This window comes from Rhodopirellula sp. MGV (genome assembly GCF_002251265.1).
GTDB classification, from domain to species: domain Bacteria; phylum Planctomycetota; class Planctomycetia; order Pirellulales; family Pirellulaceae; genus Stieleria; species Stieleria baltica_A.
In genome coordinates, this window is sequence record NZ_NPDI01000042.1 from 1 (window position 1) to 57,671 (window position 57,671).

The window sequence follows — 57,671 nt, forward strand, 5'->3', positions numbered from 1 at the left end:
ATTGTCTTCATCGGCCAAGTCGAACGCGCACCAATCAAACCGTGACCTCAAGAGCGATCAATAGGAAACAGAGGTTCCGTGAGATCTGATGTGCATGATTCCTGCACACCAATCAGCAGCATTGAAGACAGGCGTCGGTCATTGCGGTCACATCTACACGCGCGAACGGTACGGTTCAGCGGGGCCGCGCGAACGATTGACCACTTCGAACCCACCGGCTCGCGGCCTCCGTTGCGACCGATGGTTCGCCGCTCTGCCGACAATCAGAGCAGTTCCTCTTCGAGCACAGCCTCGGTGGCTCGTCCATCAACCAAGTTTAATAGATCCCGAGAGAAACGCTCCAGGCGATTGTAGATCGTTCGGAATTCAAGAGCAACAGAATGAATTGCATCGGCGTGATGCGGATCGGTAAGCGTCACACGAACGCCCAGTTGACCGCGCCCATCCAGCAGGTACACGCAAATAGACAAATGTGTTTGGACTAGTTCACCAGGACGCGAATCCGAGAAGAATCCACCCGCGATCTCAACAGTGTCTTGGAGCGGGTACATGGCGATGCGAGTAGCGAAGTCTCGTATCTCGCTAATGTTGAACCATGCGCTTCCCTGTCCAGCAAATCCGCTCGACGTTGCAATGGCGAACAGATCAGCAGTCCCGTCGTCATCGACGTGTGCAGTGAGTTGAAGTCGTCCTGGTGCAAAGCTAGAACTCATTTCTTTTGTCGGCGAACGTCCGGCATCACCGGGCGGGGAGAGTAAAGGTTTCCATTTCAAACGCGGCCGCAAGCCCCGCTCCGTGTGAATGCCATGGTTACCCGTCGTGCGGCCGATCTAGCATGTCGATCCAACAACCCGGCAGCAGGTTTCGCAGGCGTTCGACGCCAATGCGTGTCACGCGTGTTTGTTTGACGTGGACTTGCTGTAGAGAACGCATGGAAGCAAGGGTGTCAATTGAATCGTCCGACACTTGCGATCCGCGAAGAGAAATGTGGGTGAGTGAACAGCCATCGGCGAGGGCTAAGCTGGCGTCATCGATGGGGCAAAATGGCACACCAATCCGCGTAATCGATGAGCCGGGGCGCAGTGCATTGAAGAATGCCCCTGTAAGCTTTTGGTTGCCCTGGTAGGTGACATCTTCCAGTGCGGGATGCGAAAGCAATTCAGCCATTCCACAATCCGAAACACCAGCAGCCGAGTGTGGATGATTCAATGCTGAGAATTGCTTTAACCGCGTCAAGGACAAAGCCAGATCAGCGTGTACGTCGGTAAACTTGTCTCGGATGTAAAGCTTGACAATGTGTCCCGCGTCGTCGATGGCAAAACGCGACATCACGACATCAAGCTGGACCGCAGCCTGGTGTTCACGCTCCAACGGCGTGAAGTCGAGCAACTTTAGGCGGTCGCGAGAGATCGCCACGGGCGAGTGACCTGTCATTCGGGTAACGATTTCGATCACGTGGCCGCCGCGAACGACTGACCACTTCAATGAACACAACTCGGCGGCTCATGTGCATCGATTGGTTCGCGGTTTACCCACGACGATAGTTCGCAGTTCGCCGCTGACGACAAGTTTACCCGATCGGGATTGCGAAGGGTAACGAGTGGCGTATTGGCAGTCGGAACGTCAGGTATCGGATTGTCTTCAATCGTGCTCGTGCTCTTGCTCAGCAACGCGGTGCTCGTAATCGCAATCGGTTGCCAGGCGTCGGAGCGTTCCCATCGGCCGAGTCGACCGCGCACCAATCGCCACCCGATATCAATTGCGAACACCAGGAAATAGAAGTTCCGTCACTTCCGATGGGCGACTTTCGAACCAACCGCTCAGCCCAGTGGAACAGCACAGGTCTGGGCGACCGTGCCATTCATGAACAATTTCTCGCATTAGCAGGGCGCAGTCAAATTCAACCGAACCACTCGGGAAACGCGACTGATCCTCGAAGTAGCTGGATTGGATCGTATCAATCGTCAATGATTCGATTTGCCAGTTTTCGCATTGCAATTCAAGGCCATCGAATTTGCCAGTCGTATTGGTGTCCGAGTATCCAAGTGATCCCATAGCAAAGAAGTCAGAGGCTGATTCGAGTGAACCGAAAACGGACGAGTCCGGTATTGTCGAGGCGACGGAACCGGCAACATGCACCTCTGCAACGCCGTCGTCACTTGCCATCATCACGGAATAGTGATCGTCATTCTCTTCCACGGTGAATTTGGCATGGTGATGAATTCCGGGAAAGATTCTGCCACCGGCCAAAGAATTGAGTGTTGAGTTAGTATCGCGTCGCGGGATGTAGACACCGTGCATCGTTTGCCCGTTCACGTCCCATTTAACCGCAATCCGATGCGCCGCATTTTCCGAGCCGATGCCCCACGGAATTGGGAGCAGTTTTGGTCGAACCCGCTTCAGGCGAATAAGGCAGATTCCACCGATGGCATAACCGTTGACGATTTGCGGTCGGAACGGCGCCGGCAACGCAGCCGACATGCACGCTGGATCGATGCGATAGTTCGCGAGAATGCGTCGATCGATGATTCCGCAGATGGCTGGTAGACGCATTCAATTCTTGAGGACGCGAACGTAACGCATCAGCGGGGCGGCGCGATTGATGCTGATTTCAAAATCGACCCGACCGCCGACTTCCGTTGGGTGCGATTGCTATTGGCTTACCCCGCGTCGCTCTTGAGGTGGCTGAAATCCTTCCGCTGCAGTTTTGAAGGTTCAATAAAGACCATTAGCGTATCGCTATCGTGCCAGCACCAATCGAATTCATCCAACGAGCCAACGGTAAGAAGGGAGATCCAGTCCGGCCCTGGCGCAGGATCATAAGCCAAGGTATTGAACGACGGGTATCCGAGCAGGTATTCGCGATTCGCGTCAATTGCGTCCGCGAGTTCGTACAATTCATCGCGATTAAACGGCCAATCCTCTCGCAGTTCTTCGTGGCGAGGTAAGTCGATACCACCGGTCAGCCTGATTCGTCGAGTAGCCGGAGTATCCACCGATTCAGAAGGAAAATTCGAGTGACTCGACAGGTCGTCCCAATAGTATCCCAACACGTAGCCGTCGTCCCCCCAGAAGCACTCGCCATCCTCGTCGTAGGCATAGAAAAAGGACAGCAAACCCGATTGAGGGAGCATGGAGGGCGGGTTTTGAATCTCAGAGAAATTGATTTGCCCGAGGAATCGATATTCACCGACATCGTGCGATGGCCATTGAAAGCCTTTGGGCAGGAATGGTTCACCTCCGAAGCGGCTGCATTCCTCGGTTGGATCATCGTCGACTAAATCAATGTCGACACGAGGCTTGGCTATTGTGCGGAGGTATTTCAAATGAGGAGCCAACGTTTCACGTCTAGAAATAATTCCGGCCAAGCTGTCGGCATCCATCGATACGTCCTTAGGACTGCAAATAATGATTTTGATCACACGGCCGCCGCGAACGACCGACCACTTCATTGAACACAACTCGGCGGCTCACCTGCATCGAGTTGTTCGCGGTTTACCCTGGACGACAGTTTGCAGTTCGCCGCTAACGACAAGTTTACTCGATCGGCATTGCGAAGGGGAATGAGTTGAGAAGTAGCAGACGGAACGTTAGGCGTCGGATTGTCTTGAATCGTGCTCGCGCTCAGCAACGCGGTGCTCGTACTCGCAATCGGTTTCCAGGCGTCGGATTGTCTAAATCGGCCGAGTCGACCGCGCAGCGATCGAAACCTGACATCAAGAGCGATCAGAAAGGAAAAAGACGCCCCGTGACTTCCGCGGGTCGACATTCGGACGCACCATTCAAGCCCGTCGACGAAACATTTAAACCACGAAGTTCGCGAAGAACACGAAGGGAGGGGCATGACCACCAGACGCTGATCATTGCAGCCGCACCGACCAGTGTGAACTATCAGGATCACGCGGCCTCGGCGAACGACTCCGCGGCTCGCCGTGCATTCATTGGTTGCCCGTCATTCCGCGTCGTTGGTTCAGTTAAATGCCATTGTATTCTTGAATCCGCTGTGCGAATTGTTGCAGCCCCTCGCGTACGCTGTCACTTGCATCGACAAGGTCTGCGTCCGTTAGCACACCATTGAAATGTGCGCGGCAAACCGACAACCATGGATCGGAACCTGAATATAGATTGTAAAGCTCTTGCGCAATACCATTATGGAATTGATGCACGCGTTCATTCACGTCGAATGGCGATAGATTGCCAGACTGCATTTCTGCGATGGCGCAGCCGATATCATTTAGCTCGTCACGCAACTGACGCTCCCACGCAACGCCTGCAAGATTCCGAACGAGCTTGCGGTCGGCTTTCTTGTATTTGTCTTGCATCATTCAGTCAGGTAGAGATTTCGATCACGTGGCCGTCGCAAACGACTGACCACTTTATAGAGCACAACTCGGTGGCTTGCGTGCATCGAGTTGTTCGCAGTCTACCCTGGACGACAGTTTGCAGTTCGCCGCTGCTGACAAGTTTACCCGATCGGCATTGCGAAAGGTAACGAGTAGCGAGGTTGCAGTCGGAACGTCAGGTATCGGATTGCCTTGAATCATGTTCGTGCTCAGCAACGCGGTGCTCGTAATCGCAATCGGTTGCCAGCCGTCGGATTGTCTTCATTGAAAAAGTCGACCGCGCACGGATCAAACCGCGAGCTTGAGAGCGGTCAATGAGAATTAGACACTCCACGAAATCTGCTGGACGACCTTCGAACACGACATTCAAGCCGTCGACGAACTATTTAAACCACGGCATTTAAGCACGAAGTTTGCGAAGCACACGAAGAAGCGATGGGCATGGCCACGAGGCGTCGGTCATTGCAGCCACAATCATCCACGCGAACGTCTACGATAAGGCAGTCGCGGCGATTGATTCTCAATTGTGGAGTCATCAAGTTATCGCGACGTCAGTTCATCGCTCGGTTCGCCGAGTTCGTATGCATCCCCGACGGCACCACCACCCACGGTATCAAGAACTTCATCGCGACGCCGGCTTGCGACCAGGCATCCGACTATTGTGCCAAGCACCGTGCCGATCAAAGCTGCTGCAAGCCAAATAGGATGCGCATCGCCCCGGCTTGACGATGTCGCTAGCAAGAAGCCTTCGTATCCCGTCATCAGTGTTCCCGCAACAGCAATGGGCACAGGCGATGCCTGCTGACGCCTATTGCCGAGGATTCCAACGCGTTCCTCGGCTGATTTTGAAAAGTACGCGAAGAGAAAGCCGATCGGAACGAGTAGTAGTGCAAAGATAATCCCGTAAACGAACCCTGGAACGATCAACATTCCAATAAATTGGCCAGTTCCCTCTGCTTCCCGCCACGCAGCGAACGCCAGTGCGAGAATGACGTTGAGGGCAAAGCCTGCAGTGAAACCGATCTTGGCGAATGTTTGGATCGTACTTTTCATAAGTGCCTGGTCTTCAGATTCTTCAACAACCACGACTCGGCGACTTGTCGTGCATCGATTGGTTCAAGTAAGCCGCTACGCGGCGGTTGATTTTGGGCGGCAATCCTGTTGGAAGGAGTGGTTCACGTTGAACCGCTCTGCACGCTCCTTCCATCAGGACCTTACGATGTCCAAGTCTAACAATCGCCGCTCTCATTCGTATAACGATCTTTAGCGTGGTGCCTACTTTCCAGAAAAACTACGCCAGAAACTCAGCGAAGACCTGATGCTTGCCGGAAAGTTCAAGCGGATGCACGATGGCTACATCCGCCATCCTTCAGCTCTCTGAATTTGCCCAAGAGTCCCCCGACATGATCGCTGACTATCAACTTCGATAATTCTTCTTGCGCCTTTAGAATGACCTTGCCTTTGCCTACGGTTCGCTCCGCGTCGCGCTCTTCAACACGCGAACTTGCAAACGCGACTGGGACACGTTCGCTATACTGCAAACTGCAGGACATCTCCCGGTTTCCCAATCTCGCAGCACGGCAATCTAATCGAGGCGGCAAAAATGGATTCGCAAGCAACAGCCAAGAGAAGCGAATCCCAAGCGTGAAGCGACGGCCCAAAGTAGATTAACGGGCTTCTTGAATAGAGGCCTTGAACTTCGGCTCGCAAAATCGCGAAGTCAAATCCGTATTGGTTATCTGGCATTCTCGCGGTACAGCCTAACCCGCTCCCGGGCCTCCTCCAACGCTTTGCCGTCCCAGGCATCGACGCGACTGCCTTCGGCGAAGAAATTGTCAGCGAAATTCTGAGCGTAATACCACGGATGATATTGCCTGCCATCGTCCTTGGCTTTAGCGGAATTGCGAATCCACAAATCCCAGATGGCTACTTCAATTGTCTCGGATAAATGTAACTCCTTTCGAACAAATTGACGCCAGTCGCCGTCATGATTCTCGAAGTAAGTCGGGTGCTTTGCGGAAAAATCGTCCAGTGCTGTGAGCGTCTCGTTGGGCAGTTGTTCGATCACGTTTGCGATGTACATCTCGAAAAAGAAGTCGAGCGGACGTTGTTCGTGGTAGTAGGGAGCTAACACCTTCATCACGCCATCGTAGTCTGTCGGGAACGGTGGCATCTCGGACGCTGTGTACTGGTCGTTCATGTTTGACACTGTGGCAGTGGTGACGGGTGGTTCCGATTGGCTACACCCAACGCACATGACAGCAACGAAGAAAACATCATAATGAAGCTGCGGCAGTTTCATCTTTGTCAGATTATGTTGGTAATCAGCGGGGATGGGCGAATGACTTGCAAGCAGACGAGAAAACGGGCCACCCGCCCTCCGTTGCAGTCCAACGTTTCTCGCTATTCCATTCTGTGCCGAATGCGCAACGCACAGATTAACATGCCTGCGTGAACGCTGGCAGTGCTGATACGCACTTGGATAGGATACGTCACAGGCGACGCAGAACGCGAATCAGCCTTGATCATTCTGGGGATCGGTTGTCGTAGCGTCCTGCATCGATCCGCATTTCCAAGATCGAAGAGACATTGCGATGAGGGGTTATCCAATCGCGACGATTGCGCCGACAACACACGACCAGCGAGCAATAGAGTCAGCGAGATCGCGGGCTTCTGCCATCGGCGGCGGTCCACCGGGATTGCCCAGTGCAACAGAATAGAAACAGCCACCGATGATGATTGCGATACCGATCAGTACGGCGCAGCCAGAAAAACGTTCCATCACTCTTCAGTCAAATGCTCGTCAGTCGGGGAGCGATAGGCGTAGCCGGAAACACGCCGGAAAGGCTCTGACTGCCAAATTGCTCAGCTCGCGTTCTCCGGTTCATGCGATTGTTATTTGCTCAATGAAATCCGTGGTGGTTCTGCGTCCAACGGATCGGCTGCTAGGTAATGGTCATTCTCGTCTACCACGCCATCATCGTTCGTGTCGAAGTCGAGCATCTCCGGATATGTACGCGATTGGACATTGTGGACGATCGTACCATCATCCAACCGTACGCTGCACGAAATCCACACATTGCGGGAGACGGAATGATCCAAAATGCGATACTCGGTCTCCGTCAACGTTCGCGCGCATGCCACGCTTCGGAGGTTCGCCAAATGCCTAAGGAGTCGCAGGTGGTCAAGATCAAATCCCGAACGAGGCAATCGAACACCATCGACGTCGTTGGGGCCATGTACTGGGAGCAGAGCGCCACAGAAACCAGATCCCGCCAGCGGGTCACTTCCATAGACAGCGATATCAGCATCGCGGAGTCGTTGTAACGGGGACCGTGGGTCAGACGCTGATGGTGGTGCGAACGCAGCAATCGCGATCGAGAGTCCGGTCAGAAGGTTCACGTTAGGCAATGGAGCGTCCGTGCAAACAACGGTAGCCGTCATTGGGCCGGCGGAATGGAGTCAACCATGTCAATAAAGCCAGCTCGCCAGCTCCGGCGCACGGCATGGGTCACCGCTAGCTTGGCACAATGGTGTTGCCGAGGATCAGCTTACTGCCAATAGAGTCTATTCATTCCTGACCGTCTCAATTGCCTCTCAAAAGCGTCGATGTACATACCGTCGTCGATTCCATTGAGAATACGTTCGCCGTCACGGTCTGCGACTTCTTTAACTGGAAAAGCGAAATCAAATTTCAGAGGTGCGAGTATCGCGCTACCCGCATTCAGCGATCGGTCAGGGGCCCGGAGGAGCGAGAACGTCGCGTGGTCATGACTCCGTTCGAGCGTGTCTAGACGGCGATCAATCGAATCCATGCGTTTGAGTATGAGGTCGAGTTTGGCATTGAGTGAGCGTAGAGCAGCGTCTGGATCGCGTTCCTGAGCACACACGGGATGTTGAATTAAGCCGGCAAACACTACCAGAATGGGAAAAAACAGTCGGTTCATCTGAAACCTTTCTTGGGTGTTAAAACTGGCGAACGACACTCGTCACCGAGCTCGGGCAGTGGACCAACCACTTCATTTGACACGACTCCCGACCTTCGTGTCCATGGCATTGTTACGCTCCATCTCGAATGTGTCGAGCAATTTGGCACCGTGTAATTCGATGATTGAACTTCTCGCCGGTGTCTAGATCAAGCGTGTGGAACAGGCTTCGATCGCCGGAGCGACTTGTAAACGACAACTGATTTAAATGTACCGATGGTGACATTACATGGTGCGTCTCACCATTTACTGTGTCAGTGCATTCGACGCGAAGTCCTTCTGTTCCAATGGAAACGGAGATTTCGAATGAACCAAAGTCGCCCGACGAAAACCATTTGCCAATGAATCCATCTTGTGATTCGACATCGTTGATATCGCCCAGCCAAATCACACGGAAACCCTCGAACGTCTGTTCAAGTGGACGTGGCAGTGAGGAAAGAGACTCTCTCGAAACCGTTAAGTGGAGAACGTATTCGCCGCCGTGCCAGACCCCTGCATAGAGATCCACTACGGGAACAGATGTCTGAGCAGCAAGCCGACTCGCAGCACACATTGGGACCCAAAACATCTCGTGAGCGTAGACATTCCATTGTCGGTGGAAATGCTCTCGGGAATCTTCTGGTAGCGTGAGCCAATCGTTGTAGGTGCGGAGTTCAGACATCCGTGATTAAGTGGCGAAACGATATTGATAACGGGGGGGCCGCCAGATGAGTTGACCGCAGACAGAAGTGGCACCGCAACTCCCGTTCATCAAATGGTTCACGGCGATCCGACGACGACAGTTAGCTGTTCGCCGCTGACAACAAGTTTACCCGATCAGCATTGCGAGGGGAAACTCGCATCGCATCAGCAGTCGGGGCGTCCGGCGACGGGTTGCCTTCAATCGTGCTCGTGCTCGTGCTCGTGCTCAGCGGTGCGGTGCGGTGCGGTGCGGTGCGGTGCGGTGCGGTGCTCGTAATCGCAATCGGTTGCCAGGCATCGGCTTGTCTTCATCGGCCCAGTCCACCACGCCACGCACCAATCAAGCGGTGAGATCAAAAGCGACCAACAGGAAACAGACGCTCCGTGAAATCCGATGGGCGACACTTGAACGCACCATCCAAGCCCTTCGACGAAACTTTTAAACTACGAAGTCCGCGAAGTACACGAAGATGAGATGGACATGACCACGAGGCGTCGGTCCTTGCAGCCACATCTATCCGCGAGAACGATGGCCATCACTCGGCACGCACGAGTAAGGCCACCATGTCAAAAACGGCCGATCGCGTTCTCGGTGTGCATGGCTTTGTTCTGCCTTTTTATTGAATCAGGATGCGATTCCCGATTCGTGTTTCAATCGGATATTCACGCTCGGTCGGCAGATGACGCTTCGCGTTTTTCTCATCGCCTGATCTCAGAAAATCGCGAATCTTTGAGACAGTGGAGGTGAGGTCTTCGATTTTTACGATCCATTGGTCAACATATTCCTGAATCATTTGCCGGCCAATGCCAACCTGAATGCTGAAGTGATTCATGCCAGCACCCCGAAGACTTCGCTCGGTATCCCATTGTATATGTACAGGGGAATTTGCAAATTCAGTCTCCCATGCGGATGGATCTGGGAAGACCGATGGTTCCGGATGTGTGAGCGTGCCGAGGGAAAGTGTTTTTTCCCAACCAGCCCGCGTGATATGCACAGCGAGAATCCTCTGTTGGTTGGCCTTCTGTCCCCAATTGCTGCGGTACATCAACCATAGAAACGACGGTTTGATCCATGTCATGCGATGAAACGAAAACGGAGACGCAAATCGTTGCTGTTTCAATGCGACATCGGCGATATTGGCGGCGTACGCCTAGTAGATGACGATCGTGTCTCGATCGTAGTTGGCGCGAATTTCGTATGCGTCTGGCATCGGATCAGGCTGATGGACGTTTCTTGCATAGCAATGATTTGGCTGCAGCAAGGAGACAATTCAGCCAAGAAAAGGTTCGGTTTGAATCGCAGAATGACAGCGGTAACGGAGTCGCCAGCGATTGACTTTGAACTCAAATAACAACTTGATGGCTGCTCCCGTTCGCCGTGTTGCTCCGCTCGCACGCTGGCCTTTCGGCGCCATCAACATTCGTCCGTCCTAGCATGCACGGAGCAACGCGGACAAACGTCACAGCACCATTCGGCCAACTCATTTCAAAAGTTGCCGGCCCCAGTGAACGCCATCACGCCTTCGACGACACGAGTCCCACTCAAAGTGTGCAGAATGTGACAAATCCCACTTGGCCAGAAGATTCGAGCACTAATGATCGCTAATCTTCGCTAACCAATTTGTGCCGATTAGAGTCGAACGTACCTCAACTCAAGATGTGAGCAACCCCGTTCGACGCAAAACAAAAGACAACACGTAAGCTTGACATCCGCACGAAACCATCACCGACAGTTTGAACCACGAAACATTCGAACCACAAGAATCATTGGCGGGCGATTGAATAGACAGGCGTCGGACGATGCGTTAGCTAAATCATGCCTCACGAGAAAAGTTGCGTCGAAAACAATAGCTACTCTTTTACGCAGAACGGCAGCGGTACCCGGGCCGCCGCCGAAAGACGATGGATTTAGTTGCCGCGTGACTAAGTGCTCCGGTTCACGGATTTGTTATTTGTCGTTCCCAACTGCCGCTTCTAGCAAAAGGATGGACTTCCTAACTTCGGCTGCGTAGTCGAGGTCTTTGGCCTGTGCGAAGGTTTCTTTCAGTGAGGCTTCTATTGATTGCCTGAGCGTTGTCCCGGTTTTATCAATTGGTGCATCGAGATCGAACCCAGCATCTTTCATGTGCTTTAGCATTTCTGTCGTTGATTCGTCGGCAATGTCGTCTGTGAGTACGTTCATGTCATTTTCGTCCTCCGCAGCGTCCGCGAGGCACTGGCGAGCGTATTCGAGGACGGATTGACCGTGAGCGTCCGTTGCCAAAAGGTTCACGCCGGCATCAATCATGATTCGCGTTTTTGCCGGTTCACCAATCGTTGCCATCAGCGCTGTTCGCCCGTCAAGGAATTCCGGTAGCGTATCGCCCGGAAATGAGATGTTGACATCACCGCCAACGTTTACGAGCGCTCGCAATTCATCCGGTGTTCCTTCGACAGCAGCACGCATCAAGGGGGTCCAGCCCCAATGTTGCTGAACTTCCATGTCGGCCCCCGCATCAACAAGAACCTTGGCGATTTGTTCCGGCATCTTGCCCGTTCCTGTTGGACCATCCACATCGATCATCATGTGAAGTGCCGTGTAGCCTTCGTTGGTCTTGATGTTCACGTCCGCGCCGGCATCAATAAGAGCTTTGATAAGCCGCGGAGTGCGCTCTGTAGAAGAAACGGCGCGCATTAGTGGTGTGAATCCATATTCGTCGGATTCGTGAAGCAGCGACGGTCTCCTGGCGAGCATGTTTCGGACAGCCCGCACATCGCCTTCGTCGATCGCTTGGAAAAACGGGCCTTTGTTGGTCGAACTCAATGGGGTGTCACATCCTATGACTACGAGGACAGCAAATAAAGCGACACGTGCCTGTACCATGTAATAAACGCTCGAATTGAGCTAAATAACGGAACGGATCACGAGGTCGACGTGAGCGATCCTCCACTTCAAAAAACACGACTCGCCGACTCGTCGTGCATCCGCTGGTTCAAGTAAGCCGCTACGCGGCGGTTGACTTCTGGAAGAGATCCTTTTGGGTGGAGTGGTTCACGTTGAACCGCTCTGCACGCTCTTTCCATCAGGACCCTACGATGTCCAGGTCTAGCAATTGCCGCTCTCATTCGTATAACGATCCTCAGCGTTGTGCCGACTTTCCAGGGAAACTACGCCAGAAACTCAGCGAAGACCTGTTGCTTGCCGGAAAGTTCAAGCGGATGCACGACGGCTACATCCGGCATCCTTCAGCTCTCTGAGTTTGCCAAGAAGTCTCCAGGCAAAGTCACTGAACATCAACTTTGGTAATTCTTCTTGCACCTCAAGAATGACCTTGGCTTTGCCTACGGCTCGCTCTTCAACACGCGACTGGGACACGTTCTCTATGCTGCAAACTGCAGAACATCTCCCGGTTTCCCAATCTCACAGCACAGCGGGCTAATCGAGACGACAGAAAGGGACCCGCAAGCAACAGCCAGGAGATGCGAATCCCAAGCGTGAAGCGATCACCCAAATGAAGATCAACGGGCTTCTTGACCAGAGGGCTTGAGCTTCGGCTCGCAAGCTCACGACGTCAAGTCCTCACTGGTTACCCGCCGATTGGGAGACCGGCGCTCCAGCCAGTCGCCATTCCAGCAACCAAACTAGCATAGTCAGTTTGCTGAGCATTGCGATCACGCAAGGCACATGCTTCGGCATCGCTGCCAAACAAGTTGGATGCAAAATTTCGGCCACCTATGATGATTCCAGATGTTTTTTTCGAACGCCGTTCAGTGAATCTAGCCATCGCGTTTTCCGGATCATTGGGTAAAGCAGCAAACTCGCGAGCAAGAAACCAAGCGTCCTCTAACGCCTGAGCAGCGCCCTGACCTGAAGTCGGAAGTGCAGCGTGGGCTGCATCCCCAATCATCATTACATTGTCTCTATGCCAACAAGGCACTGGGTCATGATCGTAGAGTGCCACACATTTTGTGTTTGAATTCGCTGCACTGAAAACGATGTCGCCAACCTGGGAAGGCCAACCGCGGAAGCTCTGCCGAAGTTGAGCAATTTGGTTACTGTCGTTCGTCAGAAAGCTCTCCGGTGCGGCGATGCCTCCAGCCCAGTAAGCTGTGTCGGAAGAGACAGGGACAATCCCAAAACGCGCCCCGACTCCCCAATAATCACGAATTTCGAGACAATCAAAAACACATTTGTCCCACCGGTGAATACCAATCCAGTTGACGAAGCCCTGATAAACAGGCTGATTGTCGTTCGTAATGTATTGGCGCGCAACGGAATTCATTCTTCCGTCCGCGCCAACAATGATGCGCGGCGAAACGGAACTTCCGTCGGCAAATTGGACGCGGCAAGCGTCACCAACACGCTCGACACCCGTAGCGTGTGCCGCATAGTGAATAGGAATGTCGCATTGTTCGACCTGTTCGAGGAGTATCCGCATCAGGTCCTCGCGGAGCACCGAAAGGCTTGGAAAGCCCATCGCAGCGTCAAGGTCTCGAATGTTAAGAGTCCCTAGAGCGATATCGTTGTGCGTGGCACGCCGCATTGAGGTCACGCCACCGGCAACAGTACTCAGTTCATCCAAGATACCTAATTCGGAGAGTACGAAAGTTGCATTCGGCCAGCAAACGATGCCGGCGCCGAGATTATGTACTGTACCTCGGCGTTCAAAAACGCTGACGGTCATTCCGATTTGCTTCAAGGCGATGGCTGAAGCCAAGCCCGCGACCCCAGCGCCAAGTATCGCAACGTCCAAGTTAGACTCCGTTCATGCGGTAGGCGGATAATGTCAGAAATCACGAGGGACGGGGAAGAGGCATGCAAGCAGACCAGGAAACTCGCCTCCCATCCGCGCGTGTATTTCATTTGTCTGCTTTCTTCGGCAGGTTCCCGTTTTCGATTCGCCCTGCTTCGTACTTGAATAGTAGAATCACGCCCGAGCCAGCCATGGCCGTTAACAAATGTGTCCAAACCCAAATCATACCGATATCGATCGGACCAAAGTATCCGCCTCGCAACACAAGCAAGAACCAAAAAGTAAAGACGTTCCATCCCAGTGAAAACCACCAGAACGGAAGCGTATCGAATCGCCGTTTCCCAAGTGCGATCAACAGCCACCCGATCCAGATGAATATGCCTGGCGTCATCAGCGGAAACAATGCTGCGGGGACGAATCCGACACCGCTGAGCGTCACAATCCCGGCGAAAATGCGAACGGAGGGTTGAACAGGCAGGGACGCGAAAAAGTCAGCCTGGACTGTCCCGACGTCTTGAGGCGGATCGTAAGGATTCAAGCGGAATTCAGCTTCGAGGTGGTTGGTGTAATAGCAGAACGATTACGTGTCCTCCGTTGAACGGAGAATAATGTATTTCGCCCACTGGGTGGTGTGGTGGTTCCTGCGTTTTTCGAGAAAAGAATTGTGATTCTGCGTTCGTTTTGCGTGTTTCGTTTCAGGGTGAAATCGTGGGTATTTGACTCGGGCAGCTCAGTGGTCGCCAGCATCGTTTCGAGTTGCTTTTGCGATCGCCGGTTGGATCGCTGTCCACGATTGATTCGGTGAATGAGATAGTGGGGAGGACGCTATAGAGTGAAGCTTGGCTAGTTGCTTCGACACGCTCTGGGCGATCCGCTGACAGCCCCGGCCCCAAAGTGTCAGATTGGACTTGAGCGTCTGTTCTTGGGGCGGTGACATCAGGGGCTTCCAGCAATGCCAAGAAGAAGGGCGCCGACCAGCATAGCAAAGAGCCTGCCCTGGTTGTTCGTTCCTGCGTCTGCTTGAGTCTGGCGAACCGAATAGCCACCTCCGTCCCGACGTCCACAATGCAAGGCAACCAAGCGAGCCCAGCAAACGTGACACGTCACAACGCCCGGAACCGAGCGTTGATCATTCAGTAGGTCAACATTGCCCGAAGCGATCCGGTCAGACAGAGTTGATTAAAGAAACCCGTGGATGCGTGCACACATAACCGGTGGTGTTGCAGGGAGCCCGGACAACCGCGCCCCGATCTCGATCATGGTTCCCAGATGCTAACCGAAGAAAGCGACGTCGCGATGCCCCATGCTTCATCAGCAGAAGTAAAAGCAGAGCCGCTATCCCCTATTTGTTTCGAGGTGCATAAAATTTGATCGTCGGTAGCGAGAAAAAATTGAGTGCAGGATGGATCTACCCATACCAATTGACCACGAATTCGAAGTTCATCTAGTTTTGATCCGTCGCGATCGATAGCGAGCCGATCGAGCCAATGGAAAGGAAGCCCATTGGCCGTATTGACTGGGTGGGTAAATCGATGCAACAACACAATGCGGACCTTGCCTCTCCAATCGCAAATGGAGTGGGAAAGCACAAACGGGTACGACTCTGATTGAGGGTCGCCATGCATCCGATGAGAAACATTGGAATTAGCAACGCGATTCTGCAAGACGCGATGAGCAGCGTACGCAGACCAAGCAAGAAGGATGGCTGCCGTCAAAATGCCCAACGTCGATGTCTTTCGATCTTGTCGCATATCAGTCCGGGGAACGTCGGTGGTCACCGCGATAGACTTGATATCAGAAACAAACTCGACTCGCCGACTGCGGTGCACCACATGGTTCGTCGGCAATTACTCCATGCTACGCGATTCAAGATCACCCGACAGGCATTTTAAAAGATGATCTATTGTTTGTCTCGCCGCATCTGGGTTTGGTTCGTCAAGGAACGTCCTGATGTCTCCCAAATGATCAGCTATTCCGGTCTTACCAAGTGGCAACAGCGATTCAAATTGTTGCCAATTGTAGAGATGATGCAACAGATGCCATGTGGCACCGTAAGCAAGCCCGTCGTCCGGTTTCTGCAGGAACTTTTCGATTGACGCCAGCCAAGCCAACGCCGCGTCAATCCCATCTACGCACACATGAAATGTGGCGGTGTCGATCATCTCTTTTGGAGCATCGGGGAAACGGCGTGCAAAAGCGGCCCTAGCATCACCAATCGCATCTGGTCGAGCTAGCAGGGCGTCGATTAGCTGTAGGACTTCGTCTCGTTTCATTGAAGCATTGTTTCGTTAAGTAAGTAGCGAATCGTGCGAGCTTGGTCTTTGGCGACGAACGCTATGGATCACGCGGTCGCCGCGAGCGATCCTCCAGTTCAAAAAACAAGACTCGGCGACTTGTCGTGCATCCGATTGTTCTCCCTCTTATCGCCCTGTGAGTGACTCGATACCGGCTACCATTAGCGAGATCACGAGAGCCAAGAGAAGGCATAACCCCAGTCCCTCAATTATACACCCCCAACCCATTTTGTATTCAGGAGCGGTTGATGACGTGATATCAATCCCGTCATTCTTCAGATCAAGCAGGTATTTGTGCAGCCAATCAGCTATGCGTTCAGGTTGGCCGCCGTCACCAAGCGATGGTCCGATTTCGTCGACACGCTCAAACTCCATGATGTGGACCACGCATCGTTCATCGCAAATGTCGATCAAAAACTGCCAGCCAGCGCCATCCTCGCCGATCAAGAAGAAGTTTTCGGGAAGCGGCTGGTAGGTGACACCCAAGCTTTTTCGTTCGGTGCGGAGTTCCTGATTGCGCGCTATGAGTGCATCAGCATTGTCCCACAGCGGTTGATCTGTTGTTCCAGAGCTGAAGCGAACGGGGAAATGTAGAAGCAAGTGGCGATAGTCAGACGGCAATGAAAAATCGAACCGATCCTCGATTCGTTTGACGTCCGATTCATTCATTCAGCGGTAACACTCCAATGGGAGAACGGCTTCGTTCACCGAGGCACGGCGAGCGAGTTTGTAGTGAATCGATTAACGCGGACTCCGTGCCTTCGCGTGCAGCCAATGGTTCGCGGTGTCCCCACGACGACAGTTTGCAGTTCGCCGCTGACGACAATTTTACTCGATCGGCATTGCAAAGGGTAACAAGTAGCGAATAGGCAGTCGGAACGTGAGGCGTCGGATTGTCTTGAATCGTGCTCGTCCTCAGCAACGCGGTGCTCGTAGTCGTAATCGGTTGCCAGGCGTCGGATTGTCTTCATCGGCCGAGCACCAATCAAACGGTGACATCAATTGCGATCAATAGGAAAAAGAGGTTCCGTGACTTTCGCTGGGCGATTTTCGAACGCACCATTCAGCAGCATTGAAGGCAGGCGTCGGTCATTGCGGTCACAACTATCCGCGCGAACTTTGGTGGTTACCGGGCGACCGCCAGAAAACGTGAACTCAGGAAACACGGCGCGGTCGCTCCGGTGCACCACTTGGTTACCCAATTTCGAATTCGCAAGATACCATCACGCATCCATCCGTGCGATTGCGGCGAGGATCTCATGATCCGAATCATCGCTAGTGAGTATCACAGGCGAAGCTCCAGTCCTAGAATCAAACAGCAGCAATGCAGGAATCTCAACCACGCCCATCTTCGATAGTGGGGGCATGGCGTCAGAATCCACGTTCGTGAGATCGACGGACAATGTGACTATTTGCTGAGCTGCCAACGCATCTGCGATCGTGTTATGACCGAGACCTCCCAATGGGTCGGCACAGCAAGCCCAGTTCGCGTAGATGATTGCGGCAGTTGCCTCGCCCATCTCTACCCTGTCAACTAAGTCACCGATAGTCGCATCGACAAAGAGACGATGTCCAATCGCCATTCGATGGTCATCCGTTGACGCTTCACGCAGCTCATTGTGCCAATCGCAACCGAGAACTAACAGCAAGGCGACTGGAACAAACGACGCGAAGGGCCAGTAAACTTTCATCATCTGGGTAACGATTTTGATCACATGGCCGCCGCGAACGACTGACCACTTCATTGAACACAACTCGGCGTCTTACGTGCATCGAGTTGTTCGCGGTCTACCGTGGACGACAGTTTGCAGTTCGCCGCTGACGACAAGTTTACCCGATCGGCATTGCGAAGGGTAACGAGTTGCGAACTAGCAGTCGGAATGTGAGGCGACGGGGTGCCTTGAATCGCGCTCGTGCTCAGCAACGCGGTGCTCGTAATCGCAATCGGTTGCCAGGCGTCGGCTTGTCTTCATCGGCCGAGTCGACCGCGCACCAATCAAACCGCGACATCAATTGCGATTACCAGGAAACAGGAGCTCCGTGAAATCCGATGGGCGACATTCCCTCGCACCGATCAAGCCGTCGACGAAGCATTTAAACCACGAAGTTCGCGAAGGACACGAAGATGCGATGGGCATGGCCATGAGGCGTCGGTCATTGCAGCCACAATCATCCACGCGAACGTCACGAGTCACGGGGACGCGCGAAAGGCTTTCCATTTCAAACCAACTAGCTCGCGTGCAACGGTGCACGCGATGGTTCCCCGCCGTCGCGGTTTCCAAGACGGACATGCAGACAGCTAACTCGATCTGTCGGGGAAACCGCCGTTTTTCGGACCGGCCGACCAACCACCAAGTCTCAAGTGATCGTTAGGTCGCCTGGGAACTTGCTGGTCTCGTCAGTGTGCCATTCGTCTGGATTTCCATTGGGAATATGCTTTCCGTTCCACGTCCGATTGAGGTGCCCGTAGATGTGGCCAAGCTGTATTCCGAAGTCGATGACACAAATGCGCTCGTCAGCCTGCATTTGCTCAATCAGTTCGCCCGGGTGTACTCGAGCATCTTCAAGTTGCTGTATCGTATTCGCCCAAGCGAGATAGTCAGGCTCAGCGGTCAACTCGTCCGGTTCGTCGTCCATCGCATCTCAGTCGGGTGATGATTTCGATCACGCGGCCGCCGCAAACGGTTGACCACTTCTTTCAACATAACTCGGCGGCTTACTGCACCGCATGGTTCGTCGCTCCGCTCGCTTTCTGCATCAAGGACGTACTCTTTGAGTCGAGTGTTCCCGGCACGATTCGTCAGGCAAGTAACGCCCGCGATCCCCCGATCGCCACGGGCGATTTGTTACTCCAGCAACGCTGGCTCCGCGTCTCGGTGTACATCGAGTTGGTCTCTGGAGTTTGCAGTTCAGTCTTCTTCTTGTTCGTCGTCGTATTCATCTTCATCTTCGAAGTCGTATTGAATCGGTCTCTCTCCGGTTTCTTTGACGACTCGCGGGTACTTGATTCCGTCGATTGCTTCATGCGGTGATTTTCTCGTCCTGCTCACGCAGAATATCCAGGAGTCCCCATAATCAAACAGATAGAAAAGCCGTCTATCCCGATCGAGGGGAAATATGTCCCGAATCACGGTATCGAAGAGTTTGCCATTTTCGTCATCGTAAACTGTGCGATCGCGCGACCGTTCGGTACGTGAGACGAAAAACTCGTAGAGATGGTCATTGTCGAAGTCTACTGCACGTTGAATCGCAAAATGGACATCTTCGAGCGTGGAGCTGTCTTCAAGTTCGATGTCGCAGCTCCAATAGGTACCAAGTTTGATTTTAAGTGTGACGATCAAGTTTAGTCTTCACAGATAACGGGGATGGTGGAAAAGGCTGTCGACGTTTGCGAACGTGCGTCTGGAGTACGATAGAAATCACACGGGACGGGCGATAGACTGGCAGATCGAAAATGGGTCGAACGTAGTTTCGTCGTCGAATTGCGTTTCAAGGTCGTTGCAGAATTCCCAGACAGCGTGTTTGCGAAAGTCTTTCGGTGTCAAGTTGGCGAAGGGCTTCATGTCGCAATTCGATGGCAGATCGTCCGCCGTAGCCGAGCACGAACGGAGGACATTGATTTTAGTTGCCGCGTGAACATTGCCCCGGTTCACAGCCTTGTTCGTCTAGGCTATGTGGCGGCTTCGACGAAATAAGCTCGCACAAACGTATGGTACGACCAAGACAGATCGCTGTCGAATCGATCATCGCTTTCACGCGATTTTGCGAGTAATTCCAAACCACGCTCAACGACAGTTACAAGACGCAGCATGTCACGCTCTCTTGCATGTCATTGCTCCCCGTCCGCTCGCGTGCGAAGCGAGTGGACGATAGTAATCCGCATCGGGCCGTGCTCGGCGTTGTCGAATTTGCTAGTTTCGAGACAGTTGATCGCGTAGTCAAGCGAGTCAATTAAGCAGTAAGGATCTGCTTGGGCGTCCGTCGCAACATGACTGTAGGATAGAGGTGAGCATTACGGAACATTCTGCATCGAGCAGCAAACGACATCGTACCCGAGCAGGGTCGGTGCGGTTGCCGGCAGAATATCGGACTTGATGTTCGGGGCAGGCCCGAAGTCCCATCGCGTGCGATTGTCGCTATCGAATTGCTGCCGATGGGCTTCGTTGTAGACGAAGGAAAGGCCAGCCAACGAGATGCCCTGGTGCGTACGGAGCCGGTTAATGTGGGAAGGTCGGTCGAAGTACCAGAAGCCGTAGCACGTCCAAAAAATGATTTAGTCAGTGAAGTCCGGTGAGATGCAGTCTGAAACAGCGTAGACGCCACGCACCGATGCCACGCCCAGCCAGACGGGACGCTCTACGATGCGTTTCGCCATGTAGCCGAGTGTGATCATTGGCAATCAGTCGAGGGGCGGCTTGGATCAGAAGGCGGCGTCGGTTGACGTTGGCGTCAAATCCCGTGTGATCCGTCGCCCCCGTTCACGCAATTGTCCGTGTTTTTAAGTTTTGCGATCACCACCAACCCTAAAGGGCTTCATCTTCGAGGCTATTGATTTCAGTCTCCGCCTCAGCTTCGTTCTCGAATGTATATTCGATTGCGATGTAGCCGCTCTCGGTGTCGACCGCCGAGCAGATAAGTGCAACCGAGGAAAGTGAATCAGACATCTTGGACCCGCGTTCCGCAGACCACTGTGTCATCAGGATGCGTTCTTGAGCGAGAATCGCTTGCATCCAATCGCGTGGCTCATCCCAAATACTGCCGGTCAGCAAAATATCTGTTCGGTCGAACACGCCGTAGATCTGCGCCAGTCTCGATTCAAGATTGTCGAACGCAACTTGAAGCTCGCTGCCGAAGGCACTTGTAGAAACTGCCTTGCCAATCGCTTTAATCCACGACAGTCCGCCAATGGGCGCGACCTGAAGAGCGTAAGAGTCGAATAGGGAATGAGGCTTTGGAACGTTCTCGATTCGGAATTTCCCCGGTGAGATTTCTTCAGGGTCTGCTTGTGCTACCTTCAGGTCATCAATCGTCATGCCCATCCAAAGGCCGAATGGTCCCTTTCGTGTCATTAGGTGGAGTGCCTTCGCGTATGAAATGTTGTGTATTTAATTGCGAACTGTTGTTTATTTTCAGTGGAGCAGAGAGCGTTATAGGGATGTTCCACATTTGAACTGAGAATAATACATTGCGTTCACTAAGGGAGGTGTCGTTTCTGCCGAGGATTTGAAAAATCACAAAATCGCTGTTCGTTTTGTTTTGCTGTTGGAATTTGCTTAACTGCAAGTCCGAGTCCCGTGACCGGAGAAATCTGCTGGCAAGCGGTTTCGTTCGGCTGGGCCAAGCGGCGTTCGAGTAGCGTTTTGAGGTGTGGAGTTGGGGCAGCGCTAAGTGCTTGGGCTCTGTAGTGGGCGGACTCGCTCGTGTGGCCGCAGCGTTGGTGGAGGTCTGCTTTGACCGCGGCCCAGAGATATGATTCGGTCAGCCATGGCGGTGGATCCATTTCGTTTAGCTTGGCCAGTGCCTCTGCAGGGCTTTTCCATTCAGCGATCGCGACGGCGTGATTCAATTGATGGATCGGCGAGGCTGTGGTTTGCGCGAGCAGCTCATAGCATTGGCAGACTTGGTCCCACCGTGTCTCGGCGAAGCTGGCCGCGAGGCAGTGCTCGGCCGCAATCCCGGCTTCGGCGTGGTACCTTGTAAAGGTCTCACCAACTGCTGACGCCGCCAACCACTTCAAACCCACTTGAATACCAGCTTGGTCCCAGAGCGAGCGATCTTGTTCTTCGAGTAACAGCAATCCTCCGGCGCCGTCTTGACGGGCCGACATCCTGGATCGGTGAAGATGCATCATGGCCAATAGTGCGAACGTCTCTGGCGAACTGCCCGCCGGGTGTTCCGCGAGCAGCGTCGTTAAACGCATCGCCTCATCACAAAGCTCGCTTCGCAATGCCATTTCAACGTTCGACGACAAGTACCCTTCGGTGAACAGTAGGTACAGAACACTGTGGACCGCGGGCAGTCGCACCCGCATCTGCACGAGCGCCAATGTGTCGGTTTGCGTCACGGCGTCTTGCAATCGGGACCTTGCTCGGCTGAGTCGCTTGTAGACGTTCGTCTCAGTTGTGAAGAGACGCAGTGAGATTTCGCGGACATCGAATCCACAAAGTGTTTTCAGGGCAAAGACGAGCTGCGACTGCAAGGGGATTTCATCGTCGCAAGCAACGAACAACATCTTCAGCAGGTCCGTTTGTGCTTCGGTTGCCGAATAGAAATCGGACGTCTCTTCCAGCACCATTGTTTCGGCGACGTTATCCCGAAGGATTTGCCGTCGACGCACGCATTGGCGCAGTTCACCATGCAGTTTGTTGAATGCGACACGATACAACCAGGCCGACGGTTCGTTCGGGACTCCGGCGATTGTCCACGAATCGAGTGCCGACATCAGTGCCGATTGCACGGCGTCTTCAATGTCGGCGAGATGTTGGACGCCAATCCGGCTAGTGAGCGAAGCCACTAACTGGCCGTATTCGTGTCGAAAGAAGTGTTCAACCAGGACGGTGGCGGTCAAGGCGTCACGATCTCCCGCACCTCAACGCTCGATCCTGGCATGATCGCACCCGGGCTCTGTTGTGCCACCGTGACGGCTTCATCGATTGATTCGGCTTGCAGGATCATGTAACCGCCGATGATTTCCTTGGCTTCGATAAAGGGGCCGCCGGTCGCGGATTCCGATGTGACGACTTGGCCACCACCGAGTTTTCCACCCATGTCGACGATGTTGTCTGCGAACTTCTGTTTCCACGCATTGAACTTTGCGAACATTTCTTCCATTTGTGCTGGCGAAGGCTTGCCGCAATCGCCGTTTGGCTGGCTCCGCTGAATGCACAGGTACTGTTTCTTGGTCACGCTGATTTCCTGAACCGGGTGAAATTGGATTGCCTGGCGCGTCGCGCCAACACTGTAAGACGCGTGAGCACCACAGTGTTAGACACCCGCAGCGATTTTTTTTCAAACCAACCCATCAAGGTTCAGGCCGGTCAGGTTCGTCCGAAACGACACATCCTAAATGCGTCGCCATTGTCGCCTTTCGCTCCGCCGAAAGTCGCGTTCTCGGCTCCACGATTCGGCATTTGTGAGTTTCTCTTTCGACGGGCGGCAACTTTCGCTAGTCTCGCGCCGGACCAATTGAGGCAGGTCTCGGCTTGGTCGGGTTGATGGGCCGTTGCGGGATGCCAGGCAGGAGTAAGATATGACAAAAAAGATTGGGTTTTCGTGGTGTTTGACGGGCGTTGCGCTCGTCGTCTTTGGCTGTCATTCGACTCCCAAACGCAAAGCGGAGATTCCCACAGAATTCCCTGCGGCCGATGCCACGACGCCGATCGCCGCAACAGGTCCTTGGCAATCGCAGACGTTTTTCCACCAGCCCGAATTTCGCCAAGGGGCCGGTCCGGTCGATGCTGGCGATCCGCCAGACTTTATCGCGACCGATTCAGGTCTGCGGTACCGAGTGTTGCGAGATGCCGGTGGCAAGAAGCCCACGCGTGACAGCACCGTTTCGGTCAACTATCGCGGGTGGCTGCATAGCGGCAAAGTTTTTGACAGCTCCTACGAGCGCGGCAAGCCGACGACGTTCCCGCTCGATGGTGTGATTGCGGGCTGGACCGAAGGCATGCAGCTGGTCGGCGAAGGCGGCATGATCGAATTGTGGATCCCGTCAAAGCTAGGCTACGGTGAGCGCGGCTCGCCAGGCTCTATCCCGCCGCATTCACACCTTCACTTCATCGTCGAGTTGGTTGACGTTGACTAACGGCAGCTTGTCATGTGGCGTTGAGAGCAGGACGCCAGAATTGGCCCGTGTAAGGACTTGGATGAGGCGTCTTGTTTTGCCCCGCTCTGCTATTCGTTTGCTTTGGCCGCGATGATGGCCAAGCCGGCTTGGGCGTAGTGAAGCATGTGTTGGACGAGGTCTTCGGCGTCTTTGGGGTTGAGGCCGAGCTTGGGAAAAGCTTTCTTGATCGTCGGGCGGTCGCCGATCATTAGAAAGAAACAGGGCGCGAGCACGTTGATGCAACTTCTTGCTACCGCCGGGTGTTCTTCGGGCAGGCCGGTGATCTCAGCGACGATGCCTTTCAAGATACTCACCTTCTGCATCCGCTCTTTCTTGTGCAGCGGCTGATTGCACAGCGTCGGTGACGAAAACTCGCGGGCCAAGATCCGCAGCTTCCACGAAGACGACGCCGGGCTGGTCAGCGATCGGACGAACATGCGCAAAAACGCTTCCAGCTTGTTGTTCGGGTCCTGGTGTCCTTGCATCGCTTCCTGCATCTGGGCGCTCGTCACCAGCAATCCCGATGCTTCTTCGACCACCGCGGCGTACAAGCCCTCGATGCCTTGGAAGTGATAGTTCACGCTGGCGACGTTGGCGCCGGCCAGTTCCGTGATCTCCTTGCTGGTGGTGCGATCGAAGCCTTTTTCGGCAAACAATTGCCCCGCAGCTTCCAGCAACCGCATCCGCGTGTTGGTGGTGTCCTCGGTCTGGTTGTTTTGGCGTCCTTTCGAAACGCGTTTCTTCATCCTGTCGGTCCTGATCGTTGAGGCGTCGCTGTGTTTACGGCGCGCTGCAGTGACTGGCGGCGATCGCAGATCGCGTAGCGGCCCAAGAAGCGTACTTTATTCAAACCGTCGCTGGGAAGCTGGGGAGTTGAAACCAGCGACAGTCTCTTTTCATCGGCGACGGAGGTCGCGAAAGTTGCGTTGTCGCCAGCCCGGCGGGGCAGAATCCGTCAATTCGCGGTGTCCGCCTTACCGATAAATGAAATTCAAATTTGAATTTGACTTCGGGCCGGTGGTTGCTTACTCTCGGCCCGTTGATGTGGCAGGGTGTCGCGATGGGGTTACGCCGAATTGGCGAATTTCCGGAGTGTTCGCTACCCCCGCACGACGTCGATCGCCGTCCCGGATGGCTCGCCAAACGCGAGCGTAGGCGGCGACTTTAGGTCCCCGTGGAACTCCATCGTTAGGGTTGAAACGCAAGATGGCATTCTTCCTCCGCGTCTTGAAATCTCGGAAATGGCTGCTGCTGCCGCCGATTGTCCTCGGCGTGGTTGGCGTCGTCGTGTTCGCTCAGTTTCGAAAGGAATTGCCGCGTAGCGAACCCGCCGAGCAGTCGAAATCATTGCCTGTGATCCGTGTCCGCCGACAAGCCGTCGTGCCGGTCGTCTCTGGCTATGGAACCGCCACCGCGGCCCGGCGCTGGAACGCGGTCTCCGAAGTCCAAGGCCGGATTGTCGAAATCCATCCCCAGCTTGAATCGGGGAATACCGTCGCCGCGAACGAGTTGCTGATCCGGATCGACGACACGGACACGCAGCTGCTGTTGGTCCAGCGGCAAGCTGACTTGGCGTCCGCGCGGGCGCAGTTGCAAGAGCTGCAGGCGGAGTATGAATCCGACTTGCGATTGCTGCCGTTCGCACGCAAGCAACTGGAACTCGCGTCTCGCGAAGAACAGCGAGCGTTAGAACTGCAGCGGCGTAACGCGACCAGCTTGAGCGAAGTCGATCAGTTGACGTCTGGCCGATTGGTTCAGGAGCAAACGTTGCACAACCTGCAAACCGCGATTTCGCTTTACCCGTCGCAGATGGGAGCCGCTCAAGCCGCGATCGCGTTGGCGCAAGCTCAGGTCCGTGAGGCTGAACGCGACATCGAACGTACCCGAATCGTTGCACCGTTCGATGGGATGCTTTCTGGTGTCGATTTAGAAGTCGGCCAGTTCATCGGCGTGAACCAATCGCTCTTCGAACTGTTCGATGATCAACGGATCGAAGTCACCGCGCAGTATTCGCTGGAGCAGCTTGGCAAACTGTTGCCGAGTCTTTCTCGCGGCGGAGTCGATGATTCCGTTCAAGCCTCTGAAACCGACACGCTGCCCTTCACCGCTCGTGTGGTCGTGCGAAGTGGCGACTACAAACGGGAATGGATCGGCCGGCCGGTCCGGATTTCTGAATCGGTCGACCAGCAATCGCGAACGCTGGGTGTCGTTGTCCAAGTGCTGAATCGATCAAACCAATCGTCCACTCACGAACTGCCCGCGAAGTGGTGCGAAAACGGTGAGTCTTCGATGCCGGCTGCGACCCGCAGCCCGTTTGGCTGGGCGACCGCATTGCGGCCCGGTGCGTTTTGTGAAGTCACGCTGCAAGCGCAGCCACGTCAGGGCCTGATCACGGTGCCTCGATCGGCGATGGATGGCCAGACCGTGTATGTCGTCGACAGCGACAATCGGCTACGAGCTCGCGATGTCGTTGCCGGTTTTAAATACGGTAATGAGGCGACGATTGTTGACGGATTGAACGAAGGCGAACTGGTCGCGGTGATCGCACCCGCGCCAGCCATCGAAGGCCTGCTCGTTCAGCCGGTGGAGGAAGCTGCTCCCGCGGACCACGAGTCGGTTTCAGCCACAGCTGTTGGCGAAGATTCAGAAGGGATGATGGAGGGGCGGCGATCATGATTTCGTTTTTCGCAAAACATCCGACCGCGGCAAACTTGTTGATGCTGATCATGCTGGCCGCAGGGCTGCTCAGTATCCGTGGACTTCGCCGCGAAACGTTTCCGGACGCCGCGCCCGTCGTCGTGCAAGTGATGGTGCCGTTTCCTGGCGCGACGGCGGAAGAGGTCGAGGAAACGATCGTGCATCGCCTGGAGAGCGCGTTGGAAGGCGTGCAGTACTTGAAAAAGATGACGGCGCGGGCTCAGCCTTCGACGGCGACTGTCCAATTGGAGATGAACGACGGCGGCGATTATCAGGCGTTTCGCAACGAGATCGATAACTCGATTTCAGGGATCACGGATTTCCCCGATGACGCGGAAGCGGCCGTCGTCACGCGATTGAATACACGCCAACCGGTGCTGGATCTATTGGTCAGTGGTCCGCTGGATGCCGTGAATCTGAAACGCTACTGCAATGACCTGAAGGACAAGCTGCTTGCCTCGCCAAGGGTTTCCGAAGTCACAATTGCGGGGTTTTCCGATCACCTGCTGCGTGTCGAGCTCGACCGGGAAGCGATGCTGCGCTACGACCTGAGTCCGACGATTGTTTCGAACGCGATCGCGTCGCAAAGCTTGGATTTGCCAGCCGGAAAAATCGATGGGGAACAATCGGTACTGGTCCGCGTGCAAGAAAGCCGCAAGTCGCAGCGTGCACTCGAAGATCTGGTGATCAGTGGCGTCGCCGGTGGTGCCGAGATCAAACTTGGTGATGTCGCGACGGTGAAAGACGAGTTCGAATTGGAGGAGCAAAAGGTCACGATCGCTGGCCAGCGTGGGGCGATCTTGCAAGTGATGAAGGCCAAGGCACAAGATACGCTACAAGTTGCCGAGGCTGTCAACGAGTTGCTTGTTACCGAGCGGGCGCTGAATCCGCAAATGAGTCTGCAAATCACCAACAACACGTCGAAGTTGGTTCGCGACCGGATCAATTTGCTGCTCAACAATGCTTGGCAAGGCTGCGTGTTGGTGTTCTTGGCCATGTGGCTGTTCTTTAACGTGCGGCTATCGTTTTGGGTGGTTGCCAGTTTACCGGTATCGTTTTTGGCGGCCTTTGCGATCGTGCCGCACACCGGTTTGACGATCAACATGTTGACGATGGTTGGGCTGCTGATGGCGCTCGGGTTGTTGATGGATGACGGCATTGTGATCGCGGAAAACATTGCCCGCCGTCGCGACGAGGGCGAGCCGGCGATGGCAGCCGCTGTCAACGGCGTTGCCGAAGTCGCCGGCGGTGTGTTCTCGTCATTCTTGACGACGTGCTGCGTGCTCGGACCGCTGGTGTTCTTAAATGGTCAGATCGGGCGGATGCTCAGCGTGCTGCCGATGATGTTGTTGTTGGTCTTGGCGACAAGCTTGGTCGAAGCGTTTTTGATTCTTCCTTCGCACCTCGGCCATTCGTTGGCTCACGATAAAAGTCAGCAACAACGCAACCGTTTTCGTGCGTTCGTCGAAGGCTTGATCGATGCGGCTCGCGATGCCGTGGGGGCCTGTGTCGGATGGACGGTTCGCTGGCGTTACTTGACGCTGGGGCTGACCGTGATGGCGTTTCTGTTGACGATCGGTTTGATGGCTGGCGGGTTTGTCCGTGGGCAGGTCTTTCCTGCATTGGAAGGAGACACGATCGTCGCGCGGTTGTTGATGCCGCCGGGGACGCCGCTGGAACGGACAAGCGAAGTGATCGCGCAATTTGAAAAGGCGTTGCAGGAAACGAACGAGGAGTTGACGCCGCAACAGCCTGACGGCCAAGCGTTGATTAAAACGAGCTTCGTTCGCTTCGGCGAGAATAGCGATGCCAACGAGTCCGGGACGCACGCGGCGACCGTGCAAGTCGACTTGCTGTCCGTCGAAACCCGCACCGCGCGGATGGATGACGTGATTCGTATTTGGCGTGAAAAGATCGGCTTGATACCCGACGCCGCCGAAATCACCATCGATGAAGCGGCGATTGGTCCCGCCGGCCGTGACATCCATATCGAACTCTCCGGGCTTGAAATGGAGACACTTGACGAGATTTCGGCTGAGCTGCAGAACGAGCTGCTGACTTTCGATGGTGTCTACAGTATCTCGGATGACTTGCGTCGCGGCGAAGCGGAGTTGCTAATCACGTTGCGATCAGGAGCGGTCGGCTTGAATTTGACGACGCGTGAACTGGCACAGCAACTGCGTGGCTCGTTTCAAGGACTGCGTAGCGACCAGATTCAGGTCGGCAAAGAGAAGTATGACATCGAAGTGCGATTCGATGACGCGTCACGGAGCAGCTTGTCTGACCTGGACGACTACTTGGTGACTTTGCCGAGCGGGCATCGTGTTCCGCTGTCCGAAGTCGCCAACGTGACGCGGCGACGCGGTTGGTCCAGCATCGTTCATATCGACGGCAAACGCACCGTCGGCGTTTATGCTTCGGTCGACGCGACACGATCAAACGGGATGGCGGTGTTACAGCAACTTCGTCGCGAGACATTGTCGCGGCTCGTCGAGCAACATCCCGGATTGCAATATGGTTTTAAGGGTGCGGCCGAAAGCGGCGAAGAGACTGGGACGTCGATGGGGATCGCCGGACTGATCGGTTGCTTGGGAATCTATGTGATCTTGTCGTTCCAATTCCGCAGCTACATCGAGCCGGCGATCGTGATGGTGGCGATTCCGTTCGCGTTTGTCGGCGTGGTCTGGGGGCACTTGCTGTTCCGGCAGGACCTTAGCTTGCCGAGTGTGATGGGGTATGCGTCGCTGGCGGGAATCGTCGTCAACGATTCGATCTTGTTGATGTTGTTCCTGAAAGACTGCGGGGCTCGCGGAACGCCGGTGATGGAAGCCGCAGTCGATGCCAGTCGCAAACGCTTTCGCGCCGTGATGATCACATCGCTAACGACAATCGCGGGATTGCTTCCGTTGATGTTCGAAACCGACTTGCAGGCTCAAGTGTTGATCCCGATCGCGATCAGTATCTGCTTCGGGCTGTTTGCTTCGACGACATTGGTGCTGCTAGTGATTCCGGCGATGTACGTCTTGTTGGCCGACTTTGGGCTCGCAGCAAAGGCGGAAGGGGCGACAGCTCACTGAACCAAAGGCATTGCCGGAAAACTTCGGCTTTGCGGCAGATTTTTCGACACGTCCAACGCTGTCTTGAGCCGCTTTGTCGGTGGGAGGATGCCAGTTGCGTTATCCTGGTGACCGACATGTTTGGGTGCGGACGGTGCGATCGGCAAAATTCACGTTTGACTTGGCTGTGAGGTGATTGTGATTTGGAAACGCGTATTGATCGGCTATGGGATCTTGCTGACCGCGGCAGCGGGCGGGATCGCGTTTGCCTGCGTGTTCGGTGTAGTCGCGACCGCACTTCAAATTACGGGTGTGGACAAGGAGTCGGTTTCCCAGCCACTTCCTTGGCATCAGATCGGCTGGATCTTTGGCGTTTTGGTTTCGCTTTCCGGAAGTTTTATGAAATGGCAAGCGAGCCATTCCAAGAGAGCAGGCATAGTTGCCGATTCATCGCCTGATTCTGAGCATCCGGCAGCGTATTCAGACACAGCCAATTCAGAAACGACGAATTTAGAAACGGCTGAATCAGGCCGACGTGGTGGGCTGGTTGTTTCGGCGGCATGGGGCGGTTTCTTTGGTGGGTTGTTGGGCGTCGCTCTTGGGGTCACCTTCATCATGTTTTGGTTTTCGATTGTGTACAGTCCGTTCGCTCCCAAGTCTTGGGTCTCGGCAACTTCAGTCGAAGAACACTACGATGCGACGCTTCGGCGTCAGGCACCGGTCATCACCTCAAGACATCCAATGGTGCTGCAAGTGTTTGCGGTGCCTGTCGTCGTAGGGCTAGTTGGCGGAGCAGTCTTTGGCGCGGTCGTTCGCGTTGAAAACGTTCCGCCGACAAGTAAACACGGGCCCACGTCACAAAATTACCTAAATCTCCAAAAAGGTACCTGACACCTTTATGTCGCACGTACGGTATGGTCATCGAGCGCGGCCGCGGGTTTTGGACTTGGTCTGCCCGCGATGTGGTGCGTTGGCTTCGGCTCATAAACCGAGCGAGGCGGAGATGGGGGATGTGATTGGTGACATGAGCGGCACGTGGCAGACCGATGACTGGGCGATCGCTTGTCGGTCCTGTTCCCTGCGGATGACCGAGGTCGCGTATGCGGACTTGCCAGAGTCTTTCTATCGCGTCACCGCGGGCGACGTCGAGCTTTGGGCGTTCAATCGGGGGCACTTCGAAATGCTGCTGCGACTGCTCGAAGGGGACTCCATCGAAGATCATCCCTACCAATGGTTCGCGACGTACGCGCATGGCACGTGGCTAGAAAAATCGAATCGCACGCGGTTGGCAAAGCGGATGCGAATCCTTCTTGCCGAGACAGAAACGTAGCAGGCTGTTGATTTCGAGAGTCGCCTGTCGCTCCGCGAAAGTAGCGTTCTCTGCCGCTGCGTTTGTGAATCGAAAGGCGAGATTGGGAGAGAACAAATCTAAGAGTTAGCAGACCGTTGGTCACGGCGACGGTTTGGAAATGCCGTGTCATGGCAACTCGGCGATGTTAAGAAAGTGTGAAATTAGAACGGCGGTTTGCGATTCGCGTCGCGACTGGTGACTTAGCGTCCCTTTTCAGTCACCGCGGATGAGATCCAGCCCATGCGTCTTCGTTCTTGTTTTATCGTCTTGTCGTTCGTCAGTGGCTGCTCGATCGCGATGGCACAGCCGCCCGGAATGGGTGGGCAAGAGCGTGAGATTCTGGACCAGTTTGACACCGACAAAAATGGCTGGCTCAACCAAGCCGAACGTCAGGAAGCACGCCAATGGCTGAAAGAGAATCCGCCACAGCGTCGTGGTTTTGGTGGGCCGCCCGGAGGACGTGGCGGCTTTCCGGGACCAGGATTCGGCCCTCCACAGGGTTTCGGTCCTCCACAAGGCTTTGGACCGCCGCCAGGATTCGGACCGCCGCCAGGATTCGGGCCACCACAAGGCTTTGACGCTCCACCGCCAGGAGGTGAGAGTCAGCCGAACGGCGGCGAACCTGGTGGTGATCGGCGCGGCGGCGAACGACCTGGAGGACCCGGCACAGACGCTGAACGTGGTTTTGGGGATCGGGGAGCCGGCCGGGGCCCGAACGACAGAGGCCCTGGCGGTCCACGCGGGCGCGGCCCCGGTGGACCGTTCGGAAATCGCCCCGAAGCCAAACCGGGGATTCATGTCGAGAAAGACAGCGTGAAGGCTCAGTCTGGTGAGCTGTATGACCCGAGCGTTTTCCGCACAGTCTTCATCGAGTTCGAAAACGAAGACTGGGAATCGGAACTCGAAGACTTTCATGGCACCGATGTCGATGTGCCCGCAACGGTGACAGTGGATGGCAAGGCGTACCCGGGTGTCGGCATTCACTTTCGCGGGATGTCGTCCTACGGAATGGTCCCTGCCGGTTACAAACGCTCGTTCAACCTGTCCGTCGATCTGGTGGACGAAGACCAACGGCTGATGGGATACAAAACGCTGAATTTGCTCAATGGCGCAAGTGACGATTCCATGCTCAGCACCGTGCTGTATTCACACATCGCACGCCAACATCTCCCAGCCCCCAAAGCCAACTTCGTTCGCGTCGTCGTCAATGGCGAGAACTGGGGCGTTTACACCAACGTCCAACAGTTCAACAAAGACTTCTTGCGCGAGAACTATGCGAGCGACAAAGGGGCTCGCTGGAAAGTCAGCGGTTCTCCAGGTGGCGGTGGCGGGCTGGACTATCGCGGCGAAAATCCGGACAACTATCAAGCTCCCTATGAGCAAAAATCGGGCGGCAAAAAGTCGCTCGCAAAACTGATCGAGCTCTGCCGCGTCCTTGATGAAACGCCAACCGAGCAACTGCCTGCAAAGCTTGAACCGATTTGTGATGTTGACGGATTGCTGTGGTTCTTGGCGATCGACAACGCGCTGATCAACACCGACGGTTACTGGATTCGAGCCAGCGACTACAGCATCTTCTTGGACAACGACGACAAATTTCACTTCATCCCCCACGACATGAACGAAGCCTTTCGCGGCGCCGGTGGGCCAGGTTTTGGAGGGCCCGGATTTGGAGGTCGAGGTCCCGGCGGCCCCGGTTTTGGCCGTCCAGGCTTCGGTGGACCTTCTCCAGACGAGTCACAGCGTGATCCGTCGCAATCGACCGAAAAACGTTCGTCACCCGTTGAACTCGACCCGCTGATCGGTTTGGACGATCCACGCAAACCGCTGCGAAGCAAAGTGTTGGCGGTGCCAAAGTACCGCGCACAATATTTGAAGAACGTCGAAACGCTCGCCAAGGAATCGTTGGATTGGAATCAGCTTGGACCGTTCGTTGGTCAATGCGTCCGGCTCATCGATGATGCGGTGAAAACGGAAACACGCAAATTGGGAACGTACGAAGCCTTCGTTGCCGCGACGCAAAGCGGGCCAACGACAACGGTTGAGACGGAACATCGTGGCGGTCATGGTGCAATGAACTTAAAAGCGTTCGCGGATGCTCGCAGGGCTTACTTGCTGAAAGCTGCGAAGCAGTAGCCCACGTCGAATCCGATCGTTTTATTGCACGTTCAAATCAAAATCAGGATGCTCGGCAAGCATCCTTTGCGGACTGACCATGGAATTTCTAGAGATCCCGTTGTACGACGATGACATCATCAAACTGCTGGTGCGGTTTGCGATCGATCTCGTCTTTTTGACATTGGTTGTCGCGTTCGCGATTTATCCAAACCAGCGTGAACGCAGTTTTGCTTTTACCGCCGTGATGCTGAATATCACGGTGTTCTTTATCTGCTTCACGCTCAAGAAATTAGAAATCGATATCGGGATGGCGCTGGGCTTGTTCGCTATCTTCGGTGTCCTTCGTTACCGAACCGATGCGATCGGAACCAAGGAAATGACGTACTTGTTCATCGTGATTGGGATCTCCGTGATCAACTCGCTTTCGAACAAGAAAACGAGCTACGCCGAGATCGCGTTGGTCAATTCCCTGATCTTTGCGGCAACGATGTTGAAAGAATGGATCGTCGGCCGTGTTCCACCGCAAGAACAGGAACCTGTAAAGCCGACCAAGAAAAGCAACGGTGCCGGCGATGCAAAGCCAAGTAAGTACACGATCGAATACGACAAGGTCGAATTGCTGGGCGAATCTGAACGTCAAACCTTGATCGAAGATTTGCAGCATCGCACTGGCTTGTGTGTCAGCAAAGTCCAAGTCAAAAGTATCGATTTGTCACAGAACAAAGCGACCCTGTGCGTGTGGTGCTGAACGGCAACTACGCTTCGTATTCCTCAACAACATCCGAACGCGTCAGATACGACAACGTGTACCAAGCGATTGTCATTCGCGAAATGCTCCGCAGGAGGGAGCGTTTTGCTGGCAGTGCTTCGAGCTCGCCGATCAGGCCCGCAAGCTGGCACAGGTAAACAATGATCAGCAATCCGCTCACACCGATTGAAAGGTACAACATCCCAACCAGAAACTTGCGAATGATGTTGACTCGCGCGATCAGGCCGATACCCGCGATCAGCAGCACCGTTCCCACGCCTTTCGTTACCGTCTGGACGATTGGGTTTGGATCGCGAAACGAAACCATCGCCAAGATTGAAACGGCGATATAGAGCACACCGAGGGCATCGCTTCCCCAACGGCGGCGGGAATCAAATTCGCGTGATGTCGGTTCGTGATCCATGTATCCTTTCTTCCCAACAATTGTCTGCTCGCTGTAGGCGGCAATCATAACACAGCGCAATCGGTGGTTGAGATCGGCATCGGAATTGTTCGTTCGTCACTTTGGTATGCTTCACAATAAAGGCGGCTGCATTTTTGCAGCCATCCACTTTCTTATTGGCCAGCAATCTATGTCACGCAATCGGACTTACACACAAGTCACGTGGACCAAAGCGATGGATGCATCGCTCAACGCGCTGACCGATCATGAAGCGGCAATGCAATGGAACGTGACACGAACCGCCGTTCGGAAACGACGGATGAAGCTTGGGATCGTCGTCGAAAGAGCCATCGAACCGAAATGGACGAAGCAGCAATTGAAGCAATTGGGATGCGATTCGGACAACAAGCTCGCCGAACAGTTCGGCGTGAGTCCTTATTGGATTCGCAAAGCTCGCGCTGATCGTGGGATTCCAGCCTACGTGCCGCCACAACCGCCAGCGACGGTGGTCGAACGCTCGGAAAGTCATCTTTGGACGTCGCAACAAGAGGCCCGTTTGGGCAGCACGTTTGACACTGAGCTCGCCGACGAATGGGGAATCTTGCCGACCGCAGTGACACGTCGTCGCAATCAGCTTGGTATCGCGCCGTTTCGTCGTGGCGGCGAAATCGAATGGACCAAGGCGATGTTACGCAGGCTGGGGACCGTTCCTGACGGAACCTTTGCACGCGACTATGACACGACCCACATGGCGGTCAAAATCAAACGAATACAACAGGGCATTCTGCCTTACGGGAAATCCGAAATGGATCCGGAGCCCGAGTTGCCGCTCGACGTGATCAATCAAATTGGAATCGTCACCGATGCCGAGTTATCGCGAACTTATGGCGTCGCACGTGCAAAAATTCGAATTTACCGCGCGCTCAACGGAATCGAATTGGCGGAGGTTGAACGCAAGGCCGCCTACACGTGGTCACCCAAAGACGATGCCTTGCTGGGAACGATGTCGGATGGCAAAGTCGCATCGCGGCTGAACATCACCAAGCAGATGGTCGGCTATCGTCGCAAGCAGCTTGGGACCCAACCGTATGGAACACGCGATGACTTTCGTTGGACAAAGAAACGCGTGGAAGAGCTTGGGGCGGAACCTGATGCGGTGCTTGGAAGACGTTGGAAGATCAGTCCGCGTGAGGTCCGTCAAAAACGGGAGGCGTTGCAAGTGCCCGCGTGTGAGCGTACTCAAGCGGTGCTGCCAGATGTGTGCCGCGAACAGCTGGGAACGAAACCCGATACGGAATTGGCGCGTGAATTTGGCTTTTCGGCAACCTTCATCCGCAACGAGCGAAACGCCGCGGGGATCAAGCCGTTTCGAACCTCGGCTGCCTTCAAGTGGACACAAAAAGCAATCGCACAACTTGGAAAGATCGCCGACAGTGACTTGGCGATCAAGCTTGGCGTTTCAGTTCAATTTGTCGCCGCGAAACGATGCAGTTTGGGGATACCGGCAAAGCGTCGCCCTCACAAAATCGATTGGCAAGATCCGAAAGTCATCAAACTTTTGGGCACTGTCAGTGATCAGGAACTGGCGCGAAAGTGGGGCGTCACGTCAGGGGCAGTCTCGGACGCTCGCCGCCGTCGTGGCATTGCCAGTTTCCAGCCATAGGGGAGCGAACCTGATCCGATCGGTTGTGTCTGATTCGAAATCGAAGTTGTTTACCTGGAGCCACCGCTTCAAACCATTCGGCAACAGAACCGTGCTCGCCATGATCCGGTTCCCGATTCGGTGATCAGTAAGTTGGCCGATAAATGCGAGCCGCCAACCTGGATCGAATGCCATCGGCTGGTGATCAGCGATGGCGTAGATTTCTAGACAAACAACGAGTCGATCACACCCGTCGAATCTGCGAAGCTCGATTCATTGACTCCCAGTACGTGCAACATCGACAGCAGCAAATTCGACATCGGGTTGTCTTTGGTGCACGCGATGTGCTGACCCGATCGGAGTGCACCGCCACCCTGGCCGGCCAGCAAGACAGGCAAGTCGTGCGGGTTGTGAGCGTTGCCATCGCGGAAGCCTGAACCGAACAGAATCGCCGAATTGGCCAACACGTTCGAATCGCCTTCCGGGATCGAACGGAGTTTCTCGATCAGGTAAGCGAACTGTGCGACATGCCACGTCGTGATACGTTCGTATTGATCGAGCTTTTCTGTTTTGTTGCCGTGGTGCGAGAGTTCGTGGTGAGAACCTTCGACGTCGTCGAGAAAGGAAAAGTTAACTTCGCTGACCGAGTTGCCAAACATATAGGTCGCGACGCGGGTGATATCGGCTTCGAATGCCAACGCGATCATGTCCAGCATCAGACGTGTGCGTTCGGCGTGGGCTTCCGGATTATCCGCAGGGGCGGGACGAGTCGAAAAATCGACGCGTGATCCCCAGCGACGGCCCGAGTTGCCTTCCATCGCTTCCAGGCGATCCTCAAGTGACTTGACCGAATCAAGGTACTGTTCCAGTCGTTGACGATCGTGTTGACCAAGTCGGCCGCGAAGTCGTGATGCGTCTTCGCGAACCATGTCCAAAATCGGACGATTCGAACGCCCCGATTGTTTCCCGCTCGCGATCAACGTCATCCGGTCAAACACCAATCGCGGATTGATTTCTTTGGCCAGTGGCTGTGTTGGCTGTCGCCAGGCAATGTGCGCACCGTAGACGCGCGTGTAACCGGTGACACCGTCAACGCCCGAGCGGACTTGTTCGTTGCCAAGTTCGAGTGACGGCAACGGGGTGAGGTTTCCTAAACGTTGTGCGGCGATTTGATCCATCGACACGCCGTTGCTGTTCAAGTCGACGCCGGTGGTTTTCGTGATCGTGGTTCCGGTCAACCAACCGGCATCTTTGACGTAGTGACCGCCACCGGTATCGGCCGCTTGGTGCCAGAGTCCCGAGATCACAGAGACGTCGTTTTTGGCATCGCGGATCGGTTCGAGCTGTGACGGTGGCGTCCAGTCGAAACCGGTTTCGGTTGGTGTCCAGCGGTCTTCGCGAACGCCGTTTGGAAAAAACAAGGCGGCAAATCGGGTCGGGCATTCGTTCGTTGCGGCACCCATGGCTCGTGCAGACGGACGCATCGCTTCGAGAAACGGCAGAGCCAAGGCAACACCGGTGCCACGGAGCATTGTTCGGCGGCTAAGTGATTTCATGGGCTTACTCCGGTGCGGTTTCGGTGAGACGTTTGTAGAGGAACGGCTTGCTGGTCACGATTCCCAGAATCAATTCTTGTGATTTGAAGTCGCTTTCGATCACGCGTTCGGTGATCGATTCGACGGTGCTTAAATCAGACGGACGCAATTCACGTGCAAGTGCGTAGCCAAGCATTTTGGTGGTTAGATGGCGGACGAACTGTTCTTTGTTGTCCAACAAGTAGCGTTTTAATCCCGGCAGCCCGTCGATCGATGCCCCGTCTGGCAATGTCGCGACGGCATCAATGTCTTGGCCGGCATCTTGATCACGCCAACGGCCGATGACGTCAAAGTTTTCGAGTGCAAAACCGATCGGATCGATCCGGTTGTGGCAACTCGCACAAGCAGCGTTTGCACGGTGGATTTCAAGTTGTTCGCGGACCGTCATTTCGCGGTTTGGATCGCCAGAATCTTCGAGGGAAGGAACTTCCGGTGGCGGCGGAGGCAGTTCGACGCCCAGGAACGTTTCTAGCAACCAAGTACCACGCAGGACGGGACTGGTGCGACGCGGATAAGACGTCAGACCCATGACGGCGCCGCAGCCCAAGATTCCGCTGCGATAACGAAACTCATCCGTTAACGGCACACGCATCAAGTGATGGTGGAAGTTTCGGTTGATCTTTTGCGGCAATGTCGACCGATCGAACTGATAAGCTTCGGCGAGCTGTTGATTCAGGAACGTCCAGTCGGAATCGATCAGTTCGAGCAGGCTTTCGTTCTGTCTCAACATTTCTTCAAAGATGCGTACGGGTTGGTCACGCATTGGTGAGACGTGGTGGTCTTCGATCCACGGATTGACCGCCAGGTCGGGGCGTTTCTTACGACCCCAGTCTTCGGTGCCGAGCCATTGTCCAACGAATTGGCTGAGCGAATCTTCCAGGTGAGTGCCTTTGTCGGTCAGCATGCGAAGCGTTTGACGGCGAAGCTCCTCGGGATCCTGCAGCTTGCCAGCATCGGCCGCGTTGCGAAGTTCTTCGTCAGGCATCGTCGCCCACAAAAAGTAGCTCAATCGTGTCGCGAGTTCATGGTCTGGCAGCGCGACATCATTTGTGCCGTCGACATCCGCGTTGGGGAGAGATTCGATCAGGAACAAAAAGTCCGCCGAGACGAGGATGCCACGCATCGCATAGAAGCATGCGTCATCGAATTTCAAGCCTTCGTCGCGAGCGTCACGAAAGATCGTGACGTAACCGTCGATTTCGTTTGCATCGACTGGTCGGCGGAACGCTTGGTTGGCAAGGCGAAGTAGGTTTTGTCTCGCCGCTTCGTCTTCGCTGACGGATTCGCTGGGCGTGACTTGGAACAGCCGTTTGCGTGCACGAGCATCGCGGGCGGCGTATTCGAGCGATTCGGTTGCTGCTTGTAGAAACTTCTCTGCGTGAATGGGCGAGATGATCAGAGTTTCGGCGGCGTTGTTAAATCCCTCGCCACCGGCGATGTCTTGGGGCAACGCGGTTCCTGCGTTGACGTGGATTTCAAGCAGATCGCGGATGGTGTTTGAGTATTCGTGTCGGTTGAGTCGCCGGAAATTTGCCGGTCCAGCTTTTTCGCCTTGAGCAACGATCGCATCATGAGTCGCGTCGCGAATCCAGTCGGTCAGGCAGGAGCGTGATTCGGGATCGAACTCGACTTCGTCGGCAGGCGGCATCGAATGGTCCGACAAACGTGCGCGGACATTCATCCACAACTCGTATTCATCAGTCAGCGATGTGGCGGGCAGCAGAGTGTCGACAGAGAACGATTCGCCATCAAAGTGACAATCACCGCACTTCTCTTCCAGGATTGCGATGACCCCATCGCGATCCAAGTCAGCTAACGAGAGCGTCGTTTCAGCACAAACGACATTGCCGCAAACCACGCTCGAGAAGAGGACAGCAATTGCGGCAGCGACTTTGAATGCAAAGTGCATGAATGAATCGAACAATAGGAACAGGCGGGACGACGCCAATCGAAGGCGACAAAAAGGCGGGAAGCAAACCTGCATCAGGAGACCACTAGCTCACCGTAGTGGACGAGGCGACGAGTCCCTCTCCAGCACAGTGGACGAGGCGACGAGTCCCTCTCCAGCACAGTGGACGAGGCGACGAGTCCTGCAAAATCCATCACAGCTTGCCAGCGGTATTTGACAACACCGACGAGGGCGACGCAACAAGAATCTCTGTCCGCAGAGCAACAAACTCAGTGGTTTAGTCGTCAAATCGCCACCGGGAGCGGAGGCAAAACAGTGCGCGCGCCAACAAAACTGATAGACCAAAGACGAGGCGGGCGGATAAAAACAAACGACTTGCCCAACTCCCCGCCCGTCGTCGGTCTCTGTCCCCGTCGTCGGTCTCTGTCCCCGTCGTCGGTCTCTGTCCCTGCCGGCGAGCTCTGTCCCTGCCGGCGTGCTCTGTCCCTGCCGGCGTGCTCTGTCCCTGCCGGCGTGCTCTGTCCCTGCCGGGAATTCGCTATCGAGTCTTGGTTCAAACTTGGTGGACTGCTATCTATGAAGCGGCAGTGGGATGGGACTTTGATTTCATGACAGAGACGGAGATGCTTTCAAATGGGCGACAGAAAAGCTGATTGGAATCCAGACGGACTTTACCGACGGTTGAAACTGCTGGTCTTCCTGACACTCGTCATACCCGCCGTCCTTTTGGTGGTGTTCATCGAACTACGATTCCGGTCATTCGAACAGTCAGTCCCTTTCCAATCACCAGGAATTCGTGACCCTGCTCGATCGGAACTGGAATCGCTTCCCATCGATCCTGTCGCTGGCCAACGCGTCTACGTTCCCGCGTACTCACATATCTATCACCAGAAAGGCGAGCCCTATTTGCTGACCGTCACGCTGTACGTCCGCAACACCGATCTCAAGAACGAGATCATTGTCAGCAGCGTCCGGTACTATGACACCGGCGGAAAAGAGCTCCGCGCACTACTCGACAAACCACTCCGCCTTGCTCCCTTGGCAGCGACCGAGTTCGTGATCGAAAAGAACGACCGAGCAGGCGGCAGCGGTGCAAGTTTTATTGTCGAGTGGCAGTCGACTGAGCAAGTGACACGCCCGGTTGTTGAAACCGTAAACGTCGATACCAGCGGTGCACAGGGAATCTCGTTCGTCGTCCCGGCCACCGTTCTGTCAGAGAACGTTCAAGATCTGCACCGCTAACACGCTGCATGAACGGAGAACAGCGGTTCAGATTTCGTATCCTAGCACGACGTGACTGCTAGAGACTGCGGTCCGCCGGAGCGTGCTCATCGCATTTTTTGCAATCGAGCCGAAAGCCGCGCATCGATTCGCGGCCTTCGGCAGTCGTCACCCATTCACGATTCATCCAGGGGGGCTGGTGCCGAACATGTTGGTTGTGCCCACACGCCAGCTCCGCCACCCAGTGTTCGTCCTCATCCTGATGATACGAGAGAATCGCTTGCTTCATCGATCGTCACTCTTTGGCATCAATCGTTTGAGCTGCCACGCCCTCGTTCGTGATTTTGATCGGCTTGATCAAGCCGTTTTCGTCAAATTCCATCGGGTCGATGCAAACAACTCGTGAATTGCCATCCGTCTCACCAATCGGACGACGGTGGTAGACCGCGTAATATTTTTCGGTTCCGGGGACTTGAATCACCGAATGGTGGCCTGCTCCGGTACCGATTTCAGGATCCTGCTTCAGTACTTTTGCGATCCGTTTGAATGGGCCAAACGGTGAATCCGCGACACCGTATGCGACGCTGTAGTTGGGCCCCGTCCAGCCGCCTTCGGACCACATGAAATAATACTTGCCGTCGCGGATAAACATGAACGGTCCTTCGACATAGCCTTCCGGTGTGATCTCTTTGAAAATGGATCCGTCTTCGAATGGTACGAAACCGGTGAAGTCGTCTTTTAGTCTCGCGATGTTGCAGTGACGCCAGCCTCCATAGATCAGGTAGTGCGTCCCATCAGCGTCTTTGAATACGAACTGGTCGATTGGCTGCGCTCCGTTGTGGAACTTATCTACCAGCGGCTTGCCAAGGTAATCTTTGTACGGGCCAGACGGTTGGTCGGCGACAGCGACACCGATCCCGCCAACGGCGTCATTGTTTTGAATGTCGTTCGCGCCGAAAAAGAAAAAGTACTTGCCGTCTTTGCGAATGATCGAGGGGGCCCACATCGCACGCCACGCCCATTTGACTTCCTTGTTGTCAAGGATGTGTTCATGCTTGGTCCAAGTCACCAAGTCCTTTGACGAAAAGCAATCGAAGAACGTCTGTTCGTTATAAGGGGCCGAGTAGGTTGGGAAAATCCAATAGGTGTCGTCAAAGACGATACCTTCCGGGTCAGCATACCAGCCTTTGAAAACCGGGTTGCCCGAGAGCGATGGTTCATTCGATCCGGAGCGGTTTTGTTTCAGCATCCAATCGAAGAATGCCGGGTTATCGTAAGTCTGCGTCCATGAATCGTGCGACGCTTCTGGGTAGACGGTCAACTCAACGTCTTTCGCTCCGAGTCGCTTCAAGCCTTCGACCATGCGTTCGGACTCACCGACGGGAACCACGGGGTCTTTTCCGCCGTGAAAAACGCGAACCGGCAATTGCTGCAGCACCTCACGTTTTGCAGAAGGCACCAGCAAGACTTGCAGCAGTTCGCCGCCACCGCAAATCGGCGCGATTGCGGCAAACCGTTCAGGCTGGGCAAGTCCCAAATCCCACGTTCCGTACCCACCCATGCTGAGGCCTGTCAAATAGACGCGATCAACATCGATCGAGTGCGTTGCAATGATCTCGTCAAGCAATCCCGACAGCGTGGGCTGGTCCCATGTTTGGTCTGTGGGACATTGCGGCGACACCAAAACAAACGGGAACTGTTGGCCGGCTTCGACCAGTTTCGGAGGGCCGTGTTTTTTGACCAAGTCAAGGTTGTTGCCTCGTTCACCCGCGCCGTGCAAAAACAGAACGAGTGGGTAGCGTTCGCCGGAGTTCGCTTCGTAGTTTTTTGGCAGGTACAGCAAGTAATCCAGCTTTTGTGCGACCGTTTGATCACGGCTGAATTGCTGCGGCGTTTGGCTGCCCGGTTTGCCTGGTGGAGACATTGCGGCGGCCGCCTGAGAAGCTTTGTCAGTGGCGGGCTCAGCAGCATTAAGGGTTTCTACGGTGGCGGACGATGTCAGCAAGCCGACTAGAAGGATCGATAGCCGAATCAACGACGCTGCGGTGAGAGTGTATTTCATTTCTATCAGTGCAAAGGGGCGAAACGAATGTCGCGACATTCGATAGGTGAGCTACCAACGCGAAAGGCAAGCCCATCACGCTTGGCCGAACCGAGCGACTCGGAGTATAGTCGACGCGCTCAGGCATCCAAAAGGCTTGGGCGGCTGGCGGAGGGCAATCGCACTTGATCTCCCGAGGGGGATTCGATCCGGCAGACCAGCGCTCTAATTGTTCAATGGTGGTTGAACACTGCAAGCTTGCGAATGTCAGTTTCAGAGCAAGTGGCCAAGGTAAGGACTTGTCAACGAAGGTGAACGATGGATCAACGACGACTTGAATACCTGCAACGAATTCTTAATTCGCGTGTTTACGATATCGCGATCGAGTCACCCTTGGACCGAGCCAGCAAGCTTTCGGCACGGCTGGACAATGACATTTGGTTGAAACGCGAAGACACGCAGCCCGTCCATAGCTTCAAGCTGCGTGGTGCTTACAACAAGATGGCACACCTGTCGGCCGAAGAACTTGCCCGAGGGGTGATCTGTTCGTCGGCTGGCAATCACGCACAAGGCGTCGCAATGAGCGCACAGCGTCTTGGTTGTGATGCGCACATTGTGATGCCAGTCACGACACCGAAACTGAAATCGGATGCGGTGCGAGCACTCGGGGGCAAAGTCGTTTTGCACGGCGAAAGCTATACCGAAGCGTTTGCCCATGCGGTTGAACTAGAGAAGCAGCACGGATATTTGTTCGTGCATCCCTTTGATGATCCTGATGTGATCGCCGGCCAAGGCACCATTGGGATGGAGATCCTGCGTCAGCATCAGCATTCGGTTCATGCGGTATTTGTCGCAATCGGTGGCGGCGGGTTGATCTCGGGAGTCGCGGCATACATCAAAGCGGTTCGCCCGGGAATCAAAGTGATCGGTGTCCAAATGAAGGATTCTGATGCGATGGTTCAGTCGGTCCGCGCGGGACACAAGGTTGCGCTGAACGACGTGGGGTTGTTTTCGGACGGGACGGCCGTGAAGGTTGTCGGTGACGAAACGTTTCGATTGACAAGCGAATTGGTCGATGACTTTGTCACCGTTGATACCGACGCGGTGTGCGCGGCGATCAAAGACGCCTTCGAAGACACACGCAGCATTTTGGAGCCGGCTGGCGCGATGGGAATTGCTGGGCTGAAACAATACGTTGCCGAGCATCAATTGACGGGGCAAACACTGGTCGCCATCACTTGCGGCGCGAACATGAATTTTGATCGGCTGCGATTTGTCGCCGATCGAGCTGAGGCGGGGGAAGAACGCGAAGCATTGTTCGCAGTGACGATTCCCGAAGTTCGCGGCAGCTTTAAACGGTTGTGCGAAACGGTCAGCCAACGCGACGTTACTGAATTCAGCTATCGAATTACCGATGGCGACGAAGCGCATGTGTTGGTCGGGCTATCGATTAAAAACCGCAGCGAAGTGACCGCGATCTGTGATTCGTTGACAGAACAGCGGTTCTCGGCAATCAGTCTGGTCGAAGATGATCTTGCCAAGGAACACTTGCGGTACATGGTCGGCGGTCGGAGCAGCGTCTGTGGAAGCGAACGGCTGTATCGATTCGAGTTTCCCGAACGGCCAGGTGCGCTGATGCGATTCCTTTCGTCCATGCACCCGAACTGGAACATCAGCCTGTTTCACTACCGCAATCACGGCGCCGACTATGGGCGTATATTGATTGGCATTCAGATTCCGGACGAGGACTTGTCAGGCTTTCAAGAGTTTGTCGAGACACTCGGTTATCGGTACACCGACGAAACGGCCAATCCTGTTTATCACATGTTCTTGCGTTAGCATCCTGTCGATTTTCAACAGGCCGCAAGGCAGACAAGTTTGGTGTGAGTGTTTATTCGTGCGTTCGACGTGCTAGGGCAACGTGATGGAATTGTGGGAACTGCTTGCGGACATCGTGTTCTTGCTGCTGGCGTGTTTGATCGGCGGCGGCTTGGCATCGCTGGTCGGTCAAAGCCCCTTGGTCGGGTATTTGTTGGCCGGGATGCTTGTCGGCGGCCCCGGCAGCTTTGACATTGTTTCGGCACAGCACGAAATCGAATCCGTTGCCGAGCTTGGTGTTTCGCTGTTGTTGTTCAGCCTGGGGTTGGAGTTTTCGCTGCAGCGATTGAAAGAACTCGGCAGCAAGCCGTTGTTGGGCGGTGTTTTGCAAGTTGTCTTGACGCTGCTGGCTGGCTCGATCGTGGCCTGGTGTTTTGGCATGTCGATTTCGGCCGGTGTCGCGGTCGGCGCGATGATCACGCTCAGCAGTACCGCAGTGGTGCTGCGGATTTTGATGGAACGTGGCGAGATCGAGATGCCCCATGGCCGCAATAGTTTGGGTGTCTTGCTGACTCAAGACATCGCCGTTGTTCCGTTGGCGGTTTTGATGACCGTCTTGGGCGAAGGCGGCACTGTTGGCGAGGTGACGTACGAAGTTTGCAAGCTGGCGCTCATGGCGGCGGGGCTCGCGGCCGTGTTGTATTTGCTGACCAAGGTGGCGGTGTTGGCGCTAGGGACATTAACGCTGCAGCGAAACCGTGAGTTGACGATCATCTTTGCGGCGTCGATGGGGCTCGGTGCGGCATGGGCGGCGCACTCGGCAGGAATTTCACCGGCGCTCGGCGCGTTTATCGCGGGGATGTTGCTTGGCAGTTCTGCGTTTGCGACACAGATACGCGCCGACGTGTCGACGTTGCGAGTGTTGTTGTTGACTTTGTTTTTTGGCGCCGCCGGGATGGTAGCGGACCCGTTGTGGATCATCTCGCACTTCCACTGGGTCGCGACGGTGGCGATCGCCGTGACGCTTGGAAAGCTTTTGATTGTCGCGCTGATTTTTGTAGGGCTACAGCAGTCGCTTCGTGTTGCCGCTGCGACCGGATTGTCGCTCGCCCAGGTCGGTGAGTTTGCGTTTGTGTTAGGTTCGGTGGGACGGACGTCTGGGGTTGTGACCGATGGCACGTATGCGTTGATCGTTTCGGTGACGATTTTGTCTTTCTTTATCAGTGCGTTGGCGGTGCCCAATGCACCGCGGTTTGGCGACCGCGTGGCAAGGTTGTTGGGCAAGCATCATCGCGATTCGGACAACTTATCAGGGGCGTCGCATCGTGCCGATGTGCTTGTGATCGGATTTGGGCCGACCGCACAGCTGGCGACCGTTCCGTTGATGGGATCTGATTTCAAAGTCACGGTGATTGATTTAAATCGCAACGGTGTCAAGACAGCGATCGACTATGGTTTCGATGGCCAGTATGGCGATGCGTTGTTGCCTGATGTGTTGGAGCACGCTTCGGTAGGCGAAGTCAAATTGGCAATTGTGACTCTGCCACACTTTCGGTCAGCGTTATCGGCGGTGGAGCTCATTCGATCGATGAATCCGACGGCGACGATTTTGGTTCGGTCGCGGTATCACATTCATCGACTTGCGCTCAGCATTGCCGGTGGGACGGTCGAAGGTGATGAGGACTGCGTCGGTGACGCGATGGGAAAACGCGTTAGCGAATGGTATTTGGAAGCGACGAAACGTAGCGAGATTTAGCGATTCGCAAAGGTTGGATTGGCTTGGTGTCACCCTTAGGCATGGTGCCGACGGAGTGCGTTGGGATGCCGTGACAATGAAGGGGCATGAAGATTGAGTTCCCGCCAGACGAGCCGTCATGCGGGGACAGAGCAGTCATGCGGGGACAGAGCCGTCATGCGGGGACAGAGCCGTCATGCGGGGACAGAGCAGTCATAAGCTGTAGCTCCAACAGTTGACTGTTTGGTTGCATGAAGGGCTCGTTCGTTGACTACTTCAGGAGCGAAATTTTGGCTTTGCTAGTGTTCGCAACCTCGCCGATAAGGTGTTTCTACAAATCAAATTGTTGACGGGGCAGTTTGAATGTGGTGCAATCGTTCCGTTGTCAGATCGAAGGGAGAGGTCTGTGATTAGAAATGCTGGAATCGAAGGCCGGCGATCGTATTTCACTCTCCTGAGGATGTTTCGATGTCCCGTCTGCCTCGCGGTGAAGTCATTGACCCAACCGAGTCGGCCATTGTGCATGTAATGAGTCGCACGGTTCGCCAGTATTATTTTCTTGGGTTTGATCCATTAACTGGCAAGAATTGCGATCATCGCAAAGAATGGATTGAACGATTGCTTGAGCGTTTCGCTGGCTTGTTCGGCATCGATTTGCTGAGCTACAGCATCCTCTCCAATCACTACCACATTGTTTTCCGATCGCGGCCAGATATTGTTTCTGACTGGGACGATACGGAAGTTGCAAAGCGTTGGCTGTCTATTTGTCCTACTCGACGTTGCCAACGACGAAACTGTGAGCCAAATGAAGCGGAGTTGGATACGATTCGTAAGTGCCCCCAATTGCTTGCGGACACCAGAGAACGACTGGCAAATGTTAGTTGGTGGATGAGATTGCTTAACCAGCGCGTGGCCCAGCGGGCGAATAGCGAATCGAACGAATCTGGAAAGTTTTGGCAGGAACGCTTCGAGTTGACTCGAATCGATGACGAGGAATCGCTCTTAGCATGCGCGGCGTACGTCGAATTGAATCCGATTCGGGCAGCGATGGCGGAAACGCTGGAAGAGAGTGACTACACCTCGGTTCAAAACAGAATTCGATCGGATCTAGAGTTTCTGGAATCGCACGATTCTTGCGACGACGCCGTTTCTTCCCAAGCATCGCGTCGAGATGGATTTCTCGCCAAGCTGGAAATTGACGAGCTGTCGGATCCGATTGGATCGCAAGCGAGTTCAAGCGGTCGACGGTGTAGCGACAAAGGCTTTCTGCCAATCTCAAGATTGGAATTCTATGAACTGCTCGATTGGTCAGCCCGGCAATTGAAGCCAGGCAAACGAGGCAAAACTCCCGATGATGCACCTCCAATTCTCGTCCGATTGGGCTTCTCCTGTGAGGAGTGGATCAGATTGATCTCTGAATTCGATCAGATCTTTTCACATGTTGCAGCGAGGTTGGATCGTATTGAATTATCACGAGGCCGGATGTCTGGTCGTCGATTGCCAGTTCCTGCGATCGCAAAACAAGTGCTCGCTGCTTAAACGGCGACTTAAAGCATCTGCGAATCTGCTCGAAGCCTCCCCGGATATTTTGATTCGGCCGATTGGAGGTCATCTTCATTGGCCTTGCTTGCAAAGCTAGTCGTGATAAAGCTGCGCGCCATGCTAGGCCCTTTGTAGCGAGAGACAATTCGCGGTGACGTCTCGACGTAAATTTGCGATACTCCTTCAAACAGATTCCGATTTTCGGGCCTTTGGGATCACCTTGCGACTTTTGTGACTGCTCTGTCCCCGTCAATCGGTTGGCTCAAGGATGATTGACGGCTCTGTCCCCGTTATTTGAGGAGGTGTGGGCTCTGTCCCCGGTTGGTTTGGTGAATGGGTTGCCGTTGGAAGTGGTGGGGCTTTGTAAATGCTTTGGGAAAACCGAGGCATTGCGGGGGGCTTCGTTTGAACTTCGGCAGGGAGAGCGGCTGGCTCTGCTCGGACCCAACGGGGCTGGTAAGTCGACGATGATCCGGACGCTGGCGGCGAGGTCTGTCCCCGACAAGGGTGAGGTGCGGGTGTTTGGCGAGCCGGGGCGGTCGGCGGTGGCGCGGCAGTTGATTGGATGGATCCCGCAAGATCTGGCGATCTATGGGGATTTGACCGCTCGCGAAAACATGATGGCATTCGCGAAATTCCATGGTGTCCCCCGACGTGAACTAAAACAACGCGTCCAGTGGGCGCTTCAGTGGACAGGGCTTCATGACCGGGCCAATCACTTGGTCCGAACGTTCTCCGGTGGCATGAAGCGACGCGTCAATCTGGCTTGCGGCGTGCTGCACCAGCCCAAAATTCTGCTGTTGGACGAACCTACGGTCGGTGTCGATCCACAAAGTCGACAACGCATCTTTGAAATGTTGGATGAACTCAGCGCCGCTGGAACGTCGCTCCTGCTGACCACCCACCACTTGGACGAAGCACAAGATCGGAGTGACCGGTTGCTGATCATGGATGCCGGAAGAATCATCGCCGACGGGACGATCGACGAACTGGTCGATCAAACGGTAGGTCGATCGAGGTTGGTTCGCCTGCGATTGGATCGACAAATCCATTCCGCGTTTCGGTTGCCTCACCACCTCTCCAATCACTCCGGCGTACAGGACTCAGGCGACTCAGACATGACCCGCATCATTGATCGAACGGTTGAAACACGGATCAGCGATGTCGATCGCCAATTGACTCAATTGATCGATTCGGTCCACAGGCAAGGCTATCATGTCGTCGATCTGGATGTGCAGGCTCTGTCCCTGCATCATGTGTTTCTGCATTTGACCGGGAATAAGCTCCGGGACTGACACCTTGTACGCGCGGCAAAAGCGAACTAAACGATGACATGGACGGTCTTCACAATCAGCTTGCGACGGTTGCTGCATAGCCCCGTCGAATTGGTGCTGACGTTCGTCGTGCCGGTCGCTTTCTTTAGCGTGTTCGCGTTGATCTTTAGCAAAGGCGTTGGAATCGGCAGCACGCCGAAAACCAAAGTCGCGATCACCGCACAAGTCGACAACCTCGCCGCACAAACGCTCGTCGATTCATTGCAATCGAATGACGGCTTGCGAATGATCTCCTTGGTCGACGAAAACGACAATGACGGACCGACCCCCACACCGAAGGCCGTCGCGCAAGCGGTCCGAAACGGGACCATCGCGATCGGAATCAACATTCGGAAGGATAAACAAGGAGAACTCGCCGTCGACTTGCTGACCGATTCCTCGGACCAGGTTGCACCACAGGTCGTCACCGCGATCGTCGCCCGCGAATTGGCCATGCTGCATGCGAAGCTGGCACGCACACAACAGCAACCCGAGGTGATGCGGCGGCCGAGCTTGGATTCGCCAACAGAGAAAACTGTACCCATCGCAGTGCCATCGGAGATTCATAACCCGGCAGCCGCAAAGTCCGAGGTTAAAGCTTCCACAGTCGAGCAACCGTTCGCAAACTCCATTCACGTCGTCGACGTGATGGGCGAAGGTAAGTCGAGCCCGATCGTCAGTTTGTACGCGGCTGGCATCGCGGTGATGTTCTTGTTGTTTGGGGCGAGTGGCGGTGGCGGTGCGTTTCTGGAAGAACGAGAGAACACAACACTGGACCGTTTGTTGTCGACGCAGATGTCGATGGACCAATTGCTGCTCGGAAAATGGTTTTACCTAACGGCACTCGGATTCGTCCAAGTCACGGTGATGTTCATCTGGGGGCAAGTGATCTTTGGCGTCGATTTGGCGAGCCATCTGGATGGTTTTATCATGATGACGATCGTTACCAGTGGGGCGGCGGCATCGTTCGGTTTGCTGTTGGCGACGCTTTGCAAGTCGCGCGGTCAGTTGAATGGATTGTCAGTGATTTTGATCCTGACGATGAGTGCGTTAGGCGGTTCGATGGTACCGCGGTATGTGATGAGTGACGGAATGCGTCGCGCCGGACAGTGGACGTTTAATGCGTGGGCCCTCGATGGATATGACAAAGTGTTTTGGCGGGAGTTGCCGGTTCATACATTATGGCCACAGTTATCGGTTCTGATGGGCGCCGGAGTCGGTTTCTTGTTGGTCGCACGAGCACTCGCGGTGCGGTGGGAACTGGAGTAGCCTGCATCGCCACAGAATTTCAGGAGGCACCATGCGATCTGAAAAACTCTGATTCAATCGCATACCAGTGTCTGTTGCTTGTTCCATCGCATGCTTCCTATCGCTACCGGCGGAGTTTGATACAGTGTTCGGGAATTGAACTAAATCCTCGAACAGATTGAGCACTGATGACGACGATCGCCCCAGGTAAAACACGTCTCGGATGGATCGGAACGGGCGTGATGGGAAACAGCATGTGCGGTCACCTGATCCGGGCCGGTTACACGGCGACCGTTTACAACCGGACGCGTGAGAAAACGAAAGCGTTGGCAGAGCTTGGCGCTGAAGTCGTTTTGAGTCCCAAAGAGGTCGCGGAAAAGAGCGACGTGGTGTTCACGATCGTTGGTTTTCCGAGTGATGTTCGCAGCGTGATCCTGGGTGACGACGGCGTTTTGGCGGGATCGCGTGAAGGAATGGTCGTGGTCGACATGACCACCAGTGAACCGAGTTTAGCGGTGGAGATTGCTCGAGCGGCGACCGCTGTTGGCGTTCAGTCTGTCGACGCACCCGTTAGCGGCGGTGACACGGGCGCGAAGAACGCTGCCCTTTCGATCATGATCGGTGGCGATGAAGAGACGGTGGATGCGCTTGCACCACTGTTTCAACTGATGGGAAAGACCATCGTGCGGCAAGGCGGGCCGGGGGCAGGCCAACATACCAAAATGGTGAATCAGACATTGATCGCTAGCGGGATGATCGCCGTTTGCGAAGGCTTGCTGTATGCACACAAAGTCGGCTTGGACATCCCCACCGTGCTGCAGAGTGTGGCGTCTGGCGCGGCGGGCAGTTGGTCATTGTCAAATCTTGCCCCGCGTATGATCAACGGCGACTTTGACCCAGGGTTCTTTGTCGAGCATTTTTTGAAGGACATGAAAATCGCACTCGACGAAGCGTCACGAATGCAACTCGCGCTTCCGGGGTTGGCACTGGGCTATCAATTCTACAATGCCGTGGCCGGACAAGGCCATGAACGCGACGGGACGCAAGCACTGATCCTCGCGCTTGCGCGAATGAATGGGATTGATTGGCAGTCGCTTTACTCTTGAGCCTCCCCTCCCTAAACCCGGCACCTTGAATCCCGCAAACGAGAATCCTTCCATGAAAGCCGCATCTTTTTCTGAAGCCGGTGGGCCCGAAGTCATCCAATTCTGCGAATTGCCGGTCCCCGAACTGTCAGCCGGCCAAGTGCTGATTCGAGTTCATGCCGCAAGCGTCAATCCGATCGACACCTATGTGCGTCGCGGAATAGTCGCATTCGAGCTACCCAAGCCCTTTGTACCGGGTTGCGACGCCGCGGGTGTGGTCGAGGCCGTCGGTGAAGGCGTGGCCGATTGGAAGGTTGGTGACCGCGTCTGGTGTACCAATCAGGGATTGCTGGGGCGACAAGGGACAACGGCGGAATTGATCGCTGTTGACGCTCAGTGGTGTTTTCGTCTGCCAGATCAAGTCGACTTTGAAACGGCAGCGGCCAACGCGTTGGTCGGTGTCACAGCTCACTTGGGTCTGTTTCGATATGGCGGCTTGAAGGCCGGTGAAACAGTTTTTGTCGTTGGCGGAACTGGCGGCGTCGGATCGATGGTCGTTCAAATGGCCAAGGCAGTCGGCGCGACCGTGATCACGTGTGCCGGCAGCGACGAAAAAGTCCAACGGGCGAGCGATTTGGGCGCCGACCACGTGTTCAATTACAACAATCAGTCGATTGGTGAAGCGGTCAAGCAGTTCGCACCCAACGGGATTCAGCTGCACTGGGAAACGCGTCGGATGCCAAACTTTGACGAGGCGATCGATCTGCTGGCGCCACGAGGGCGAATGGTCGTGATGGCGGGACGTGATTCGCGCCCGGAGTTTCCGGTGGGGCCGTTCTACGTCAAGGAATGTTCGCTGGTAGGCTTTGTAATGTTCAAAGCGTCGCCGGAAGAAATGAAAGTCTGCGCTGACGAAATGAACGAGTGGATGGCGGCGGGCAAATTGAAAGCGAACATCGCGGCGCGGTTCTCGATGGAACAAATGTCAGATGCACATCAATTGCAAGAATGTGATGGTGTTGGCGGCAAGATCGTGATCACACGATGAGCTCGCTTGCCCAATCGTATCACCTCGTGTTTCCGTTGCTGGCCAGTTTGCTGTTTGTCGGCGGGCTGTTGTTCTTGAAGCGGGCGACGCTTGCGGGCACGAACCCTTGGACGGTTTCGCTGGTGGCCAACTACTGGGGAGCCGCGTTGTTTTCGCTGTTTTGGTTTACCAGCGAGATGCCGGTGCCTTGGGAGCTGATTTGGCAGCCGGCTTTGGTGGCGGTGTTTTATATCTTGGGTCAGATCGGGACGTTTTCGGCGATCAACTACGGCGACGTGTCAATTGCGGCACCGCTGTTTGGGATCAAGGTGCTGTTGGTCGCGGTGCTTTTGACGGTCGTTGGCGGGACGGGATTGCCGGCAGCGATCTGGATCGCGGCGGTGATGGCAACGGCCGGGATCGCGCTCGTGCAGTGGATGGGATCGGGGAAACATGATCGGGTTTGGTACACGGTGTTGAGCGCGTTCGGGGCGAGTTTGTCGTTTTCGATATTCGACGTGTTGATTCAGACGTTCTCGGCATCGGAGAAATGGTCCACCGGTAGGTTTCTGCCGATCATGTTCTGGTTTGTTGGCGCGTACACCACGGTCTTTTTCCTGGGGCTGCAGCGAGAAAAATTCGCCGACCGCTTAGTGCGACGCTCACTGATTTTGGGCGGGATGTTGATCGCGGCGCAGGCGATCTGCATCGTTTACGCCCTGTCGACCTTCGGCGATGCGGCCCGTGTGAACGTGGTTTATTCCATGCGAGGGATTTGGGGGGTATTGCTCTCGTGGGCGATGGCGTTGATTTTCGGCGGAAGTGAGGCGGAGCTGGGACGACGCACGATGTTGACCCGATTGGGTGGGGCGACGTTGATCACGACATCGGTGGTCATTGCGATACTATTTGGGTAATGGTTGAAAGTTACCCGCCATAGAACTCATTGCGTGCGACGTACAATCGGATACGCTGTTGGCGGATTTTCTCCCGCAATGCCCCCCTCAATACACATACGACTAACCGGGACGATTGACGCATGAAAGCGATGCTGCTGACGGAATACAAAAATCTCGAGGTCACCGAGTTCGACGACCCCACCGTAGGGCCAAAAGATCTGCTGATCCAAGTTCGTGCTTGCGGTATCTGTGGCAGTGACATCCACGGTTATGACGGCAGCACCGGTCGTCGCATTCCGCCATTGGTGATGGGCCACGAAGCGGCAGGCGTTGTCACGGAAGTCGGCAGCGAAGTGACCGATTTCAAGGTGGGTGATCACGTCACGTTCGATTCGACCGTTTCGTGCGGCGAGTGCTTCCACTGCCGACGTGGCGAAATCAACTTGTGCGACAATCGCATGGTGTTGGGCGTTTCGTGCGGCGAGTACCGACGTCACGGCGCTTTCGCCGAAAAAGTCGCCGTGCCGCAGCACATCTGCTATCGCTTGCCAGAAGAGATGCCGTTCGAACATGCGGCGATGATCGAAGCGGTTTCGGTCGCGGTGCACGCTGCCAATCGAACCCCCGTTGTGTTGGGCGACACCGCTGTCGTCGTTGGTAGCGGGATGATTGGCTTGTTGACGATTCAGGCGATCAAATTGGCTGGCTGCTCGAAAGTGATCGCGGTCGACTTGGATCAAGACCGTTTGGACGCGGCGTTGGAGCTGGGGGCGGATTACGGACTGAACGCCAAAGAAGTCGATGTGGTCGCCGAAGTCAAAAAGCTGACCAATGGTCGCGGAGCCGATGTGGCGTTGGAAGTCGTTGGTGCGACCGCGACGATCAACACGGCGGTCGAGTCGGTTCGCAAAGGCGGCTCGGTCACGTTGGTCGGCAACCTGTCGCCACGCGTTGAAATGCCGCTGCAAGCGATCGTGACTCGCGAATTGAACGTGTTTGGCACGTGTGCTTCGTCGGGTGAATACCCCGCCTGCATCGACCTGATGAATTCGGGTGCGATCAAGGTCGAGCCGTTGATCACCGCCAAAGCGACGTTGGACGAAGGCCCTGAATGGTTCAAACGTCTTTACGCTGGCGAAAAAGGTGCCATGAAAGTCATCATCCAGCCGACCGTTTCCGCGTAACGCGATTGATTCTGGCTAGAATAATTCTGGTTTGATGAGAGCGCCTCCGATTGCTTTGGTGCTCTGGAAAATCCTGCTGATCCAATTCGGATCGGCAGGCCTTCACCGTCTCTTCCTCCTTGGTCATACCCCGCGATGCTTTCCTTGAAACCTCTTTTTGCGTGCGCCGCATTGGCCGCACTGTTGGTCACCCCGGCCATCACATTCGCCGCCGAAGTCGAAACGGCTGACGACATCAAGATCGTCACGTTGAAAAACAAAAATGGCATGACGGTCAAAGTCACCAATTACGGTGCGATCATCATGTCGATCGTCGTTCCTGATCAAGACGGCAAAATGGGTGACGTCGTTCTCGGTTACGACAACATCCGCAGCTACACGAACGCAGTTGATAAGCCGTACTTCGGTGCTGTTGTCGGACGTTATGGCAACCGCATTGCGAAAGGCAAGTTTACGATCGACGGCACCGAATACAGCCTGCCGATCAACAACGGACCCAACAGTCTGCACGGCGGAATCATCGGTTTTGACAAGGTGATTTGGGACCTGGATGTGGACCAAGACAGCAACGCTGTCGGGTTGACTTACCACGCCAAAGACGGTGAAGAAGGTTATCCAGGTAACCTCGATTGCTCGGTCACGTACACCTTGACCGACGACAACGAAATCAAAATCGACTACGCCGCGAAGACTGACAAAGCGACTCCCGTCAACTTGACTCAGCACACGTACTTCAACTTGAAGGGCGAAGGCGAAGGTACGATTCTGGATCACGAGCTGATGCTGAACGCGAACCGTTACACGCCAGTTGACGAGACCTTGATTCCGACTGGTAAGACTCCGGCGGTTCAAGGCACTCCGTTCGATTTCACGACAGCCAAAGCGATCGGTCGCGACATCAAAGAAGAGAACGAGCAGCTGACCTTCGGTGGTGGCTATGACCACAACTGGATCTTGGACAAAGCCGGGCAGACTGGCGAGTTGACCTTGGCCGCACGTGTTGTTGAGCCAACGACCGGCCGTGTTCTGGAAATCTCGACGACCGAGCCAGGCATTCAGTTCTACTGCGGTAACTTCTTGGATGGCCGTTTGACCGGCAAAGCGGGTAAGAAGTACGTCTATCGCGGCGGGTTCTGTTTGGAAACCCAGCACTATCCCGATAGCCCCAACCAACCGAGCTTTCCGTCAACGATTTTGCAGCCTGGTGATGAGTACGAAACCACGACGATTTTCAAGTTCTCGACGGTGAAGTAGTTCGTTCGAAACGATCGATTTAATAAGTAAGAAAGGCCCGGCAGGATTGATTCCAGCCGGGCCTTTTTTCGTGGGAGTTTGGAGCGGTAGCGAGAGTGTGTTTGTGCGTGGGGCGGGTGATGGTGATTGGGGCAACCGACTCGATCGTTTTTCGGCGAAAAGATGTTGGAGTCTAGCCTTTAGGCGATTTTTTCTTCCGGACGTTGGAAACGCGCTTCAGGCGTACTGACTTAGAGTTTTGCTCATGCTCGGGCGGTAGTTGTTGGCCCTGTTGTTGGCCCTGTTGTTGGCCCTGTTGTTGGGACGTATCGTTTTGGTCGGGGTTTTGGATACCGGCCTCTCGTTCTAATTCTTCCTGGACGCCTTCGCGAAGTTGTTCGAGTTGTTGTGCGGCACGTCGAAGCCCTTCGGTGGAGTCACCGAGAACTGCATCCGCCGCTTCGTCAATCGTTTCTCGAAGGCTTTCGATCCCCTTGGAAGCTTCTTGTTCAAACTGTTGTGCCTGTGGCATGAAGCCCCGCCGCACCAATTCAGCGGCATTCTCAAGTTGGCGTTCCGCTTGCGATTGTCGGGCTTCGCGAAATCCGTCGTAAAGCTTTTCTGCGAGCAGCGGTTCTGACTCACTCGCCTGTTCGACCGTCTGTTGCATTTGCTCTAACAATTCGGTCAAGCGTTCGGCTTGGCGTTCGAGACGTTCGGGGGACGCATCCGTTGTTTCGTCACCGCGAAGCCCCGGTGTCGCTTCATCAACTTGTTCACGCATCGATTGTCCGATGCGTTCTTGCTCCGTTTCTAGTTCGCTGACTTCGTCACGCATGTCGCGCATTTGTTGATCGAACGCGTTCGCGGTCCGCTGGCGGAAATCTTCGGTCAGCTCTTCGAGTTGCTGTTCGGCGCGACGGCCGGATGCCAATGCGCTTGAAGCGTCATTTTGCTCTGTCGCCTCGCTCGCCTGCTGCAAATTTTCACGCGACTGTTGTAACTGGTCAGCTTGCTCGGCCATTCGCTCGCTGTTCTCTTCCGAACGCATTCGTGATTCCAAGTCGTCTGACATTCGCAACAATTCTTGCTGTTGCTCACGCAGTCGTTTCAGCTGTCGTTCGATCTCTTCTTTCTCCTGCTCGTCGTCCGCTTGTTCGAGCGCCGATTGCAGTTTGGCAAGCTCTTCCATCAAGTCTTCGGTACGTCGGGCGAGTTCCCGCAACCGGCTCAGAACTTGCCGATCTTCGGCAGCTTGTTGTTGCTGTTCGGTTTCCGCTTGTGCTTGTTGCTGGGTTTCGTATCGACTTTCGTCTTGGTCAAGTTCCAATTCGTTGATTTGTTGTTGTCGAGACGAGTTGCTGCTGCTCGAACTGCTTTGGCTTTGCTGTTGCTGCCCCCGTGTGATTTCGAACTCGCGGGCACGCAATTTCATTAGCCCAGAGAGTGCACCTTGTGCCGAACGTCTCGCAGCCGGAAGGCGATCTTCAAGTTCTGTTTCCGATGCAAGCGTGTCGATCGTCGCCTTCATCTTCTCGATCACTTCAGCGGCAAAGGCTTTTGATTTGTCGTCGGAAACTTCTGATGCGACCTCGTTGAATTGCTCGAGCGCGGATGCCTGTGACTCCCCAATCACATCGATGTCTTCCTCGGCAACAATCTTTCCACTCAAGTGGTCGCGGATTTGATTCCAGATTGCGGCAACGATTTGCTTCTGAACCTTGATCAGTTCTTCGGCTTGTTGCCCAGCACCACCTTGCTGCCCTTGCTGTTGGGATGGATCACTTTGGTTGCCGCTTTGCGGATCGCCTTGACGGTAGATCTCTTCAAACGGTCTGACCTCGGCAAAGAACAAGTCGCTTTCAGTCCGACGGGGATTGCCGTCCGCATCCAAATCTTCGGCCCAAAAGTAGAACGACACTAAATCGTCAACCTCGGCCT

At 54.9% G+C, this 57,671-nt stretch carries 51 protein-coding genes and 1 pseudogene (1 of these 52 running past the window's edge); 20 read left to right on the forward strand and 32 right to left on the reverse strand.

Features of this window, described 5'->3' with window-relative positions; translation table 11 throughout:
* Positions 1–263: 263 nt before the first annotated feature.
* From CGZ80_RS14700 to CGZ80_RS14775, 12 genes and pseudogenes are all read right to left on the reverse strand, one after another.
* A complete protein-coding gene (locus tag CGZ80_RS14700; protein ID WP_094415701.1) occupies positions 264–713 on the reverse strand; it encodes a hypothetical protein in 450 nt (149 codons plus the stop codon).
* Between the two features lie 97 nt (positions 714–810).
* Positions 811–1,485: a hypothetical protein gene (locus tag CGZ80_RS14705; RefSeq protein ID WP_094415703.1), complete on the reverse strand. Its 675-nt coding sequence runs from the start codon at positions 1,483–1,485 to the stop codon at positions 811–813.
* Between the two features lie 270 nt (positions 1,486–1,755).
* Positions 1,756–2,553 carry a DUF2071 domain-containing protein gene (locus tag CGZ80_RS14715; RefSeq protein WP_094415707.1) on the reverse strand — a complete coding sequence of 266 codons (798 nt, stop codon included), beginning with the start codon at positions 2,551–2,553 and terminating at the stop codon, positions 1,756–1,758.
* A gap of 107 nt (positions 2,554–2,660) precedes the next feature.
* Positions 2,661–3,452, reverse strand: a complete 792-nt coding sequence (locus tag CGZ80_RS14720; protein ID WP_094415709.1) for a YwqG family protein — start codon at positions 3,450–3,452, stop codon at positions 2,661–2,663.
* A gap of 522 nt (positions 3,453–3,974) precedes the next feature.
* Positions 3,975–4,325, reverse strand: a complete 351-nt coding sequence (locus CGZ80_RS14730; protein ID WP_094415713.1) for a hypothetical protein — start codon at positions 4,323–4,325, stop codon at positions 3,975–3,977.
* A 558-nt stretch (positions 4,326–4,883) separates the two neighbouring features.
* Positions 4,884–5,396, reverse strand: a complete 513-nt coding sequence (locus CGZ80_RS14735) for a hypothetical protein (RefSeq protein ID WP_143543939.1) — start codon at positions 5,394–5,396, stop codon at positions 4,884–4,886.
* Positions 5,397–6,078: 682 nt separating this feature from the next.
* Positions 6,079–6,645 carry a hypothetical protein gene (locus CGZ80_RS14745; RefSeq protein ID WP_094415719.1) on the reverse strand — a complete coding sequence of 189 codons (567 nt, stop codon included), beginning with the start codon at positions 6,643–6,645 and terminating at the stop codon, positions 6,079–6,081.
* Between the two features lie 300 nt (positions 6,646–6,945).
* Positions 6,946–7,125, reverse strand: a complete 180-nt coding sequence (locus CGZ80_RS14750) for a hypothetical protein (protein WP_094415721.1) — start codon at positions 7,123–7,125, stop codon at positions 6,946–6,948.
* A gap of 769 nt (positions 7,126–7,894) precedes the next feature.
* Positions 7,895–8,290 (reverse strand): hypothetical protein, encoded by a 396-nt coding sequence (locus CGZ80_RS14760; RefSeq protein WP_094415725.1) that lies wholly within the window; start codon positions 8,288–8,290, stop codon positions 7,895–7,897.
* A gap of 112 nt (positions 8,291–8,402) precedes the next feature.
* Entirely contained in the window at positions 8,403–8,990 is a 588-nt protein-coding gene (locus CGZ80_RS14765; protein ID WP_094415727.1) for a hypothetical protein, read from the reverse strand.
* Between the two features lie 637 nt (positions 8,991–9,627).
* Positions 9,628–10,149: pseudogene (locus CGZ80_RS14770) on the reverse strand (DUF4291 domain-containing protein); the annotation flags it as partial.
* An 809-nt stretch (positions 10,150–10,958) separates the two neighbouring features.
* On the reverse strand, positions 10,959–11,813 hold the full coding sequence (locus CGZ80_RS14775; protein WP_158222698.1) for an ankyrin repeat domain-containing protein: 855 nt from the start codon (positions 11,811–11,813) through the stop codon (positions 10,959–10,961).
* Between the two features lie 272 nt (positions 11,814–12,085).
* On the opposite strand from CGZ80_RS14775, the gene CGZ80_RS27990 reads away from it, so the two are divergent.
* Positions 12,086–12,247 carry a hypothetical protein gene (locus CGZ80_RS27990; protein ID WP_158222699.1) on the forward strand — a complete coding sequence of 54 codons (162 nt, stop codon included), beginning with the start codon at positions 12,086–12,088 and terminating at the stop codon, positions 12,245–12,247.
* Positions 12,248–12,576: 329 nt separating this feature from the next.
* On the opposite strand, the gene CGZ80_RS14780 is transcribed toward CGZ80_RS27990, so the two are convergent.
* The 13 genes from CGZ80_RS14780 to CGZ80_RS14845 form a co-directional block, all read right to left on the reverse strand.
* Positions 12,577–13,743 (reverse strand): FAD-dependent monooxygenase, encoded by a 1,167-nt coding sequence (locus CGZ80_RS14780; RefSeq protein ID WP_094415731.1) that lies wholly within the window; start codon positions 13,741–13,743, stop codon positions 12,577–12,579.
* Positions 13,744–13,849: 106 nt separating this feature from the next.
* Complete coding sequence (locus CGZ80_RS14785) at positions 13,850–14,281, reverse strand: hypothetical protein (protein ID WP_094415733.1); 432 nt, start codon at positions 14,279–14,281, stop codon at positions 13,850–13,852.
* Positions 14,282–14,999: 718 nt separating this feature from the next.
* Positions 15,000–15,521: a hypothetical protein gene (locus CGZ80_RS28640; RefSeq protein ID WP_143543940.1), complete on the reverse strand. Its 522-nt coding sequence runs from the start codon at positions 15,519–15,521 to the stop codon at positions 15,000–15,002.
* Positions 15,522–15,590: 69 nt separating this feature from the next.
* Positions 15,591–16,016, reverse strand: coding sequence for a hypothetical protein (locus CGZ80_RS14795; protein ID WP_094415737.1), 426 nt, complete (start codon positions 16,014–16,016; stop codon positions 15,591–15,593).
* A 147-nt stretch (positions 16,017–16,163) separates the two neighbouring features.
* Entirely contained in the window at positions 16,164–16,706 is a 543-nt protein-coding gene (locus tag CGZ80_RS14800; RefSeq protein ID WP_094415739.1) for an SMI1/KNR4 family protein, read from the reverse strand.
* A gap of 554 nt (positions 16,707–17,260) precedes the next feature.
* A complete protein-coding gene (locus CGZ80_RS14810) occupies positions 17,261–17,782 on the reverse strand; it encodes a hypothetical protein (protein WP_094415743.1) in 522 nt (173 codons plus the stop codon).
* A gap of 613 nt (positions 17,783–18,395) precedes the next feature.
* Positions 18,396–18,674 carry a hypothetical protein gene (locus CGZ80_RS14825; RefSeq protein ID WP_094415749.1) on the reverse strand — a complete coding sequence of 93 codons (279 nt, stop codon included), beginning with the start codon at positions 18,672–18,674 and terminating at the stop codon, positions 18,396–18,398.
* A gap of 272 nt (positions 18,675–18,946) precedes the next feature.
* Complete coding sequence (locus CGZ80_RS29250) at positions 18,947–19,378, reverse strand: IS1096 element passenger TnpR family protein (protein ID WP_094415751.1); 432 nt, start codon at positions 19,376–19,378, stop codon at positions 18,947–18,949.
* A gap of 329 nt (positions 19,379–19,707) precedes the next feature.
* Entirely contained in the window at positions 19,708–19,848 is a 141-nt protein-coding gene (locus CGZ80_RS27995) for a hypothetical protein (RefSeq protein ID WP_158222700.1), read from the reverse strand.
* Between the two features lie 201 nt (positions 19,849–20,049).
* Positions 20,050–20,226 (reverse strand): hypothetical protein, encoded by a 177-nt coding sequence (locus CGZ80_RS28000; protein ID WP_158222701.1) that lies wholly within the window; start codon positions 20,224–20,226, stop codon positions 20,050–20,052.
* Positions 20,227–20,560: 334 nt separating this feature from the next.
* Positions 20,561–21,070, reverse strand: coding sequence for a hypothetical protein (locus CGZ80_RS14835; protein WP_143543941.1), 510 nt, complete (start codon positions 21,068–21,070; stop codon positions 20,561–20,563).
* 161 nt (positions 21,071–21,231) lie between these two features.
* Positions 21,232–22,605, reverse strand: a complete 1,374-nt coding sequence (locus CGZ80_RS14840) for an RNA polymerase sigma factor (RefSeq protein ID WP_198953700.1) — start codon at positions 22,603–22,605, stop codon at positions 21,232–21,234.
* Positions 22,602–22,943 (reverse strand): YciI family protein, encoded by a 342-nt coding sequence (locus CGZ80_RS14845; RefSeq protein ID WP_094415755.1) that lies wholly within the window; start codon positions 22,941–22,943, stop codon positions 22,602–22,604. Before CGZ80_RS14845 ends, CGZ80_RS14840 begins: the two co-directional genes overlap by 4 nt.
* A 343-nt stretch (positions 22,944–23,286) precedes the next feature.
* Between CGZ80_RS14845 and CGZ80_RS14850 the strand changes: the two genes are divergently transcribed.
* Positions 23,287–23,844 (forward strand): FKBP-type peptidyl-prolyl cis-trans isomerase, encoded by a 558-nt coding sequence (locus CGZ80_RS14850; RefSeq protein ID WP_094415757.1) that lies wholly within the window; start codon positions 23,287–23,289, stop codon positions 23,842–23,844.
* Between the two features lie 89 nt (positions 23,845–23,933).
* On the opposite strand, the gene CGZ80_RS29010 is transcribed toward CGZ80_RS14850, so the two are convergent.
* Positions 23,934–24,611 (reverse strand): TetR/AcrR family transcriptional regulator, encoded by a 678-nt coding sequence (locus tag CGZ80_RS29010; protein WP_094415759.1) that lies wholly within the window; start codon positions 24,609–24,611, stop codon positions 23,934–23,936.
* A gap of 460 nt (positions 24,612–25,071) precedes the next feature.
* Between CGZ80_RS29010 and CGZ80_RS14860 the strand changes: the two genes are divergently transcribed.
* The 6 genes from CGZ80_RS14860 to CGZ80_RS14885 all read left to right on the forward strand — a co-directional run bounded on the left by CGZ80_RS14860 (position 25,072) and on the right by CGZ80_RS14885 (position 33,835).
* Positions 25,072–26,541 (forward strand): efflux RND transporter periplasmic adaptor subunit, encoded by a 1,470-nt coding sequence (locus tag CGZ80_RS14860; protein WP_094415761.1) that lies wholly within the window; start codon positions 25,072–25,074, stop codon positions 26,539–26,541.
* The gene (locus tag CGZ80_RS14865) at positions 26,538–29,639 is read left to right on the forward strand and encodes an efflux RND transporter permease subunit (RefSeq protein ID WP_094415763.1); all 3,102 of its coding nucleotides are present in this window, start codon (positions 26,538–26,540) and stop codon (positions 29,637–29,639) included. Before CGZ80_RS14860 ends, CGZ80_RS14865 begins: the two co-directional genes overlap by 4 nt.
* Positions 29,640–29,810: 171 nt before the next feature.
* Positions 29,811–30,509 carry a hypothetical protein gene (locus CGZ80_RS14870; protein ID WP_094415765.1) on the forward strand — a complete coding sequence of 233 codons (699 nt, stop codon included), beginning with the start codon at positions 29,811–29,813 and terminating at the stop codon, positions 30,507–30,509.
* 7 nt (positions 30,510–30,516) lie between these two features.
* Complete coding sequence (locus tag CGZ80_RS14875) at positions 30,517–30,948, forward strand: hypothetical protein (RefSeq protein WP_143543942.1); 432 nt, start codon at positions 30,517–30,519, stop codon at positions 30,946–30,948.
* 261 nt (positions 30,949–31,209) lie between these two features.
* On the forward strand, positions 31,210–33,105 hold the full coding sequence (locus CGZ80_RS14880) for a CotH kinase family protein (protein WP_094415769.1): 1,896 nt from the start codon (positions 31,210–31,212) through the stop codon (positions 33,103–33,105).
* A 79-nt stretch (positions 33,106–33,184) separates the two neighbouring features.
* Positions 33,185–33,835: a DUF4956 domain-containing protein gene (locus CGZ80_RS14885; protein ID WP_094415771.1), complete on the forward strand. Its 651-nt coding sequence runs from the start codon at positions 33,185–33,187 to the stop codon at positions 33,833–33,835.
* Positions 33,836–33,842: 7 nt separating this feature from the next.
* Here CGZ80_RS14885 and CGZ80_RS14890 read toward each other — a convergent pair whose 3' ends face one another.
* Entirely contained in the window at positions 33,843–34,307 is a 465-nt protein-coding gene (locus CGZ80_RS14890) for a hypothetical protein (RefSeq protein WP_094415774.1), read from the reverse strand.
* A 121-nt stretch (positions 34,308–34,428) separates the two neighbouring features.
* On the opposite strand from CGZ80_RS14890, the gene CGZ80_RS14895 reads away from it, so the two are divergent.
* Positions 34,429–35,901 carry a hypothetical protein gene (locus CGZ80_RS14895; RefSeq protein ID WP_094415776.1) on the forward strand — a complete coding sequence of 491 codons (1,473 nt, stop codon included), beginning with the start codon at positions 34,429–34,431 and terminating at the stop codon, positions 35,899–35,901.
* A gap of 203 nt (positions 35,902–36,104) precedes the next feature.
* Here CGZ80_RS14895 and CGZ80_RS14900 read toward each other — a convergent pair whose 3' ends face one another.
* Both CGZ80_RS14900 and CGZ80_RS14905 read right to left on the reverse strand, forming a co-directional pair.
* The gene (locus CGZ80_RS14900; RefSeq protein WP_094415778.1) at positions 36,105–37,436 is read right to left on the reverse strand and encodes a DUF1552 domain-containing protein; all 1,332 of its coding nucleotides are present in this window, start codon (positions 37,434–37,436) and stop codon (positions 36,105–36,107) included.
* A 4-nt stretch (positions 37,437–37,440) separates the two neighbouring features.
* Complete coding sequence (locus tag CGZ80_RS14905; RefSeq protein WP_158222703.1) at positions 37,441–39,384, reverse strand: DUF1592 domain-containing protein; 1,944 nt, start codon at positions 39,382–39,384, stop codon at positions 37,441–37,443.
* A 633-nt stretch (positions 39,385–40,017) separates the two neighbouring features.
* On the opposite strand from CGZ80_RS14905, the gene CGZ80_RS14910 reads away from it, so the two are divergent.
* Entirely contained in the window at positions 40,018–40,626 is a 609-nt protein-coding gene (locus CGZ80_RS14910; RefSeq protein WP_094415783.1) for a DUF3124 domain-containing protein, read from the forward strand.
* Between the two features lie 58 nt (positions 40,627–40,684).
* Here CGZ80_RS14910 and CGZ80_RS14915 read toward each other — a convergent pair whose 3' ends face one another.
* Positions 40,685–40,894, reverse strand: a complete 210-nt coding sequence (locus CGZ80_RS14915; RefSeq protein WP_094415785.1) for a DUF3565 domain-containing protein — start codon at positions 40,892–40,894, stop codon at positions 40,685–40,687.
* 6 nt (positions 40,895–40,900) lie between these two features.
* The gene (locus CGZ80_RS14920; protein WP_158222704.1) at positions 40,901–42,667 is read right to left on the reverse strand and encodes a family 43 glycosylhydrolase; all 1,767 of its coding nucleotides are present in this window, start codon (positions 42,665–42,667) and stop codon (positions 40,901–40,903) included.
* 297 nt (positions 42,668–42,964) lie between these two features.
* On the opposite strand from CGZ80_RS14920, the gene ilvA reads away from it, so the two are divergent.
* The 10 genes from ilvA (at position 42,965) to CGZ80_RS14970 (ending at position 55,751) form a co-directional block, all read left to right on the forward strand.
* On the forward strand, positions 42,965–44,485 hold the full coding sequence (gene ilvA / locus CGZ80_RS14925; protein ID WP_094415789.1) for a threonine ammonia-lyase, biosynthetic: 1,521 nt from the start codon (positions 42,965–42,967) through the stop codon (positions 44,483–44,485).
* A gap of 85 nt (positions 44,486–44,570) precedes the next feature.
* The gene (locus tag CGZ80_RS14930) at positions 44,571–46,220 is read left to right on the forward strand and encodes a cation:proton antiporter (RefSeq protein ID WP_094415791.1); all 1,650 of its coding nucleotides are present in this window, start codon (positions 44,571–44,573) and stop codon (positions 46,218–46,220) included.
* A 447-nt stretch (positions 46,221–46,667) separates the two neighbouring features.
* Positions 46,668–47,738 carry a transposase gene (locus CGZ80_RS14935; RefSeq protein ID WP_094415793.1) on the forward strand — a complete coding sequence of 357 codons (1,071 nt, stop codon included), beginning with the start codon at positions 46,668–46,670 and terminating at the stop codon, positions 47,736–47,738.
* 332 nt (positions 47,739–48,070) lie between these two features.
* Complete coding sequence (locus tag CGZ80_RS14940; RefSeq protein WP_198953701.1) at positions 48,071–49,036, forward strand: ABC transporter ATP-binding protein; 966 nt, start codon at positions 48,071–48,073, stop codon at positions 49,034–49,036.
* Positions 49,037–49,069: 33 nt separating this feature from the next.
* Positions 49,070–50,323: an ABC transporter permease gene (locus CGZ80_RS14945; protein WP_094415795.1), complete on the forward strand. Its 1,254-nt coding sequence runs from the start codon at positions 49,070–49,072 to the stop codon at positions 50,321–50,323.
* 167 nt (positions 50,324–50,490) lie between these two features.
* Positions 50,491–51,408, forward strand: a complete 918-nt coding sequence (locus CGZ80_RS14950; protein WP_198953702.1) for an NAD(P)-dependent oxidoreductase — start codon at positions 50,491–50,493, stop codon at positions 51,406–51,408.
* A 52-nt stretch (positions 51,409–51,460) separates the two neighbouring features.
* Positions 51,461–52,435 carry an NADPH:quinone reductase gene (locus CGZ80_RS14955; RefSeq protein WP_094415799.1) on the forward strand — a complete coding sequence of 325 codons (975 nt, stop codon included), beginning with the start codon at positions 51,461–51,463 and terminating at the stop codon, positions 52,433–52,435.
* Positions 52,432–53,331, forward strand: coding sequence for a hypothetical protein (locus CGZ80_RS14960; protein ID WP_094415801.1), 900 nt, complete (start codon positions 52,432–52,434; stop codon positions 53,329–53,331). The genes CGZ80_RS14955 and CGZ80_RS14960 overlap by 4 nt, the downstream gene beginning before the upstream one ends.
* 122 nt (positions 53,332–53,453) lie before the next feature.
* Positions 53,454–54,497 carry a galactitol-1-phosphate 5-dehydrogenase gene (locus CGZ80_RS14965; RefSeq protein ID WP_094415803.1) on the forward strand — a complete coding sequence of 348 codons (1,044 nt, stop codon included), beginning with the start codon at positions 53,454–53,456 and terminating at the stop codon, positions 54,495–54,497.
* A 135-nt stretch (positions 54,498–54,632) separates the two neighbouring features.
* Entirely contained in the window at positions 54,633–55,751 is a 1,119-nt protein-coding gene (locus CGZ80_RS14970; RefSeq protein ID WP_094415805.1) for an aldose epimerase family protein, read from the forward strand.
* Between the two features lie 172 nt (positions 55,752–55,923).
* Here CGZ80_RS14970 and CGZ80_RS14975 read toward each other — a convergent pair whose 3' ends face one another.
* Positions 55,924–57,671, reverse strand: the 3' portion of a protein-coding gene (locus CGZ80_RS14975; RefSeq protein ID WP_094415807.1) for a hypothetical protein. It continues 1,486 nt past the right edge of the window; 1,748 of the gene's 3,234 nt are visible here — the last part of the coding sequence; its start codon lies beyond the right edge, outside the window; it ends in the stop codon at positions 55,924–55,926.

Excerpts from the sequence above, each read along its gene's own strand:
- CGZ80_RS14920 (WP_158222704.1), bottom strand. The coding sequence starts at position 42,667 with ATGAAATACACTCTCACCGCAGCGTCGTTGATTCGGCTATCGATCCTT.
- CGZ80_RS14950 (WP_198953702.1), top strand. The coding sequence starts at position 50,491 with ATGACGACGATCGCCCCAGGTAAAACACGTCTCGGATGGATCGGAACG.
- CGZ80_RS14890 (WP_094415774.1), bottom strand. The coding sequence starts at position 34,307 with ATGATTGCCGCCTACAGCGAGCAGACAATTGTTGGGAAGAAAGGATAC.
- CGZ80_RS14720 (WP_094415709.1), bottom strand. The coding sequence starts at position 3,452 with ATGAAGTGGTCGGTCGTTCGCGGCGGCCGTGTGATCAAAATCATTATT.
- CGZ80_RS14835 (WP_143543941.1), bottom strand. The coding sequence starts at position 21,070 with ATGACGATTGATGACCTGAAGGTAGCACAAGCAGACCCTGAAGAAATC.
- CGZ80_RS14880 (WP_094415769.1), top strand. The coding sequence starts at position 31,210 with ATGCGTCTTCGTTCTTGTTTTATCGTCTTGTCGTTCGTCAGTGGCTGC.
- CGZ80_RS14915 (WP_094415785.1), bottom strand. The coding sequence starts at position 40,894 with ATGAAGCAAGCGATTCTCTCGTATCATCAGGATGAGGACGAACACTGG.
- CGZ80_RS14750 (WP_094415721.1), bottom strand. The coding sequence starts at position 7,125 with ATGGAACGTTTTTCTGGCTGCGCCGTACTGATCGGTATCGCAATCATC.
- CGZ80_RS14955 (WP_094415799.1), top strand. The coding sequence starts at position 51,461 with ATGAAAGCCGCATCTTTTTCTGAAGCCGGTGGGCCCGAAGTCATCCAA.
- CGZ80_RS14935 (WP_094415793.1), top strand. The coding sequence starts at position 46,668 with ATGTCCCGTCTGCCTCGCGGTGAAGTCATTGACCCAACCGAGTCGGCC.
- CGZ80_RS14715 (WP_094415707.1), bottom strand. The coding sequence starts at position 2,553 with ATGCGTCTACCAGCCATCTGCGGAATCATCGATCGACGCATTCTCGCG.
- CGZ80_RS14745 (WP_094415719.1), bottom strand. The coding sequence starts at position 6,645 with ATGAAACTGCCGCAGCTTCATTATGATGTTTTCTTCGTTGCTGTCATG.
- CGZ80_RS27990 (WP_158222699.1), top strand. The coding sequence starts at position 12,086 with ATGTCCAGGTCTAGCAATTGCCGCTCTCATTCGTATAACGATCCTCAG.
- CGZ80_RS14970 (WP_094415805.1), top strand. The coding sequence starts at position 54,633 with ATGCTTTCCTTGAAACCTCTTTTTGCGTGCGCCGCATTGGCCGCACTG.
- CGZ80_RS14860 (WP_094415761.1), top strand. The coding sequence starts at position 25,072 with ATGGCATTCTTCCTCCGCGTCTTGAAATCTCGGAAATGGCTGCTGCTG.
- CGZ80_RS14965 (WP_094415803.1), top strand. The coding sequence starts at position 53,454 with ATGAAAGCGATGCTGCTGACGGAATACAAAAATCTCGAGGTCACCGAG.
- CGZ80_RS14905 (WP_158222703.1), bottom strand. The coding sequence starts at position 39,384 with ATGCACTTTGCATTCAAAGTCGCTGCCGCAATTGCTGTCCTCTTCTCG.
- CGZ80_RS14960 (WP_094415801.1), top strand. The coding sequence starts at position 52,432 with ATGAGCTCGCTTGCCCAATCGTATCACCTCGTGTTTCCGTTGCTGGCC.
- CGZ80_RS14895 (WP_094415776.1), top strand. The coding sequence starts at position 34,429 with ATGTCACGCAATCGGACTTACACACAAGTCACGTGGACCAAAGCGATG.
- CGZ80_RS14760 (WP_094415725.1), bottom strand. The coding sequence starts at position 8,290 with ATGAACCGACTGTTTTTTCCCATTCTGGTAGTGTTTGCCGGCTTAATT.
- CGZ80_RS14885 (WP_094415771.1), top strand. The coding sequence starts at position 33,185 with ATGGAATTTCTAGAGATCCCGTTGTACGACGATGACATCATCAAACTG.
- CGZ80_RS14945 (WP_094415795.1), top strand. The coding sequence starts at position 49,070 with ATGACATGGACGGTCTTCACAATCAGCTTGCGACGGTTGCTGCATAGC.
- CGZ80_RS27995 (WP_158222700.1), bottom strand. The coding sequence starts at position 19,848 with ATGCTGCGTCTTGTAACTGTCGTTGAGCGTGGTTTGGAATTACTCGCA.
- CGZ80_RS29010 (WP_094415759.1), bottom strand. The coding sequence starts at position 24,611 with ATGAAGAAACGCGTTTCGAAAGGACGCCAAAACAACCAGACCGAGGAC.
- CGZ80_RS14700 (WP_094415701.1), bottom strand. The coding sequence starts at position 713 with ATGAGTTCTAGCTTTGCACCAGGACGACTTCAACTCACTGCACACGTC.
- CGZ80_RS14865 (WP_094415763.1), top strand. The coding sequence starts at position 26,538 with ATGATTTCGTTTTTCGCAAAACATCCGACCGCGGCAAACTTGTTGATG.
- CGZ80_RS14765 (WP_094415727.1), bottom strand. The coding sequence starts at position 8,990 with ATGTCTGAACTCCGCACCTACAACGATTGGCTCACGCTACCAGAAGAT.
- CGZ80_RS14825 (WP_094415749.1), bottom strand. The coding sequence starts at position 18,674 with ATGGACGACGAACCGGACGAGTTGACCGCTGAGCCTGACTATCTCGCT.
- CGZ80_RS14930 (WP_094415791.1), top strand. The coding sequence starts at position 44,571 with ATGGAATTGTGGGAACTGCTTGCGGACATCGTGTTCTTGCTGCTGGCG.
- CGZ80_RS14875 (WP_143543942.1), top strand. The coding sequence starts at position 30,517 with ATGTCGCACGTACGGTATGGTCATCGAGCGCGGCCGCGGGTTTTGGAC.
- CGZ80_RS14900 (WP_094415778.1), bottom strand. The coding sequence starts at position 37,436 with ATGAAATCACTTAGCCGCCGAACAATGCTCCGTGGCACCGGTGTTGCC.
- CGZ80_RS14810 (WP_094415743.1), bottom strand. The coding sequence starts at position 17,782 with ATGAAGTGGTCAGTCGTTCGCGGCGGCCATGTGATCAAAATCGTTACC.
- CGZ80_RS14795 (WP_094415737.1), bottom strand. The coding sequence starts at position 16,016 with ATGAAACGAGACGAAGTCCTACAGCTAATCGACGCCCTGCTAGCTCGA.
- CGZ80_RS14910 (WP_094415783.1), top strand. The coding sequence starts at position 40,018 with ATGGGCGACAGAAAAGCTGATTGGAATCCAGACGGACTTTACCGACGG.
- CGZ80_RS14730 (WP_094415713.1), bottom strand. The coding sequence starts at position 4,325 with ATGATGCAAGACAAATACAAGAAAGCCGACCGCAAGCTCGTTCGGAAT.
- CGZ80_RS14735 (WP_143543939.1), bottom strand. The coding sequence starts at position 5,396 with ATGAAAAGTACGATCCAAACATTCGCCAAGATCGGTTTCACTGCAGGC.
- ilvA (WP_094415789.1), top strand. The coding sequence starts at position 42,965 with ATGGATCAACGACGACTTGAATACCTGCAACGAATTCTTAATTCGCGT.
- CGZ80_RS14850 (WP_094415757.1), top strand. The coding sequence starts at position 23,287 with ATGACAAAAAAGATTGGGTTTTCGTGGTGTTTGACGGGCGTTGCGCTC.
- CGZ80_RS14800 (WP_094415739.1), bottom strand. The coding sequence starts at position 16,706 with ATGAATGAATCGGACGTCAAACGAATCGAGGATCGGTTCGATTTTTCA.